Origin of the sequence: Streptomyces sp. SID5643 (genome assembly GCF_009872555.1) — a bacterium.
Lineage (GTDB): Bacteria > Actinomycetota > Actinomycetes > Streptomycetales > Streptomycetaceae > Streptomyces > Streptomyces iakyrus.
Genome location: NZ_WWIC01000192.1, coordinates 1 through 50,997 on the forward strand (window position 1 = coordinate 1; position 50,997 = coordinate 50,997).

Sequence of the window (50,997 nt, forward strand, 5' to 3'; positions counted from 1 at the left end):
GTCCGCGGCGGGCCAGGCGTGCCCTCGGCCCCGCGTCCCCGTGCCCGGCGTGTGCCCTGCCTCCCCGTGCCCCTGCGCCTCGCCGGCGTCAGCCGCACGTCAGCGCCGTGACAGCGGTCGGCGGCAGAGTCGACGTCGTGGGCCCGGAGCCGCAGGCGCGGCCCCGGCCCCGCCGGCACCGTCCGACGAAGGAGTACGCCCGCATGGCAGATACAGCAGCCCCGGTCCCGACCCGGGCACTGGTCCTGGCCAACCCGGCCTCCGGCAGCCACAGCCCGGAACTGGTGGAACAGGTGCGCCAGTTGTGCGACTCGTACCTGGAGCGCACCGAGGTGCACCCGACCACCGGACCGGGTGACGCCACCGTCGCGGTGCGCAGGGCCCTCGAACGGCCCACCGGCGCCCCCGACCTGGTCGTCGTCATCGGCGGCGACGGCACCGTCAGGGAGGCCGTCCAGGGCCTGGTGCCCGCCTCCGGGCGCGCCACGCTCGCGGTGGTGCCCGGCGGCACCGGCAACTCCGGCTACAAGATGCTGTGGGGCGACCGCCCCTGGACGGAGTCCCTCAAGGCGATCCTCACCGACTCCGGTATCGGCGGCAGCGCCCGCCCGCGCCGCCTGGACCTGGCCCGCCTCGCCGAGACCCGTCAGTACGTCTACCTGGGTGCCTGCTCCGGCGTGATCGCCGACGCGCTGATCACCGCCCGCGACCTGCCGCTGACCGGCCGCGAGCGCTACGCTCGCGCCTTCGCCGACACCGCCGCGGGCTACGCGCCGTACCCGGGCCGGGTCATCGTCGACGGGCGGGTCGTGCACGAGGGCCCGACCGTCCTCGCGAACGTCGGCGGCGGCCCCTACCGCGGCGGCCGGTTCAACGTCCTGCCCGACTCGCTGCTCGACGACGGCCTGCTGGACGTCTGCGTCATCGGCGACGGGATCGCCGCGGCCGACGTGCCGCGGCTGACCCTGACCGCCGCCCACATCGGCCACCCCGCCACGCGGTACGCGCGCGGCCGGACCATCACCGTGGAGCGCACCGACGGCCGCCGGCTGCCGCTGGAGCACGACGGCGAGTACCAGCACGGCATCGGCCCCACGGCCACCTTCGAGGTCCTCCCCGGCGCCCTCCCCGTGTGGGCCCCGGCCCCGGACCGCCCCGAGACCCCCTGAGACATCCAGAACCCCCGTCGTACCGCACGCCTTGCGACGGCACGTCGGGTCAGCCGCACCGATGCAAACGAGGAGAACACACATGAGCGACCTGACCACCACCGTCGACCGCTACCTGGCCATCTGGAACGAGGCGGACGCCGATAAGCGCGCGGCGGCCATCGCCGAGCTCTTCACCGCCGACGCCCCGTACATCGACCCGCTCGCCGCCGTCGAGGGCCACGAGGGCTTCGGCGCGGTGGTGGCGGGTGCCCGCGAGCAGTTCAAGGGCCTGACCTTCGAACTGCACGGCACGGTCGACGCCCACCACAACCAGGCCCGGTTCCAGTGGGGCCTGGTCACCGAGCCCGGCGCCGAGCCGATCGCGATCGGTTTCGACGTCCTGGTCGCCGACGAGGCGGGCCGCATCAAGGCCGTCTACGGCTTCCTGGACAAGGTGCCGGCAGCCTGAACCCCTCCCGCGGCGGCGGGAGCACCGGCCGACGGTGCTCCCGCCGCCGCTCCCACCCGCCCGGAGCGACCAGCCGCCGGCCACGGCACGCCCCGGCCGGCGTACGGCAAGAGAGGTGCCTCGCGCCATGACGGCAGTACTCGGTGAGAGCGTGGCCAGGGCGCTGTGCGACGACTGGGGGAGCACGGCGCCCAGGCGTCCTCGCCGCCCCACCGACACCCCGCTGCGTGAACTGTCCCAGTGGGCGGCGACGCTGCGCCCCGAGCACATCCCGTGCCGGGTGCTGAAGCTCGCCGCCAGTCAGGTGCTCTCGCAGGCCGCATCCATCAGGGCCGGGCTCCAGCACCCGCTGGGACGGCGGCTGGTGGCGGCCTTCGGGCACCCCATGCAGCGCGACCCGCGCACCGCAGCGGGCGTTTTCGCCGCCCTCGGGTCCTGGCTCAATCTCGACGACACCGCCTACGCCGGGCATCTGTCGAACTCCACCGTCGCGGTACCGCTCGCCTTCGCCTACACCCGCCGGCTCGACGGGCTGTCCCTGCTGACCGCCGTCGTCGCGGCCAACGAGTGCGCGGCCCGCATCACCGCCTCGGCCACCCTCGGCCCGCTGCGCGGCCAGAGCGCCGTGCACACGCACCTGGCGGGCGCGGTGGCCGGCCGGCTGCACTGCGACCGGGCCCCGGCCGCGCTCTTCGAGAACGCCTTCGGGCTGGCCTTCGCCATGCCCAACTGGCCCCTGATGCGCGCCTTCCTGGCCAGCGACGCCCGCCTGTTCAACACCTTCACCCCGGTGCGCACCGCCATGGACGCCTGCGACGCGGCGTACGCGGGGCTGCGCGGCGCTCCCGACATCGTCGAGCACGAGGACGGCTTCCTCGCCCGGTTCGCCACCGTGCCGCTGCCGCAGGCGGTGGCCAAGGGGCTGGGCCGGCGCTGGCACACCGACACGCTTTCCTTCAAGATGCACCCCGGCGGGCCGGGCATCGACGCGGCCGTGGACTGTGCCACCGAGATCCACCGGGAACTGGGCGGCCTGCGGCCCGAGGACGTGGCGGAGGTGGTCGTCGAGGCGTCCCTGTACACCCTCTTCGCCGGTGAGCGCGCCGCCCGGTACGTCAACGGTCCGGGCTCCCCGCTCGGCGCCCTGGTCCTCGACGTGCCCTACCCCGTCGCGACCACCCTGCTCACCGGCGAGTTCACCGTGGACGACTTCTCCTCCCCGCACCTGGACGACCCGGCCCGCTGGGCGCTGGCCCGGCGGGTGCGCCTGGAGCACGACACCGAGATGACGCGCGAACTGTTCCTGTCCGACGCGCCCTTCGGCGAGGCGGTACGGGAGGCGGGGGAGCGTGCCGTGCCGTGGCTGCGCGGCTTCGGCGGGGACGAGCTGGTCGACCTGCTGGGCCCGCTGAGCGCCGACGACCGGGACTTCTCCCGCGCCGCGAAGGCCACCGGCGCCCGGGTCACCGTCCGGCTGACCGACGGCCGTACGGTGTCGCGCACCCGGCTGATTCCGGTCGGTGCGGCCGGCCCGGAGACCCGGGTCCGGCACGCGGATCTGGTGCGGGAGAAGTTCCTGGCGGTCGGCGGTCCGCAGGAAGTGTCCGACAGCGCGGACCGGCTGCACCGCATGCGTCCGGGCGCGCTGCGACGCTGGATAGAGGCCGCCTTCCTGGACTGAACCGTCCCCGCCGCCGGACGGCGTGGCGGGTGCGGCGACCGGAGCGGTCCACCGGCTCCCGCCGCACCTCCCCGGCCAGTCGGTCCTACCGCGCCGGCACCGACAGCAGGGCGAAGGCGTCGAGGATCTCCTCGACCCGCTCCACGATGTCGGCCCGGTCGTTCTGCACCCAGGAGATGTGCTGGGCGCCGAACAGGGCGGAGACCAGGACCCTGGCCAGGGCCTCGGGCGCCGCGCTCTCCGGCAGTCGGCCCGCGGCCCGGCACTCCTGGAGGAGTTCGACGATCAGTGACGTGAAACCGACGTACGGGACCGGCATCTCCGCCTTGATGTAGGGGCGTTCGATCTGCAGGCGCGCTCCCGCCTTGACGTAGACGTCGTCGCGGAACCCGCGTGCGGTGCGCAGCAGCACGTCCACCACCGTCGAGGGCGAGGAGTGGTCGCCCTCGAGCGCGGGGGCGACGATCTCGTTGAGCCTGCGGTAGAACTCCTCCGTCACGGCGACCGCGAGGGCCTCCTTGTTGGAGAAGTGGAAGTACACCGCGCCCTTGGTCATCTCCGCGCAGTCGGCGATGTCCTTGATGGTGACGTTCGGGTAGCCGTGCCGGGCGAAGACCTCCGCGGCCGCGTCGAGGATGGTGCGCCGGGTGCGGATGGCGCGCTCCTGCTTGAGGTGCGAGGTGTCGTCGACCGAGGTGCCGACGGGGATGTGCGAGGTCTGTGTCGCGTCGCTGTGTTCGCTCATGACGTCCATTCGTGCCGTGCCGTCCGCTGCTTTCGGTGGCCGGTTCGTGGGGGGATGGGGCCGGGGCAGGTGCGGACACTTCGTGGGTTTCGCCCCTCTGACCAGCAGAAATGACCGATCATCCGCTGCGCTCCGCCCGAGCCTTGCAAGATACCTTCCCGAAGGTATATTAATTTCGTGCCGAAGGGCGCCGCACGTCTGTTAGTTCGCATGGTCCTGGTTCTTCCAGTACGGGGGAGGCGAATCCCAGATGTCAGTCGTGCTCAATCATCCCAGCATCCCGCAGGCGTCAGCAATGGCCCACGCCTGTGATTCGTTGAGCTTTGCACGTCCCGTGACGCGTGAGCTGGTGCACCGCAGCTCCGTCGCGGAGGTGTTCGTCACCGACGGCGCCTGTGTCGGTGACCGCGAGTTCGTCGTCGCCGCCCAGTGGCCGCGCGACCACGCGCTCTACCACCCGGACGAGAACGGTCTGAGCGATCCCCTGCTGTTCGCGGAGACCCTGCGTCAGGGGATGGTCTATGTCGCCCACCGGCACTGCGGTGTGCCGCTCGGCCGGCGCTTCATCGGTCGCGACCTCGACTTCGAGATCACCGACCCCGCCGCCCTGCGGGTCGAGGGCGTACCGCTGTCGGTGTTCCTGGTGGGCGAGTGGACCTGGGACGGCGACGACGCGCGGGGCAGGAGCGGGGCCCGGATGGACTTCCGGCTCGTCGTCGACGGCCGCGTGTGCGGCTGGGGCACCATCAGCATGCTGATGGTGGATGAACGGCGCTACCGCCTGCTGCGCCGGCTCGGCGGCGGCACCGCGGACGCGCCGGCCGCCTTACCGGCGCGGACGGACGTCTCCGGGGCGCCGCGCACGCCCCCGCACCGGGTGGGGCGGCTGCGCTGGCGGGACTGCGTCCTGGAAGAGGCCGCGAGGCCCGACGAATGGCGGCTGCGGGTGGACCGCGACCACGCGGTGCTCTTCGACCACCCCACCGACCACATCCCGATGATGGTGATGCTGGAGGGCTTCCGCCAGCTCGGCCACCTCAAGGTGCACGAGGCGTGCGACGGCCCGTTCGCCGATCTGTCCTTCGCGCTGGCCAGGACCACGGTGCAGTGCCTGGCCTTCGGCGAGTTCGACCGGCCCACCCGGCTGGTGGTCGATGAGTGCGCGTCGGGCGTCCGTCCGCAAGAAACGTTTCAGCTGTCCGTCTCGGCGGTCCAGGGTGACACCGTACTGGCCCGCGCACGGACCGCCTGGGCCTGCGTGGGCACCCGCCCGGCGGCGGCCGTCCCGGCCTCCTGGTAGCGGCGGCCCACCGGCCCGGATCCGGGGCCGCACGGTCGTCGGTGCTCAGACTGACGCGCGTGTCCCCATCGCGCGCGTCAGCACCCCCCACATCGCGGCGACGCTGGGACCGGGCCGGTCCAGGCCCGAGGAGGCGCCGGTCCACAGCGCGGCGCAGAACGCCGCGACGATGAGATCGGCCAGGGCATCGGCCGGCGGTGCCTCGACCCAGTGCCGTCCCCGCTGCACCTCGCCCACGAGTTCGAGCGCGATGCCATGGGTGTCGCTCAGGAGAGGAGCCACCGTGTCGGCCGCCCGAGCCGCCTCCACCTCCAGCCGCAGAGCCGCCTGCGCCCTGTGGTCGGTCTCGAAGAGCTTGCCGAGTCCGAGCACCAGGGCCTCCAGCCGGCTCGTGGCCGGCTCGGGCGAGGTCCTGGCCCTGTCCAGCAGCGTCCGCACGCTCCGGGACAGATGTTCCGTCAGCGCGGCGGCCAGCTTCTCCTTGCTGGAGAAGTGCCCGTACAGGGCGCCCTTGGTCAACCCGATCCGGTCGGCGATGCGCTGCAGGTTCGCGTTCACGTAGCCGTAGCGTGCGAACTCGTACGCGGCGGCGTCGAGGACGCGATCGTGCGTCCGAAGGGCACGCGCCTGCTTGACCACGCTGATCACCTCCTTCACCCCGGCCCGGTGGTGAAGGACCGGCCGAGAAAGATTCGTTCCCGAACGAATTCTAGTCTTGAGGCAAAGGAGAGCGATAGGTGAACCGGCGTCAAATCTGCACAGGCCAGGGGGCACAGGGTGGCGCGCCGCGGGCGCGCGGACAGCTGGCGGGCGCCGTGGCCTCCGCCGCGGCGCACGCGTCGGCGGCGGACGCCACCGGCCGGCTGTCCGCGGAGACCGTCGCGCTGCTGACACGCGCCGGCTTCGCCCGTCACTTCGTGCCCGGGGTCTGGCACGGTACCGAGGGAACCTTCAGCGACCTCCTCGCCGAGGTGGCGGCGGTCGGCGAGGGGTGTGCGTCCGCCGCGTGGTGCGCCGCCCTGTGGGCGACCCACGGCAGATACGCCGCCCACCTGCCCCTCGAAGGGCAGCTCGACCTGTGGGGCCGGTCGCCCGATGTGCGGATCGCCGCCGGACTGCGGCCCTCCGGCTCGGCCGCCCGCTGCTCCGGAGGCTGGCTGCTCAGCGGCACCTGGGAGTGCGTCAGCGGGGTCGCGGACGCGGACTGGCTGCTGCTGGCGGCCCCGGAACCGGACGAACCGCGGTTACCCGGCGGCCGGTGCCGGCTCTTCGCCGTCCCAGCCGCCGAGATCCACGTACGGGAGACGTGGCGCAGCACCGGAATGCGCGGCACCGGCAGCCACACCGCGGTCCTCGACGGCCCGGTGGTGGTCCCCGACCACCGCACCTGTTCGCTGTCGGACGTGCTGGCGGGCTCTCCCGGGCCCGGACGGTCCCGCTGCCACACCGCCCCGGCGCACCTGGGGACGGGACTGCTGCTGTGCGCGCCCGCCCTCGGGTCGGCCCGCCACGCCCTGCGGGAGTGGACCGCGTGGGCCGCGCGCAGGGGAGCCGGCCGGCCCTCGGAGCGCGCCACGTTCCAGCTGCCGCTGGCGCAGTCGGCCGACGACATCGAGGCCGCCGAACTGCTGCTCGCGGACGCGGCGCTGCGGGCCGACTCGGGCACCCGTGCCGAGCGGGATGTGGCCCGCAACCGCCGGGTCGCGGCGGCCGCCGCACAACACCTGGTCACCGCCGTCGAGCGGCTGTTCCGCGCGGCCGGAACCCACGCATGCGGCGGCCCCGGGCCGCTGGAGCGCACCTGGCGCGACGTCCACGTGCTGGCCGCGCACCAGGCCGTGCGCCGGGAGACCGCGGCGGCCCTGTACGCCGACTCGGTGTTCGCCGACTTCGAAGACCGTCCCGAGCAGGCCGCCGGGCTGCCGGCGGCCGCGCCCCGGTTCATGGCGCACTCCGCGCCGACGGAGGTGGTCGCCGGTGTCCACTGACACCCGCAGCGGGCGCAACCGGTCCCCGCGACCCGCGACGCCGCCTCCCCGCCCCACACCCTCCCGGCCCGCTGCGCGGGCACGCCCCGAGGGCCCCCGCCGGCTGGTGTTCTTCGACGTGGACGAGACGCTGATCGGCCGCAAGAGCGGCCCGGACTTCCTCCGCGACCACTTCGCGCGGAAGTACGGCGCGGACGGATCGCGCCGGGCCGGCGAACTGCTCGGCGCACTGGCCGGTCTGCACCGCGCGGAGGCCAACCGCCGTTTCCACCGGGCCTTCCGGGGCTGCCCGGCCGCGGAGGCCGAGGCCGCGGCCCGCCGGTGGTACGGAGAGCACAGCCGGGCCGACGGCTTCTATCTACCCACCACACTGGCCGCGCTGCGCCGGCACCGGGCCGAGGGCGCGTCCGTCGCCCTGGTCTCCGGCACCTTCCCGCCGCTGCTGGCCGTCATCGCCGAGGCGGTCGGGGCGCGATTCGCCCTCGGCGCGAGACTCGAACGCTGCGGGCCGCGGCTCACCGGCGAACTGATCGGCGCCCCGGCCATCGGCGAGGGCAAGCGCACCCTGGTGCGCCAGCTCCTCGCCCGCCACCCCGACATCGACCCGGCCGACTGCTGGGCCTACGGCGACCATCCCTCCGACCTGCCCATGCTGCACAGCGTGGGGCACGCGGTGATGGTCGCCCCGGACGGGACCCACACCACCCTGCCACCGCACCCCGCCGGAACCGACGGAGGCGGGTGAGCACGTCCGCCGGCGCCCCGAACAGCGGCTCGCTGTCCGGACCGCCGAGCCCGGCGGCGAGTCCGTCGACGACACGGGGATCCCAGTTGTCCAGGACTGCGGACAGGTGGTTGAGGAGGATCAGTGGTACGCCGTCGCCCGGGCCACTGACATCGCGCGCGAGGCCCGTCGCGTCTACGCCGAGGGGGTGGCCGACTTCGCCGATTTCCTGGCCGGTGACGACCAGGACGGCATCGTCCGGCTCTGCGCCTTGTTCGGTGCGCTGCTCCTGTCCCGGGCCACCGAGGATCTCCCCGCTCTCCGGGGAGATCCTCGCCGCCGCGCACGCGGCCTTGACCGAAACAGGCTGGTCAAAGGCTCGGTGCGGATGCACATCGACCGGGCTCGAGGCCGTCTGGTGGCTGGACTGTCGCCCTGGCGCGTCGCTGCGCGCAGTGGAGATCCCTCCGAGCCGTGTGTGCATCTCCTGCACCGACGCAATCGACGACACCCCGCAGGCCGACACCTCGGAACGGTGGGACGTGCCGAACCCCACCGCGAGGCGACCCGATTCGGGACGATGACGGTCCACAGGGTGCACTCGGCGGGGAGTGCACGTGGATCCGGGCTGTGCAAGAGGAGCCGACCCCTGTGAGGGCTCTCTCCGTAAGCAGCCAAATGGGGCCGGCGTTGCGTTCGGGCCGTCCGTCTCGGCGGTCGGCCCGGGAGGACGTTGATCGGGAAGAGCGGCTGAAGTGGCCGGGACGGGGGCGAATGACGGCGTCAGAGGGGCGCGGCCATGACGCCCGTATGACGCTCCGGCCCGGGGGCAGGCCGTTCCGGTGCCCGGAAAAGGACCTCTCACCTGCGACTTTCTCCAACTGCGGAATTCGGGAATGTTTCCGATGACGTCGCACGTGGAGTGCTGGCGATTTTGGAACCTGTGGCGAAGGGCGTCTGACCGGCAGGTTCTGAGCCGTGGCTGTCGGTTTGAACTTATTTGGGTCGTCGCAACAGATGGACGGAGACAACGCTGCCTGAGCTGCGGTTTCCGGTGCTCCGGTGGTGGTCTGCGCGCAGGAGCGCAGCGATTTCTGACGCACGGATGACGCACGTCCTGATGGTGTGTCAGGTGCGATTCGAGTGCTGCTGGCTCATGGCCGGCCGACCGGTTTCGGCAGCCGGGCTGCGTGGTGACCTGCAATCATCCGGTCCATCAGGACGTCCCGGGCCACGAGTCGCACGATCCTGGCGATATCGGATGCAGGCAGAATAAGCGTGCTCATGAAGTTGCTGTCCCTCGGCAGGGTAAGCAATATCCGAGAAATTCCCGGCGCCCCCAGGTCAGGGGCGGAGGTTCCTCTCGATTTCCGCCTGCTCTACGAGATCCGCGTAGGCGTCGGGGTCGTCGAGCTCCGCGGCGTCGAGAAGCAATACCGACCACGGGATCGGGCACGGCGGGGCGTGATCGGGGTCCGGGCACAACAGCTGGGTGATGCGTTCCTTGACCTCTTCGGCCTGCTCCCGCGTCGCATGGATACCCAGCCGTACTTCGTAGACCTGTGAGTCTTCAGGCACCGTTCACCCATCCTGTTGTTCAAGAAGTGAGAAAGGGGACGATATTGAATTCGCCCCCTTTGCTCTACGTTACCAAACGCGCTTGGCGTCGCAGTGGCGCTTGTAGTGGTTGGCCGGAACGGGGACGTTCTTCTTCGCGTCGTTGATGGCCGCCTGCTGGGAGTTACCCGTGCCGTCCGCCCTGTCGTACCCCACGACGTTGTTGTCACTGATGCGAACGATCTGGCACTGGACCGTGGCGTGCCAGGTCCGCAGGATCCCGGCCTCACTGGCCACGCTGGGCTGCGACGCGGTGGTGGCGGAAGCGACGGGCGCGACGATGCCCCCGAGGGCGAGAGTCATGGCGCCGGCGACGAGCGTGCGGTGGAGCGTCTTCACGGGTGTTCCTCCTCGGTAAGTGGAACCTGAACGCGCCGATCCGTCGAAGCCCTCGGGGCCTCGGCCAGGCCGACGACACCCACGACCCTCGCATCCGACGACGGCGAAGTCGCCCCCTGGCAAGGCAGTTGGCAGCCGCCTGTCAGGTGTCAGCCGACTGCCGACGTGCATTGACCGTGAACCGACCGGCCGACCCTCGCTACGTACTCGGCGTAACCGGAAGCGGCCAGGCAGGAGACACCATGGCGCACGACACAGCTGCCCGACCCCTCGCGGGGCAGCGCGACAATCCCTCGCTGGTGACCGTGACGGGCACCGAACTGGCGCGCAACAAGCGGGGGTTCCTTCCCTGGTACCACGTCCTCGCTCCCGTCATCATCACCGTTCCCCTCTTCATCGGCGCTCTTGGCTCGTCCGAGGCCAAGGCGGGACAGACCTTCGAGGTGTTCCGCAATGTGACGCTGGAGTTCTGGGGCGTGCTGGTACCGATGACGGCGGGTCTGGCCGCCGCCCTGTCGGTCCGTGCCGACCAGGACGCCTGGCGGTTGCTGCTGTCGTACGGTGTGCCGCGCGGGCGCTACTTCATCGGCAAAGTGGCCGCGCTGGGGGTACTGGGCTTCGTCTCCTCCACCGTGCTGCTGGTGATGCTCTCCCTCGGTGCCCTGATCAGCGGGCGTTTCCCCGAAGCCATGGGGACGGTGGCCGCGGCCGTCTATCTGCCCTGGCTGGTGGGTCTGTCCATGACGGCGCTGGCCGTGCTGGTCGCGGTGATGTGGGGCATGGGCCCCAGCATCGGAGTGGGCGTCGCCGGCCTGCTGTGCGGGGCACTCGTCTCGGACAAGGTCTTCTGGTACGCGGTCCCGTTCGCCTGGCCGATGCGGGTGGTACTGCCGCTCGCCGGCATCGGGCCCAACGGCGTGCCACTGCCGAAGGGCAGCCCGGTGACCGACATGTCCGCCATCCCGCTCGCCGTCGGCCTCGCCGTCGTACTGACCGGGGCTCTGCTGGTGGTGGGCAGTATCCACATGAGCCGCAAGGAGATCTGACCATGACCACGGCGACCCCCCGAACGCCGGGCGCGAAGGCGACGCCGGCCCTCACGATCCGGCAGCTGCGCAAGCACTACGGCTCCCACCGCGCACTCGACGGTGTGGACCTCACCGTGCAGGCCGGCGAGGTGTACGGCCTGCTCGGGCCGAACGGGGCCGGCAAGACGACGCTCATGAAGGCGCTGCTGGGCCTGCAACGGCCGACCTCGGGCAACATCGAGATCTTCGGCCGTCCCGTCCAGCGGGAGTCGCTGGCCGACGTCGGGGCCCTGATCGAAGTGCCCGGGCTGTGGCCGACACTCACGGCCGACGAGACGATGAAGGTACACGCCAGGCTGCGCGGCGTGCCTGAGGAATGGATCGAGCCGGCACTTCGCCTGGTCAAGATGACCGATGCGCGCAGCCGGATGATCAAGGCGTACTCCCTCGGGATGCGCTGGCGCCTCGGCATCGCCGTCGCTCTGCTGGCCAAGCCGCGGCTGATCGTCCTGGACGAGCCGACGAACGGTCTCGACCCCGTCGGCATTCGCGAGATGCGCGGGATCATCCGCTCGCTCGCCGGCGAGGGCGTCGCCGTGCTGATCGCCAGTCACCAGCTGGCGGAGGTCGCCCAGGTCTGCGACCGGGTGCACGTGCTGGTGGCCGGCCGCACGAGCTACGAAGGGCCGCTGGCAGGCCTCGCCGTCGACGGGGACGTGGAGGCCGGGTTCTTCCGTCTGCTGGAAACCGCTGATGCGGGCATCCGCTGAGCGGCGACGGACGGCCGTTGGCCCCGGAGCGCTCGGTGCCGGGGCCAACGGAACTCAGGTCCGGGTCTGGTGAACCCGTTCGGCAGATCTCAGCTGGCGCACGCCGTCAACGGCCGGGTCAGGCCGAGCGCAGCGGCCTCCGACACCAGCTCGGTGCGGCAGCCCACGCCCAGACGGTTGTACAGCTTGCGAATACGGCGGTACATGGACCGCTCGGAGCAGTAGTAGCGCCGCGCGATCTCGGTCACGGTCATGGAGGTGCAGAGCAGCCCCACCAGCTCCTTGTCGTAGTCGGGGAGGGCAGAGGGTGCGAACTCCCGGCGTTGCCGGCTCTCGCTGTCGTCGGCACCGGGCTGCTCGCGTAGTGCGGAACCGGTGAACCCACGACCGTCCGGGGCGCCGCCCGGGTCGTCAGGGGGCCAGACAGCGGTGGCGTCGGCGGCCGCGGTCAGGCGGTGGGCCCGGATCTGGGCGCACAGCATGTCGATCTGGCTCTCGCCGGGTATGGCGAGGTTGAGCACGAAGTTCGCACCCGAACGAATCGCGTAGTACGTCCGCTGCCCGAGGACGTCGTTGGTCACGCCGATGAGCATGGACAAGGGATGCCTCACCCGCACAGCGCGCAGTCCCTCGGCCTGGAAGTCGCTGGTGACCGGGATCAGAACCGGCAGATCGAGCGTCCCGCCAGGGGCGGTCAGGTCCTCGTCGTCGACGAACTCGATGCTGTCCATGCCGGAACGGAGCATGCTGAGCGGGTTGAGGGGTGAGTCGAAGTGTGCCCTGAGTCCGGAATGGATCAGGAGGCGGAGTACGGTGGCGTTCACATCATGGTCAGGGTGCTGCTGATACATGGAAAGTCCCCCGTGCTGATCGTTCCCGTGGTTGTCGCTGGGGTGGATCGTGGTCATTGCTGGTCAGTGCAACGACCTTGATCGCGCTCGCGGTCGGTGCGAGCCCGACCTCTGATGATCACCCCCCGGCTCTGCAGAGTTTCAGAGATTTGCTGAGCAACGTGCCGAGGCTCACCTTGTCTCCGCCGTCGCCCGATGCGCGCACCGGCTCGATGCTCTGATAACCGGCTTTCCGGGCACGGTCGTTGAGCGCGTAGGTCGTGCCGTCGGGAACCGTGAAAACGGCCTGGTCCCCGGATCGGCACTCGGCGGTGCCGTGATCGACGGTCAGTGGCCAGGCGTAGCCGAGGTTCTTCTCGCTCATCCGCTGCTTGGTGGAAGTGGGGCTCGGCAGAGGTACAGGGTCCGTGGTGTTCGGGTTCGCGCGGCCGGCTCCCCCGCAGGCGGTCAGGGTGAGCAGTACCACGCCCACGCCCGCCCACGCCGACATGAGGGCGCGCCTGCGGGGCGGCCCTGGTGACGCGGAGCGGGGGGCGAACCCGGCAGGGGGGATGGCGTCGGATGTCGTGGTGGCCTTCGTACACCGGTGCTTCACGATCACTTGTCGGCAACCTCACTGGTCCAGGGGCTGGTGTGGCGGACCGTCCCGTCGGCGCTGAGCAGGGCGGCATATCCGTCTTCGAGCGACGGCTCTACCGGAACGGCTCCGGCGGGCGGAGCGGTCGTGACGATGCGGTACTCGGATCCTTCGGCGGTGGTCACCGCGCTCACCACCTCCGCGCCGGGTGGCGGTCCGGCGGCAGGGCCGACTGCCCGGTAGGCATAGGTGCAGCCGGCTGCCTGGCTGACGAGGGCCGCGGTGGCGTCGTGGAAGACCAGGCGGCCGGAGGCGAGCACCGCCACTTCGGGGCAGGTCTGTGCGACGTCGTCGAGGATGTGGGTGGACAGCAGGACGGTACGTCCGTGGCCGAGACCCGCGAGCAGCGTGCGAAAACGCATTCTCTCGTGCGGGTCGAGGCCGGTGGTGGGCTCGTCGACGATGAGGACGGACGGATTGCCCATCAGGGCCTGCGCGATGCCGACCCGGCGCTTCATGCCACCGGAGAATCCGGCCAGCCTCTCCCGGGCCCGTTCTTCCAGGCCGACTTCGGCGATGCGGTCGTCGACCTGCCGACGGCGTTCGCGTTTGTCGTGGATGCCCTTGAGCACGCCGATGTAGTCGAGGAACTCACGTGTGGTCAGGTCCGGATACAGCGCGAGTTCCTGTGGCAGATAGCCCAAGGTCTGTTTGACGGCGGTCATCCCGGCGCTGGTCGACAGGTCGTGCCCGGCGACGACCACACGTCCCGCAGTGGGGCGGAGCACACCGGTGATGATGCGCAGCAGCGTGGTCTTGCCCGCGCCGTTGGCACCCAGCAGGCCGATGGTGCCGCTCTCGATGTGCAGGTCGACGGCGTCCAGCGCGCGACGGCCACCGGGGTGGATCTTCGTCAGTTGCTCCGTGGTGATGTTCATGATGCTCCATGCCGTCTGATGCGGGCTACGAGATGGCCGAGCGCGTAGCAGGCGGCGGCCGTGGCGAGTACGAGGGCGACGTTCAGCAAGGCGGTCGCGTCCCCGACCGCGGGGCGTAGCGGTCCGGTGCCCTCCCGGGCCGCCCACACCTCCGGCGTGTGCGCCCAGGCGACCAGCGGGTAGCCACCGAGAGGGGACAGGACGGTGCCGGTGGCCGTGGGCAGGGGCGAGAACTCCGGGGGAAAGTGACAGGCCCACAGCCACACCACGACCGTGACGGCGCGAGCGGCGGCCACCGGCAGCAGCACGCCGAGCAGCCCGGCGAAGGCGGTGACCAGCATCGCCGCCGGGAGCACGACCATGACCAGGGAGACGGCCGCCGAGTTCAGCGGCGCCACGGAGCCCTCGGCCGCCGAGATCACCACCGCGTACAGCAGGAAGAGCGCGGCGACCGGAGCGAGAGCGGTGAGCAGCGGGCCGGCCATCGTCCCGGCGGTCCGCTGGAACGGCCCGGCCGGGGTGGCTGCGAGCAGCTCGGGCATGCCGCGCTCCTCGAAGCCGCGGCGCAGCCGGTCGGCCAGCGCGAGGCCGACACCCAAGGTGCAGAAGGTGTTGACCAGCACGGCTGCCGCGCCGACCCTCACCGCCGGGTCGTGGTGGCCGGTGACGACCGGCGATGTCGCGGCCAGCAGCATGCTCAGCAGTGCCAGGGGCAGAACCGCACCCCACACCGCCTTGCGGCGGGCCGCCATGAGGGCCTCGTATCGAAGTGTCCACAGCAGCACGGTCATCGTGTCTCCTCGGTGCCGACTTGCCGTCCGGTGGCATGGCCGGCCCGGACGCCCTTCCTCGGCCCGCGGCCGAGGACGACTCCGTCGCGGACCGCGGGCCCGCCGGGGGCGAGGTCCCGCAGGGCCAGAGCGGTCAGCAAGGCGCCCCCGAGCAGCGCGGGCAGCGCCTGACTTGCCCCCTCCGGCACCGCCCGGTCGACCAGCAACAGCTTGGCCATGACGGTGGCGACGACCAGGCCGGTGGCGGGGGCGGCCGACCCGGACCGTACCGTCATCCACACCGCGCCGCCGCTCAGGAGCGCGGTGAGCCCGGCCAGTTGCAAGAGCGTGGACCAGAGATCGACATGGTGACCGGTGGCTGCCACCAGGGCCACCAGAGCGACCGCGGTGACCGCGGTGACGGCGGCGGGCCAGACGAGACGGCGGGCGACGGTGCGCGGGTAAGGAGTGGGCAGCGACAGATGCAGCTCCAGCAGCGAATCGTGCGCCACCACCGCCGCGCAGGCCAGCGCCGTGGCGGCGGGCAGCGCGCAGGCCAGGAGCACGCGGCCGAGCATCGCACCACCGGCCGGGTCGGCCGCCACCGCCGCGTACGCGAGCAGCGCCGCCAGCACCGGCAGCACGAAAACCTGTCTGCCGCACCGGCGTCTTTCGTACGTCCACCACGTCGCGGCGGTCATGCTCCCAGCTCCTCCCGCTGTCTCCCGCGTCTCCCAGCGACGCCGGGTGTACCGCCGCCCTTGCTCGGCTACGGGGGCGCCGGGTGGGAGCGGCGGTACACCTCGTATGTAGCGGCGGAAGGGGAAGCGGTTCACGCCTTCACCGGGTAAATCGCCCACGCGTGCGACGCGGTGCGTGCGTGAGGGTGTGCGTCCCCACCCCCGCTCCGCTACTGGGGCACCGTGGTCAGCCTGAACGACCGCATGGCACCGGCGGCCCAGGCCAGCAGCGCCACGGTGAGAACAAGGGTCCACGGTGTTGTCGACAGCAGCGCGTTCACCAGCGTGTCGGCCGGTGTGCTGAACATGCCCTCGGGCCCGCTCACCACGCCCAGGAGCCACACTGCGCCGCCCGCCGCCGCGCCCTGCGCGGGGGAGAATCTGACGGCCAGGGCGAGCGCGAGGGACGCGGCCAGCAGTGACTCGCCGAGCCAACTCGACACCACCGCCCACCAGCCAGGCCCGTCCAACAGCGCCGAACACGCCATCGCCATGGCCACGTCGGCACAGAGCACCACCGTCAGACGGGCGAGGAACACCGCCGCCGGCGGCACCGGCAGGGTGAAGAGCACCTCGCGCTTGGGGTCCCGTCTGGGCGAGGCGGCCATCAGGGCTCCGAACATCACCAGCAGCACCACGACCGCGCCGAACAGCCGTACCGCGAACCGCTCCTGCACGTACGTCGACGCAAGGACCGTCGCCCCGAGGAATCCGGCAGCGTTCAGCGGCGCCCAGATGCCCGGCATCAGCACGATCTGCCTCACGGCCAGTTGCCAAGCCGTGCGCCAGGGATGGGGCAGACCGAAGGCGTGCCGACGGCGTTCCGGGGTAGGTGTGTCCGCAGCCGTGGAGAGCCGCCCGGCCGCGTCCAGGGGGCCGGAAGCGGCCAGCGCGGGCCCGAGGAGCGCGTCGAAGGAGGGCACAGAGGCGGCGGATCGGGCCGCCTCGGCGCGCAGGGCCGAGCCGATCTCCTGCCAGGCGGCCGCACGCGTCAGGCAGTCGGGGCACCCTTCGAGATGCCGTCGGTGTTCCGGCGCGTCGTCCCCGGGGCGCGCCAGACGCGCCAGGACGTCGTCTGCCAAGTGCTCTGTCATCGTCGACCCGTTCCTTCCAGCCGCGTGGCGGTGAGCATGCTGCCCAGACGTCTTCGAGCGTGCGACATCCGGCTCTTCACGGTGCCCACCGGAATGGCGAGCAGGGTGGCCACTTCCGAGTAGGCCAGTTCGTCGACCAGTACCAGAGCGAGAACCTCGCGCAGGTGCCCGGGAAGGGCCCGCACCGCGGCCAGGACCTCCGTGCGCTCGGCCTGCCTCACTATCTGGTCCTCCACGCTCGGTGCGGGGTCGGGGACGTCCCGGGCCTCGGCCAGATCCACCGGTTGTGGCCGTGACTTGCGGAGCTGGTTGTGAGCCTGCCGTCTGGCCACTCCCATCAGCCACCCCCGCACGGAGGACTCGCCGCGGAAGCCGTCCGCGGAGCGCCATACCGCCAGCCAGGTCTCCTGCAGGATCTCCTCGGCCACTCCCTGGTCCGAGGTGAGTCTTCGGATGAGCCGGAGCATGGCGGCAGCATGCCTCTCGTAGAGAGTACGCAGGGCAGCCTGGTCGCCGCGGGCGACGGCGGTAAGGAGAACTTCGTCCGAGCACACACCAGGTACGTATCCCAAAAACCCTGAGCGGTTCACGGGGCACGGACACCGGTGATCATTTTTGGCCGGAATCCGCCATGCACTAGCAGTGACGTGAGAGGCCTGTCATGGAGCTGCCAACACTGCCAAGCCCGATCCAGCCCGTTGATCGGTCGGAAGGGCCGTGATTGCGTAATGAACGGGTCGCGACCCACGAACATCCGTTCGGTATCTCCGAGGGAGTCAGCATGGGAATCAACGCATCAAGCACGTCGCAGAAGGACTCGAACCTCTTCGACCTCGACCTCGAGATCGGCGTGGAGAAGTCCGTTGCCGGCCCCGCCATCACGAGCGTTTCGTGGTGCACCCCGGGTTGCACCAGCGAGGGTGGCGGCTCCGGCTGCAGCCACTGCTGCTGACGTACCGCGCGCGAGAAAGCGCACCTTGCCGTGGGGCCGGGCGGACGTCCGCCCGGCCCCACCGGCCGTTCCCGAGAACACAGTGACAAGGACGAAGAAGGGGACACCCGTGGGGGAACAGTCACCGGAGACACCGTTCGAGGCCAAGGACGTCTTCCTGCACCGAGCGCCGCTGGCAACGGGCGGGCCCGGGCTGCCTCTCCCCACCGCGGGTCCCCAGGACCTCGCGGCCTGCGCCGAACTCCTCGCCTCCGTCCCGTCGGACGATGTTCTGAGCGAGGCGCTCGACCTCGCGTCCCCCAGCCTCAGCGCCATGATCCGCCGGGTCGCCGAGCGCGGCGCCGGCGGCATCAAGGCGGGACAGTTGCGCCGGGCCGCGCTCGCCGTGCTGCGCTACGACATCAGAATGCGCACCCGGCCCACCCCCTTCGGCTTGTTCGCGGGCGTGTCGACCGGCCGTTTCGACTCCACTGCCAAGGCGGAACGGGGCACCGCGCACCGCACCCGCACCCACGCCGACATGCAGTGGCTCACCAGGATCGGCCATCGCCTGGAGAGCGATCCGGCCGTGCTGTCCGCGCTCAGCGTCCAGGCTCACCAGGCCCTGGTGCTGCGAGGCGGCCGACTCGTCCTCGCCTCGTCCTCAACGCAAGGCGTACGCCTCACCGAGAGCGGCGAGGCCCGCTCGACGGTGTCGGTGCGCAGGACGCCGGTCGTCGAACGCGCTGTGGCCGAATCCGTGGCTCCGCTTCCGTACGAGGAACTCGTCCGGCGTACCGCCGAGGCCTTCCCCGGGGCCCCTGTCGAACGGGTCAGGGGGCTGCTCGCCGAACTGGTGAAGCAGGAGATCCTCATCACCGGGCTGCGTCCGCCGCTGGACGGTGGTGACCCGCTGCACCACGTCCTCGGACTTCTCGCGAAGGTGACCAGCCCCTCCGAGGAGACCCGTCGGATACACGAGGCGCTGCTCGCCGTCGACCACGCGCGGCAGGCGTACGACGCCCGGCCGGTGGGCGAGGGCCGCGAATGCCTGGGCCACATGCTGAAAACCGCGCGGTCGGTGGAGCCCGACGACACGCCCTTGCACATCGACACCCGGATCGACGCCTCCCTGCATCTGCCGTACGCGGTGCGCGACGTGGTCGAGGACGCCACCGGCGTGATGTGGCGCCTGTCCCGGCCCAAACTGGGCCTGTTCGCCCTGCGTGACTATCACCGCCGCTTTCTCGACGTGTACGGAGCCGACCGGCTGGTGCCGGTTCTGGACCTGCTCGACGAATCGACGGGACTGGGCGCCCCGGCGGGCTACGGCTGGCCCAACAGCGAGGCGGCGCCCACCCCGCCGGAGGAATTCCGCACAGCTCGACGGGACCGTGCCATGGCCCGGCTGGCGGCCGAGGCCCAGCGCGCAGGGCTGCGCGAGATCGTGCTCGGCGACGCCGACCTCGACGACCTGTGCCACGACACCGCCGACACCGCGGACCTGCCCAACTCCTGCGAGGTGACGGTGCAGGTGGTCGCTCCCTCGCTGGAGGCCATGGACGACGGTGACTTCCGCGTGTTCCTCTCCCCGTCGCCGGGCTCGCACCGGGCCGGATCGACCTTCGCCCGGTTCGCCGACCAGGACCCCGGATGGCGTTCGGAGTTCGCAGCCCTGCACCGGGAGAACCCGGTACACATCGAGGGCGCCGTCCCCGTCGATCTCGCGTTCCGAACGCGCTCGGGCCGGGCCGCCAACCTGGCCCACACCATCCCCGCCACCGGTCGGCGCATCAGTGTCGGTGTGGCGGACGTCCCCGGTGTGGAAGAGCTGCGCCTGAGCGACATAGGCATCGGCGCGACGCTCGACCGGCTGACGGCCGTTCACGTCCCCACCGGCCGGGAAATCGTGCCGGTGCTCGGGAACATGGTCAGCGCTCCCGCACAGGCACCCAACGCGGTACGGCTGTTGTGGGAGATCGGTCTCGAGGGCCAGCGGCTGTGGGAGCCGTGGAACTGGGGACCGCTCGCCGACGCCCCCTTCGTGCCGCGCGTGCGCCACGGGCGGTTCGTCCTGGCCCCCGCCGTCTGGCGACTGGACGTGATCCGTGCGCGTGCCGAGGAACTGCGCGCCGGCAACACCGCCACCCGGGCCGACTGGGAGCGCGCGGTCGCCGACTGGCGCTCCACGTGGGACGTACCCCGCCGGATTCTCGCCCTCACCACCGATCAGCGGCTGCTGCTCGACCTCGACGAACCCTGGCATCGCGAGCTGCTGCTCGACCAGGTACTGCGGCACGCCGACCTGATCGCCCAGGAGATCCCCGGCGAGTACGAGAACTGGCTGGACAGCCCGCTGGCCGGCCATGCCTTCGAGCTGGTCGTTCCCATGACCCGGCGCCGGGAGCCGGCCACTCCTCGCCGCCCGTACGCAGGGCACCGCCAGTCCGAGCGGGTCGTGCACGGCCTGGGCGGCGAGTGGCTCTACCTCAAACTCCACGGCGCCGCCCGCACCCAGGACGACCTGCTGCGCGACCACATCCCACACCTGGTCGACCTGGCAGGCCAGAAGGGCGCTGACGGCTGGTTCTTCATCCGTTACACGGATGAGGGCGGTCACCATCTGCGGCTGCGCCTGCACGGCGCACGTCCCGAGGAGCTGTGGGGCTCCGCCGCACCGGCGACCGGCGCACTGCTTCAGCAATGGCAGCAGGAAGGCCTGCTGCGCAGCCACTCGCTCGCCCAGTACGACCCGGAGACCGAGCGCTACGGCGGCCCCGCGGCCAGGCGACTGGCCGAGCTGGTCTTCCGGTACGACAGCGAAGCCGCGATCGAGCTGCTGCGGCTGGCCAAGGACCCCTCGAACGACTACGGAGTCGACGATCTGGCCGTCGTGTCCTGTGCCGCCCTGGCGCACGCGTTCGGGCCTCCCTCGCCGGGCAATCCGCTGGTCACCGAGGACTGCGGTGACGACGGCGCCACGGCCTGGCTCTCCATGACCGGAGCCCGCCGCGATCTGCCACCCGCCTTCCGTGCCCGGTCGGCCCACTGGCGCCGCATCGTGGACCCCTACGGCGGCTGGGCCTCCTTCTCGGAGGAACCGGCCGGCGCCCGAGCCCTTGCGGCACTCCGCCAACGGGACCAGGCGGTGAGCCAACTGGCCGAGTTCGTCAAGAAGTCCGGCGACACCCCCGAAGGCCGGGTGGTCGGCAGCCTGCTGCACATGGTCTGCAATCGCCTCTTCGGCGGCGAGGGCGCCCGTGAGCTGGCCGTGCTGGGCATCGCCCGGGGCGCGGTACAGGACAACCTCAACCGCCGGAGGCACCAGTCGTGAACGCCACCACCGTCTCGGACACGCGAGGAGCCGTCGCCCTTGTGGCCGAACGGCTGGCCCACCCCGAGCACGTCGCCGCCGTCGCCTCCCGCGACGACAACCGTGACCCCATCTACGACTCCGTGATGTGGGGGCCGCTGACCCTCGCCAACGGTCTGCCCGGTACGGCCCTCCTGTACGGCGAACTGGCCCGCACCGACGACTCCTGGCGGCCGGTCGCGCACCGCCATCTCGCTGCTGCCGGACGGGTGATGAACTCGGCCCCCAGCCGCGGTCTGTTCTCCGGGCCGGCCGCGCTGCTCGCCGCCGCGCAGACGTGCGCCGGTCCCGACGGGCACTACGCCTCTTTGCGCCGGAGGCTGGCCTCCTGGGTGGCCGAGGACCAGACCGAACGGCTGAGCGTCTTCCGCGCCCGTGCCGAGGATGGCGGCGTCGGTGTCGACTGGGCGGCGTACGACCTGATCAACGGCATCGCGGGGACAACCCGTCTGCTCATGGACGCGGCGGCCGACCCGGCCGAGACCGGCCCCGATGTGGAGTCCGCCCTCACCGCCTCCCTGCGCCACCTCGTCGGCATCACCGCACCGGTACGGGTCGACGGCCACGAGGTACCGGGCTGGTGGGTGCCGGTCGAACTCCAGCTCAGCGAGCGGGACCGGGAGATGTATCCGCGCGGGGACTTCAACCTCGGCATGGCGCACGGCATCACCGGGCCGCTCGCGGTCCTCTGCACGGCGCATGAGGCCGGGTACGACGTCACGGGACTGCGCGACGCCGTCCATCGCATTGCCGACTGGCTGCTGAGCTGGACACTGCACGACGACGCGGGACCCTATTGGCCCGCCCGCGCCGGCCTGGAGCACGAGGTGGCTCCACGGCGCCCGCAGGACCTGTTCACCCGTACCGCCTGGTGTTACGGGACGCCCGGGGTTGCCGCCGCTCTGCTACGCGCGGGAAGGGCCATGGGCCGGCCGGACTGGTGCACCACCGCGGTGGAGGCCCTGCGTGCCGCACTGCGGCGAGACGAATCGCTGTGGGCCATCGAAGGCGCCACTGTCTGCCACGGTTACGCCGGCCTGTTGCGGGTTGTGACCCGGGTCGCTCACGTCGTCGACGACCCCGAACTGGAAGCCGGACGGGAGCGACTCACCGACCAGGTGCTCGCCTGCGCCGACGAGGAGGCCCCGTTCGGCTTCCGTCACCTCATGCGCTTCCCGGCCGCCGCTCGCTCACTTGTCCCGCACCGGGCCGTGAACACGGCGGGCATGCTCGAAGGCGCCGCGGGGGTCGCGCTCTCGCTCCTGCCGGTCGACGACGGCCCGTTGCCGTGGGACCGCACGCTGGGCCTGGCGTGACCGAGTCGCAGCAGAAGGGAACGCACATGTCCGAGACACAGGCCTTCGAGATGAGGGACCTCGTCGTGCGCTACGGCAAGGTGACCGCAGTCCACGGCGTGACCATCAGCTCCGCGCCGGGCCGTATCACCGCGTTGCTGGGCCCCAACGGCGCCGGCAAATCGAGCCTGCTCGGGGTGCTGTCGACCGCCGCGAAGCCTGACGGTGGCACGGTCCGGATCTTCGGTCACGACGTACGACAGGCGCCCATGGCCGCACGACGGCGTCTCGGACTCGTCTTCCAGGAACGCACCCTGGACAAGGAACTGTCCGTCGAGCGCAATCTGTGGTTCCACGCCAGGCTGTTCGGCATGAAGCGGGACGACGCCCGGGCCCGGATCGCCCTGATGCTCGACCTCTTCGGCCTCGCCGACCGCCGCCGCCAGCCGATCGAGGAACTGTCCGGTGGACTGGCCCGACGCGTGGAGATCGCACGTGCCCTGCTGCACCGCCCCGGGTTGATCATCCTCGACGAGCCCACCAACGGTCTGGACCCGAGTGCGCGCGCCGCCGTCTGGGAAGACCTGCTGCGGCTGCGCGACGAACTGGGCGTCACCGTCCTGTACGCGACCCACTACATGGACGAGGCCGAATACGCCGACGAGATCGTCATCCTTCAGCAGGGCCGGGTCGTCCGGCAGGGAAGCGTCGACCAGCTCAAGAGCAGCCTGGACTCGTCCCGCATCGTGGTGACCTGTGCCGACGACGAGGACGCCGTCCGCCAGTTGCGCGCGGCGGGTTTCGAACCGCTGGTCGAGCCGGATGGGGTCTCGGTGCACTGCGCCGACCCCGAGGCCCGGATCGCGGAGGTGGTACGTGCCCTGGACGTCAAAGGCCTGACGGTCTCGGTGCGTCATCCGTCCATGAACGACGTCTACCTGGCGGCAGCCGGGCAGGACAGGCCGCACCAGCAACGGGAGAGCGTGAGCGCGCTATGACGACCGCAACCACCGTTGTCGCCCCGTCCCTCGCCGCGGGCGACGGACGGCTGAGGGTGGCTTTGCGCGCCATCGGCGTCATCGCCCACCGCGATCTGCTGCGGCAGGTCAAACGCCCCGGGGTCCTGTTCAGCCAGGCCGTACAGATCCTGTTCTTCGTTCTGGTCTACGCGGTCGGCTTCGACGGGATGATCGATTCCGTCGGCTCAGTGTCGTTCAGCGCGTACGTCTTCCCCGGGATCATCGCCATCCAGGTCGTCTCGATCGGGGTCGCCTCCGGCCAGACCTACGCCTGGGACCGCGAGTACGGCGTACTGCGCGAACTCCTCGTCGCCCCCGTACCGCGCGTCTGCCTGCCGCTGGGCAAGGTCGCCGCCGGCGCGGGCATGGTCACCGTGCAGAGCGTGGTGATGCTCGCCTTCTCCCCGCTGGTGGGCGTCGAGCTGACCCCGGGCCGATTCGTCGCGGCGGTGGGTTGCTACGCGCTCGCCGCCGTCGTCTTCAGCGTCATCGGCCTCTGCCTGGCCACCCTCATCAAACGGGTGCAGACCCTTCAGGCCACCGTTCAACTGGCCATGTTCCCGATGCTGTTCCTGTCGGGCTCCGTGTTCAGCGCCCAGGACGCTCCCGACTGGCTGGGCTGGATCATGCACCTCAACCCCATGACGTACGCGGTCGACCTGGCCCGCCAGGTTCTGCTGGGTGGCGGAGGCCTGCTCCCCTGGTGGACGGACCTCGGCGCGATGGGTGCCATCCTGCTTCTGGTTCTCGTGGTACTGCGGCTGCGGAGTGGGCGATGAGCACCCGGGCCGCCGATGCTGCCTCCTGGGCCCCGCTTCCCCCGCACGTCCGGGCGGGTGGGGTGGCGTTGGACGACGACGCGGCGGCCGAGCAGGTGCTGACGGGTGCTCTGCAATGGCTCGAAGCGCAGGTGGAATGGTTCGCACCGGGACGCTGGGAGGAGTTCTTGCCCCGTCGTCCTTTCCGGCCCGGGCCGTTGCTGGAACTCCTCGGACTGCTCCGGATACTGGAGCGGGCGGGCGTTCTGTCCATGAACGCGCCGCTCACGAGGCACGCGCTCGATATCGCCCAGGAGACCGCAGACGAGCCGGACTTCGGGCACGGACTGCGCCGCGCCGACGAATTCTTCCCCTACCACCTCAACTTCATCGGTCTGCTCGAACTCCTTGGCCGCCCTCGTGCGGAGCTGCGTGCCGACTGCCAGGCACTGCTCACAGCGGACGCCGGCGGCCACACGCGCGCCTACAAACCCGTGCTCAACAGGATCGAACTGCGTTACTTCGTGGACCGCGGACACTTCACGGCTCCGTCGCGACTGCCCGACATCGGCACGCTCCACCGCCAGAGCATCGCCGCCCTGGACCCGGACGTCCTTCGGCTCACCGAGAGCGAGACGTACGCCTTCACTCATGTCCTGTTCTACACAACGGACTTCGGCCACCACCGCGACGTACTCCGGGACGGCGGGTCGGAGACCCGGCTGCACGAGGCCGTACGGGCCCTGCTCGGCCTCCACCTCGCCCGTGGCAGCCTCGACCTCCTCGCCGAACTGCTGCTGTGCGAGAGGGTCCTGGACGGCGGTGGCGGTCCCGGTCCGCTTACGAACCAGGCATGGAACGCGCTGGCCCGCGCACAGCGACCGGACGGCGCCCTGCCCAGCCCCGTGCACCGCCCCGAGGTCCTGGCCGGCCTCGGGGGCGACAAGGCCACGGCCTACCTCTTCGGCACCTGTTATCACACAACCCAGGCAGCTGCCCTCGCCGCCGTCGCACACCTGCGTGCCTCCGCGGCAGAAGTCCGTACACCGCGGCGCACCGCACCCGCTGAACACCTGCTGCCCTGCGCCGACCCCGAGGAAATCCGCCACTGGGCGCGCCAGGTGACCACAGCGGCCCCCACCGCCACAGCCGAGGCGCGTGCAGCATGGAGCGCCCACCTGGACCCGCTGCTCGCGCTCACCGTCCGCCAACGCGACCGGGCCGTCCTGGCGGACCTCCTGCATGCGGCCGAGCACCTCGGTCAGAGCAACCGCCCACTGGTCCGCTCCGCGGCGACACTTCTCGGCTTGTGGACCCAACGCCCTGCGCCGGATCGGGACCTCCCACGAGGCGGAGGCCCGCCTGCTCAGGGCTGAACAAGACTGTGAAATCCGCCGCTGTGTTCTCGTGTCCTGGTGGGCGGTCGGTTCAGTGCCGGGCGAACTGGACCTGGGTGGGCTGGACGACGTTCGGCCGCACCGTGAGTCCCGAGACGGTGAGCTGTTCGCCGTAGATGTCGGTGATTCTGATCGCTCCGCCGCACCCGCTGCCGTCGGCGGAGACGAAGTAGTTGTAGGCGGTGCGGGGCAGTTGCCGCCAGCCGCCTGCGCCGCGGACCTCCAGCCCTCTGACCGGATTTCTGTGGTCGATCGCCTGGATGGCACACCAGTGCCGGCTGGACCCGGTCTTGTACCTGATGGAGATCGTGCCGACCGTGCTCGGGCTGACCAGGCTCCAGGTGATGGGGAGCCGGCCGAGCTTGAGGTCGGCGAGTTTCGCGAAGGCCTGTTCGCTGAGGTCGATCTGTCCGGGTGCGCAGGGCAGGGGGCATTCGTTGGTGATCCGCACCGTGACGGACCTGCCGTTGGCGGCGCGGACGAGAACATACGCGCCGCATGCCTTGGACGTCTCGTAGTCGGTGGTGTTCATGGCCGCGACCATGAGGTCGGGGCTCGGACCGAAGAGACAGGCGCCGTCCCCGACTCCGGCCTTGTAGGCGGTGGCGACGCCCTGGTAGGTCGTGCCGGGTTTGATCCGTCCTGCTGACGGAGGCGTGGTGGATGTCTCCCGCGGGGGCCGCGGGGTGTCCTTGGGTGAGGGCTTGGCTGTCGTGGTGGCCGGGGAGGCCTTCGGGCTGGGGGAGCCGCTCGGGCTCGCCGTGGGGCTCGGAACACCCGACTCGGTGGCGGTGGCCGCCTTCTTCTGTGCGGTGGCGCGGGGGGAGGCCGCGGCAGGTCCTGCATCCGCGGTGTGGTCGGGTGACGATCCCATGAGCAGGTAGGCGAGAACGCTCACGGCGGTCAACGCCACCGTGGCGCCCATGAAGAGCGTGCGTCTGCGTCTGCGCTGCCGCGCGGCCTGCCTTGGTGTGTTCATCGCCTGTCCGTTCCGGAAGATCGAGCTGGTGTCCACTGCTCGGTGACCGCGGGAAGCGAAAAGGTTGCCGACGATTTCTCGCTGAACGCATGAACCATGACCTGGGCGACACCTGGGCGATCCCGGGGGTCCCGAGCAACCCATCGGTCGACGCATGTCGCATGCGGTCGATGACGCCCCTTACATCGGATGCTTTGCATGCTATCCGGTTGAGGGACGTGCGGATGAAGCCGCCTTCACTTGGTAATTTGCCCGTAACTCTGGACACGCTGCGGCTCCAGGCCTATTAATACATCCGATGTCAGTCGGGGGTGTCGGCAGCACGGCGACTGTGCTCCGCTCCTCGGGCCCGGCAGTCGAGTCCGTCCAACCTCTTCAGCCCCCGCCCCCGCAGCGGCCGAGCCGTTGCCCCACGAAGTCCTCCGGGCATCTGCCACGTTCGCCTTCCCCCGGTGCCCTGTCGACACCTCAAGGAGCCGCTTCATGTCCACCCCGCCGCTCAGCAGACGTTCGCTTCTCAAGGCCGCCACCCTCGCCGGAGGAGCTGTCGCCTTCGGGCTGCCGCAGGCCCTGTGGCCCTCCACCGCCTCGGCGTACTCGCTCCCCTCGAAGCTGGACTGGTGGTACCAGGCCAGGTTCGGAATGTTCATCCACTTCGGGTCCTACTCCTACCTCGGCGACGGCGAGTGGGCCTTCAGCGACAAGGGGTGGAGCAAGACCGACTGGCAGAACCAGGTGACCACGCCCTTCAACCCGGCCAACTTCAACGCCGCCCAGATCGCCGAGCTGGCCGAGAACGCCGGCATGAAGTACCTCGTGATCACCGCCAAGCACCACGAGGGCTACGCGATGTGGGACTCCAACGTTGCCGGCTTCAAGGACGTCACCGGCACCAAGCAGTACAACCTGCGCGACTACAACAACTTCCAGCCCGATCTGCTGGCAGCTCTGCGGACCGAGTGCCTGAACCGGGGCATCAAGTTCGGGCTCTACTACTCGATCATGGACTGGAACCACCCCTCCCAGACGTGCACCCCCAGCAACTGGTCCACGTCCATGGCCTCCGCGACGGCCCGCACCGGCTACATCAACGACATGAAGGGCCATCTGCAGGAACTGCTGGACCGCTACGACCCGTCCCTCCTGTGGTTCGACGGCGACTGGTGCGACTGGTGGTCCCCGTCCGACGGCCAGGATCTGTACAACTGGCTGATCGCCCGCAAGCCCGGCCTCGTCATCAACGAACGCATCAGGCGGGACCTCGGTCTCGGCGACTACGCGGTGGCGGAGTTCGGCATCCCCGAGACGCCGATGGAACGGGCTTGGGAAGCCTGCGCCACCATGAACTGGGCATGGGGCTACAACGACGAGAGGGTGCACTACCGCTCGGTCACGACCCACATCCAGGAGTTGGTCACGATCGTCTCCCGTGACGGAAACTACCTGCTCAACATCGGCCCCAAGGGCGACGGCAGCGTGACCCCGGAGTCCGTGAACGTCCTCAACGGCATGGCGTCCTGGATGAGCGTCCACGCCGACAGCATCCACGGCACCAGTGGCAGCCCCTTCGCCACCGAACCGTCCTGGGGCAGAATCACCAAGAAGAACGGCAAGCTCTTCGCCCACGTCTTCAACTGGCCCACGGGCGGCACGCTCCAGATCCCGGCCGTTCACAACACCATCAACCGTGTCTACCTGCTGAACAACCCCTCGGCGTCGCTCTCCTACACCGTCAGCGGCGGCACCATCAACGTCAGTGTGCCGACCACCGCGCCCAACGCCAGCGACTCGGTGGTCTGCGTCGAGGTCACCGGCATGCCGGCCGTCCTCGCGAACGGCGTCTACCGCCTGATCAGCGCCCACAGCGGCAAGGCGCTCGACAACTCCAACACCACCGCCGAGGGCAACCAGGTCGTCCAGTGGACCCAGAACACCGGCACCACACAGCGGTGGACGGTGACGAACATGGAGCACGGCTACTACAAGCTGGTCAGCGTCCACAGCGGAAAGGCACTCGACGACAACAACAGCACCGCCCCGGGAACGACGGTCGTACAGCGCACCGACAGTGGCGGTCACCGGCAGCAGTGGGCCGTCACCGCACTGGGCAACGGTGAGTTCCGGCTCGTCAACCGGCACAGCGGGCTGGCACTGGACAACGCCAACACCACCAACGAGGGGAATCCGGTCGTCCAGTGGACTCCGGGCACCGGGGCGACGCAGAGGTGGGCCGTGAACCGCGTCAGCTGACCACCTCTTCGCCCGTCCGCCCCCCGGGTATCCGCTCGGGGGCGGACGCATGCCGTCCTGACGGCGGCTCTGGAACAGGCAGGTGTCCCCGGCCGGCAGACTGAACCACGCCGCCACGGCACTCGGCGAAGTCCCGGTCCGCGTCCCCATGTCACGGCGGGACACCTGGCCGTCGCGCCTTGCGCCGAGGCACTCCCGTTCTGCCGCCCGGGTCCGGGCATGACTGACCCGCCGCCGCCCGACCGGCAGGGGAAGGGGCGTCGGGCGGCGGCGGGAGAACGGGGGGCGGGAGCGGTCAGTCGCCGGGAGACTCCTCGTGCGTCTCGCTCAGGCTGGCCGCGAGCCACTGCTCGACGGCGGTGATGTGCACCGTCGCGGCCGAGGCGGCCAGCAGGGCGTCGCGTGCCCGCAGCGCATCGAGGATCTGGTCGTGTTCCCGACGCGCGTTGTCCACGGTGCGCCGGCCCTGGCTGCCCCGGACGATGCGTACTCGCTGGGTGCGGGTGGACAGCACGCGCAGCAGCATGGACAGCACCGGATTGCCGACGGCTTCGACGATTCTCGCGTGGAAGGCGATGTCGTGCGCGATGAACTCCTCGACCGTGGCGGCCGACTTCGACCGCTCCAGGATGTCGCCGAGTTCCCGCAGGTCCTCGGGTGTCAGCAAGGCGGCGGCCAGCCCGGTCGCCTGCGGTTCCAGGAGCCTGCGCACCTGGAGCAGTTGCAGGGCGGTCCGCCCCTGGGAGACGTCCGAGGCGAAGGAGAGCGACTCAAGGAGGAGATGGGGCTCCAGACTGGAGACGTAGGTGCCGTCCCCCTGCCGCACCATGAGGATGCGCATCGCGGTCAGCGCGCGGACCGCCTCGCGCAGCGAGTTGCGGGACAGGCCCAGCTGCGCGGCGAGGATCTCCTCCTTGGGCAGGCGGGAGCCGGGCACCAGTTCGCCGGCGACGATCATCGCCTTGATCTTGTCCATCGCCTCGTCGGTGAGTGCCACGGGCGTGCCTTCCTGTACAGGGATGTACGAGGGCGGCTCCGCCTCTCGGCGCCCGGGCCGGGGTGGAGCCGCGCGGGCGACCGCTACTCCTGCTTCTCGCCGGAGGCGAAGCGGGAGATGATCAGGGCGACGATGATGATGGCGCCGTTCAGGAACTGGTTCCACAGCGCCGGTACGCCCGCCAGGGTCATGACGTTGACGACGAGCTGGAGTGTCAGGACGCCCGTGAGGGCGCCGAAGACGGAGCCCCGGCCGCCGTTGAGGCTGACCCCGCCGATGACGGTGGCGGCGAAGACCTGGAAGATCCAGCCGCTGCCCTGGGTGGCGGAGATCGAGCCGTAGTGGCCGCTGTAGAGGATGCCGGCGAACGCGGCCAGCAGGCTGCCGAGGATGAGGACGGCCCACACGATCCGGTCGACGCGGACACCGGCGGTGCGTGCCGCCTCCGCGTTGCCGCCGATGGCGTACAGCGCCCGTCCGTGCCGCAGCCAGGCCAGCGCGCTGCCCCCCGCGGCGAACAGCACCGCGCAGATCCAGATGGCGGCCGGTACGCCGAGCCAGGACGCCTTGCCCAGGTAGGTGAAGGAGGACGGCAGCTCCACGATGGACTGGCCCTCCGAGAGGGCGACCTGGAGACCGCGGAGCATGGTCAGTCCACCGAGGGTGACGATGAAACCGTTGAGGCGCAGCTTGAGGATGAGGAAGCCGTTCAGAACGCCGATGGCCACGCCCACCAGGAGGCACAGCGGTAGGGCCGTCCACTCGGGGAAGAGCCCGAGCCCGGTGAACCGCCCACCGGTCGTCGGCAGGACGAGCCACACGGCGATGACCGGGGCCACGCCGATGGTCGACTCCAGGGACAGGTCCATGCGCCCGCAGATGAGGATGAGCGCGGTGGCGAGGACGAGCAGGCTCAGTTCGGTGGACTGCTGGGCCACGCCGATGAGGTTGTCGGCGGTCAGGAAGGCCGGCGAGACGATGAACCCGATCAGGCCGAGGACGAGGATGGCGGGGACCAGGGACAGCTCACGGAAGCGGCCGAGGTCGAGCCGGCGCCGGGCGGTGTCCACCGCGGCCGGCGCCGTCGTGCCCGGTGCGGGCTCCGTGACATCTGTGGTGGCGGACATGTCTACCTTCCGTGCTGGTGGGTGCCGGACGCCGCGGACGCGGCGGATGGGGTGGTGTCGGCGACGCCCTCGATGGCGGCGACGACGTGCTCGTCCTTCCAACCACGGTCGAACTCGGCGACCACCCGTCCGTGGAACATGACCACGAGCCGGTCGCACGCCCGGAGGTCGTCCAGTTCGTCGGAGACGATCAGGGCGGCCTTGCCCTCGTCGGCTGCCCGCCGGATCCTGCCGAGCAGGAATTCCTTGGACTTGACGTCGACGCCGTTGGTGGGGCGGATGGCCACCAGCACGTGCGGATCGGTGGCCAGGGCGCGGGCGACGACGACCTTCTGCTGGTTGCCGCCGGAGAGCGCGGAGACCGGGGTGGCGGCCGCCGGGGTCTTGATGTCGAGGTCCTGGATCATGCGCTGGGCGAAGGTCCTGGTGCGGGCGGGCAGGACGGTGCCGTACGGGCCGAGCTGGTCGGTGACGGTGAGCGTCGCGTTCTCCGCCACGCTGCGGTGGCTGACCAGCCCTTGCAGATGGCGGTCCTCGGGGACGAAACCCACTCCGGCGGCCAGGGCGGACGGCACACTGCCGGTGCGCACGACTCTGCCGCCGACCGTGATCCGGCCGGCGCCGGCGCGGTGCAGTCCGGCTACTGTCTCGCCCACCTGGACGTTGCCGCTGGCCGTCGCGCCGGCGAGTCCGATCACCTCGCCGGCGCGCACCGAGAGGGAGAGGTCCTCGCAGGCGCCGGGCACGGTCAGGTCCTCGATGCGCAGCAGCTCCGCCCCGACGGCCGGTGCGGTCATGGGCGCGCTCGCGGGGCCGGCGGCCGCGGAGGCGGCCTCGCCGGTCATGGCCTCCACGAGGGAGCGATGACCGAGTTCGGCGACGGGTGCGGTGAGGATGTGGGCGGCGTCGCGGTAGACCGTGACGGTGGTGCAGAGGTCGTACACCTCTTGCAGGTGGTGCGAGATGAAGAGGAAGGCGACGCCCTGCTCCTGGAGGTCGCGCAGCTTGTCGAAGAGGCGGCCGATGCCGCGGGCGTCGAGCTTCGCGGTGGGCTCGTCCAGGATGATGAAACGGGCGCCGAAGGACAGCGCGCGGGCGATCTCCACGAACTGCCTCTGTTCGACGGTCAGGTCCCTGGCCCGCGCTGCGGCGTCGACGGCCACGCCGTACTCGCCGAGAAGTTCCTCCGCACGCTGCCGGAGCTGCTTCCAGCGGATGGGGCGCAGCGGGCCGTCGCTCTGCCGGTTCAGGAAGAGGTTCTCGGCGACGGTCAGGTCACCGATGACGGTGGACCGCTGATAGACGCAGGCGACCTTCGAGCGCCAGACGTCGATGTCGCCGAAGGCGGGCGCAGGCCCGCCGGAAAAGCGCAGTGAACCCGTGTCGGGCTGCTGGAGACCGGTGAGGATCGACACGAGCGTCGACTTGCCGGCGCCGTTGCGCCCCACCAGGGCGTGCGCTTCGCCCTCGGCGATGCTGATGCGGGCGTCGCGCAGCGCGACGGTGGCGCCGAACCGCTTGCTGACGCCGGTCGCCTCGGCAACCGGGGCCCTGGTTCCAGGGCCGCTCGCCGCGGTGATGGCGGTGTCCGCCATGGTGGATACCGTCCTTCGGTACGGATGGTGGGGACAGGGGATCGGGGACCGCGGAGGAAGGAACCGACCCGGAACCCGGGTCGGGGGCCACGGCCGGGGGAGGGGAGACGAGGTCCCCCGGCCGTGGTCGGCGGCTGCCGGTCGTCAGCCGACGGTGTTGCCCCACAGGGTCTTGTCGTCCACGTTGTCCTTGGTCACCAGGGGCGCGGGGAGCTGGTCCTCCAGGCCGCCCGGGATCTCGATGATCGTGGAATCGTGATCGGTCGGGCCGGGCTTGAACGTCTTGCCCTCGGCCGCCGCCTCGGCGTAGTACAGCGCGTACTTGGCGTACAGGTCGGCGGGCTGGGAGACGGTCGCGTCGATCTGGCCCTTGCGGATCGCCTCGAACTCCTGCGGAATGCCGTCGTTGGAGACGATCGAGATGTGACCCTTCTCGCCGGCCGGCTTCAGCAGACCCTTCTGCTCCAGCAGGGCCAGGGTGGGCTGCAGGAAGACGCCGCCGGCCTGCATGTAGATGCCGCCCAGGTCGGGGTGCTGGGCGAGCAGGCTCTGCAGCTTGGCGGAGGCGACGTCGCCCTTCCAGTCGGTGGGCAGCTCGAAGACCTTGATCTTCGGGAACTTGGTCTTCATGCACTGTGCGAACGCCTCGGAGCGGTCCCGGCCGTTGATCGAGTCCAGCGCGCCCTGCAACTCGGCGACCTTGCCCTTGCCGCCCAGCTGCTCGCCGAGGAACTCGCACGCCTTGGTGCCGTACGCCCGGTTGTCGGCGCGCACCACCATGTAGACGTCGCCCTTGTCGGGTCTGGTGTCGACGCTGACCACCGGGATCTTCTTCGACGCGAGGGTGTCGAGGGTGGAGGCGATGGCCCCCGTGTCCTGGGGGGCCATCACGACGGCCTTGGCGCCCGTGTTCTGGAACACCTGCACATTGGCGACCAGCTTGGTGACGTCGTTCTGCGAGTTGCTGAGCGGCAGGGCGTTGATGTCCTCGGACTTGATGTCCTTCTTCAGGTACTCGGCGTAGGAGTTCCAGAAGTCGGAGTCGGAGCGGGGCAGGTCGATCCCGATGGCGGGCTTGTCACCGGCCGAGGCGGCGGACCCGGAGGAGCTGTCGCGGTTGCACGCGGTGAGGAGGGTGAGGGCGGCGAGTACGCAGGCCGCTGTGGCGGTGGAGCGGGTGCGAGCGAGCTTCATGGCCGTGTTGTCTCCTTTGACGGGGCGGAGGACCGCGAGGCAGCGATGAGAGGGAGGCGTACTCGCCTGCCGAAGGGGGGCGAGACCGCGGGCCGGGCACAGGCGACCCGGCACAGGCAGTGCGGGACCGCGCCCGAAGAGGAGGGGAGTCGAGGGGCAGACACGTCCGAGACGGAGGCCCGGCGGCGGTCCTGGCCGACCTGAACGACACAGGGCCAACGCCGGGGATATTCCTCCGATGTATCTCGGACGTCGAGGACGTTACGACGGCGTTGCCGACGTTGACAAGAGGTCGTTGCCGCAGATTGGCGCCGCAGGACGGAAAGGGGACCCGGCAGCCAGGCCTGAAGACGTCGTCGGTTCGGTGCGTTCCCTTGTGAACTGGGGTTTCGTCCAGTTGCTCGATCAGGTGGGAGAGCAGGACCGAGACTCACGATTCGGCAACGGACCATCGCGTCGCCGAGTCGGCGCCTCGCGGGAAGTGGTGTGCCCGGCCGCCGCCACACCGCTCCGGCCGTCCCTGAGTGCCTGCGGCCCAGGTTTCCAGCAGCGGGGTCCGCCGATGCGACCACCCCCTGATTCATCGGAGGAAAACCACGCACGCCACCCCGACGGCCGAGGGTAGTGCCACATGAAGCCACTTCGCGCGGGAGGAAGGCCGATGGCAGGGAAAATACATCCGAGGAATTGGTTGCCCTTCGCGATTCCGTGCGCTTACAGTCTCGCTGCTGCCATACATCGGATGATTCAGGGGCTCGTGTTGAAACTCTCCGCACGGCCTGCTCGGGCGGCAGTCGGCGGCAGCGGCCCGTACGACCGACTGTCACCCCCTCCGTGAACTCGCCTATGGCAAGGGAAGTACCAGTGAAACTGCTGCGAGTCGGCCTCCCCGGCGAAGAGCGGCCTGCTGTCCGTACGGACGATGGCAGGCTGCTGGATCTGTCGTCCGTGGCCTCCGACGTCGATGGCGCGTTCCTCGCCTCGGACGGTCTCGACCGGGCCCGTGCGGCGGTCGAGGCGGGACGGCTGCCTGAACTCGCCCCCCACGGGCTGCGGATCGGCGCCCCGCTCGCCCGCCCCGGCAAGGTGATCTGCGTCGGACTCAACTACCGCGACCACGCCGCCGAGACCGGCGCCGCGATCCCGCCCCGCCCCGTGGTCTTCATGAAGGATCCGAGCACGGTCGTGGGCCCGTACGACGAGGTGCTGATCCCGCGCGGCTCGGTCAAGACCGACTGGGAGGTCGAGCTGGGGGTCGTCATCGGCCGGCGGGCCCGTTACCTGGAGGGCCCCGAGGAGGCGGCCGAGGTGATCGCCGGATACGTGGTCAGCCATGACGTCTCCGAGCGCGAGTTCCAGCTGGAGTACTCCTCGCAGTGGGACCTCGGCAAGTCCTGCGAGACCTTCAACCCGATGGGGCCGTGGCTGGTCACCGCCGACGAGGTCGGCGACCCGCAGGAACTCGGGCTGCGACTGACCGTCAACGGCGTCGAGCGCCAGCACGGGCACACCCGCGACATGATCTTCCCGGTCCACGAGATCGTCGCCTACCTCAGCCGGTACATGGTCCTTCAGCCCGGCGATGTGATCAACACCGGTACGCCCGCCGGCGTCGCCCTCGGCCTGCCCGGCACCCCCTATCTCCGCCCGGGTGACACCGTCGAGTTGGAGATCGACGGGCTCGGGAGCCAGCGCCAGACCTTCGGCCAAGCGTGAAAGGCACCCCCTTGACTGCAACCCACGCCCGGATCACCGCGGTCGACACCTACGACGTCCGGTTCCCCACCTCACGGGAGCTGGACGGGTCGGACGCCATGAACCCGGACCCCGACTACTCCGCCGCCTACGTCGTGCTGCGCACGGACGCCTGCGACGGTCTGGAAGGCCACGGCTTCACCTTCACCATCGGCCGCGGCAACGACGTCCAGGTCGCTGCCATCGGCGCTCTGCGGCCCCACCTCGTCGGTCGCTCGGTCGAGGAGCTGTGCGCGGACCCCGGCTCCGTCAACCGCGACCTGATCGGCGACAGCCAGCTGCGCTGGCTCGGCCCCGAGAAGGGCGTGATGCACATGGCGATCGGCGCCGTCGTCAACGCCGTCTGGGACCTGGCGGCCAAGCGCGCCGGGCAGCCGTTGTGGCGGCTGCTGGCCCACGCGGAGCCGGAGTGGCTGGTCTCCCAGGTCGACTTCCGCTACATCGCCGACGTCCTCACCCCCGGGGAAGCCCTCCGGCTGCTGCGCGAGGGCCGCGCCGGGCTCGCGGAGCGCGAGGCCGTGCTGCTGGAGCGTGGCTACCCCGGCTACACCACCTCACCCGGCTGGCTCGGCTACCCCGACGAGAAGCTCACCCGGCTGGCCAAGCAGGCCGTCGCCGACGGCTTCACCCAGATCAAGCTGAAGGTCGGCGCCGACCTCGCCGACGACGTCCGCCGGATGCGCACCGCCCGCGCCGCCGTCGGCGACGGCATCCGCATCGCCATCGACGCCAACCAGCGCTGGAACGTCGGCGAGGCGATCGAATGGACCCGTGCCCTCGCCGACTTCGACCCCTACTGGATCGAGGAGCCGACCAGCCCCGACGACATCCTCGGCCACGCCGCCGTGCGCCGTGGCGTCGCCCCGGTGAAGGTCGCCACCGGCGAACACGTCCAGAACCGCATCGTCTTCAAACAGCTCCTCCAGGCCGAGGCCATCGACGTCCTCCAGATCGACGCCTCCCGCGTCGGCGGCGTCAACGAGAACCTGGCGATCCTGCTGCTCGCCGCCAAGTTCGGCATCCCGGTCTGCCCGCACGCCGGCGGCGTGGGCCTGTGCGAACTCGTCCAGCACCTGTCCATGTTCGACTACCTCACGCTCTCCGGCACCACCGAGAACCGGGTCATCGAGTACGTCGACCACCTCCACGAGCACTTCACCGCCCCCGTGGTGATGCGCGAGGGCCACTACGCCGCCCCCCTGACCCCGGGTTTCTCCGCGACCATGCGCGAGGAGTCCATCGCCGCGTACGACTTCCCCGACGGAGCCTTCTGGACCGCAGACCGCACGCAGCGGGAAGGTGCCTCATGACCGGTCTGTCAGGTCTCAGGGCCCTCGTCACCGGGGGCGCGTCCGGCATCGGGCTGGCCACCGCCCGAGCCCTGGCGGAGCGGGGCGCGGCGGTGGCCGTGCTCGACCTCGAACCGACCGGGGTGCCCGAGCCGCTGCGTGCCTTCAGGGCCGACGTCGGCGACGACACCTCGGTCCGCGGTGCCGTGGAGCAAGCGGCCGAGCGGCTCGGCGGGCTGGACATCGTCGTCAACAACGCCGGCGTCGGAGCTCTCGGCACCGTCGAGGACAACTCCGACGAACAGTGGCACCGCGTCCTGGACGTCAACGTCCTCGGCATGGTCCGCACGACCCGCGCGGCCCTGCCCCACCTGCGTGCCTCCTCCCACGCGAGCATCGTCAACACCTGCTCCGTCGCCGCCACCGCCGGCCTGCCCCAGCGCGCCCTGTACTCCGCCAGCAAGGGCGCCGTCCTCTCACTCACCCTGGCCATGGCCGCCGACCACGTCCGCGAGGGCATCCGCGTCAACTGCGTCAACCCGGGCACCGCCGACACCCCCTGGGTCGGCCGCCTCCTCGACGCCGCCGACGACCCCGAAGCGGAGCGCGCCGCCCTCAACGCCCGCCAGCCCATGGGCCGCCTGGTCACCGCCGACGAGATCGCCGCCGCCATCGTCTACCTGGCGTCTCCGGCCGCCGCCTCCGTCACCGGCACCGCCCTCGCCGTCGACGGCGGAATGCAGGGCCTCAGGCTCCGCCCGGCGGCCGGTTCATGAGGACGGCCACACTGGGAGGCACCGATGTCCGGGTCACCGAGCTGTCGTTCGGGGCCGCGGGCATCGGCAACCTCTTCCGCCCGGTCTCCGCCGAATCGGCCTTCGCCGCCGTGGACGCCGCCTGGGACGCCGGGATCCGCACCTTCGACACGGCCCCCCACTACGGTCTCGGCCTCTCCGAGCGCCGCCTGGGCACCGCACTGTGCGACCGCCCCCGGGACGCGTACACCGTGTCCACCAAGGTCGGGCGGCTCCTGGAACCGAACCCGCAGGGCGGCCGGGGGGACGACCTCGCGCACGGCTTCGCAGTCAGCGACACCCAACGCCGGGTCTGGGACTTCAGCGCCGAAGGAGTGCTGCGCTCCCTGGAGGCGAGCCTGAACCGCCTCGCCCTTGACCGCGTCGACATCGTGCTGCTGCACGACCCCGACGACCACGCCCGCCAAGCCCTCACCGAGGCGTATCCGGCGCTGGAGCGGCTGCGCGCCGAAGGCGTCGTGGGTGCCATCGGCATCGGAACGAACCAGTGCGCACTGCCTGCCCGCTTCCTGCGCGAGACCGACATCGACGTGGTGCTGCTGGCCGGCCGCTACACCCTCCTCGAACAGGAGGGCCTCGACGAACTGCTTCCCGAGGCCGCCGCCCGGGGCCGGAGCGTGATCATCGGCGGGGTGTTCAACTCCGGGCTGCTGACCGACCCCAGGCCCGGGGCGACGTACGACTACGCGCCCGCCCCGCGGTCCGTCCTGGACCGCGCCCTGCGGCTGAAGAAGATCGCCGGACACCACGGTGTGCCGCTGCGCGCCGCGGCCCTGCACTTCCCGTTCGGCCACCGGGCGGTGGCGAGCGTCCTGACCGGGGCACGCTCCGCCGAGGAGGTCCGCGACACCGTGGACCAGCTGCGGCGCACGGTCCCCGCCACGGTGTGGGACGAGTTGCGAGCCGAGGGAGTACTGGCCCCGGACACCCCGACCCCCACCGCCCTCCCGTCGAAGGAGCCGTCGTGAGTCAGGAGCTGTGACCAGAGCCACCTGACCACGCCGCCGAAGACGCGGACCCCTCACTGCCGCTGGTGCCCGCTTCACCGAGGCCCCTCGCGGGCTACGACGGCGGGCTCCGCGGCCGGCCCTTGCTCACCGGATCCGCCCCTCGCACCGCAACGCGGGGATCACCTTGCCGAACGGCGCAGGCTCAGCCCGGTGAACGGGGCCGCCCAACCCAAGACGACAGGGCACGGGTGTCCCTGCCTGTCAGCTCGTGTGGAGAGCGGAGCGGAGTGCCTCGTCGATCGTGGGGTGGCCGAAGGTGAAGCCCGCCTTGTTCAGGGCCGCAGGCACGGCGCGGCAACTGCCTGTGATGCCCGTCGTGAACTCGCCGAGCGCCGCTCTGAGGGCGAAGGCAGGGACGGAGGCGATCGTCGGGCGATGAAGGGCGCGGCCCATCGCTCGCGTGATCTCGCGGTTCGTCAGTGGTTCGGGGGCTGTGAAGTTGACGGGGCCTGTGAGCGTGTCGTCGTCGATCGCGAAGCGCAGTGCCCTGATGTGGTCGGTCAACGAGACGAACGGCCAGTACTGGTCGCCGGAGCCGAGCCGGCCGCCCAGGCCGAAGCGGAAGAGCGGGAAGAGCCTGCCGAAGGCGCCGCCTGCGGCGGAGACCACCAGGCCGGTGCGGGGGTGCACCACCCGGATGCCCGCCTCTCGGGCAGCGTCTGCGGCGTCCTCCCAGTCGACGCAGACGGCAGCCAGGAAGTCGTCCCCGGGTGGCGCGCTCTCCTCGATGGTCCGGTCACCGGTGTCGCCGTAGTAACCAGTCGCGGACGCGGAGACAAGGACGCGGGGCGGTGTGGACGATGCGGCGCACGCCCGCGCGATGGTCCGGGTTCCCCGTACGCGGCTGCGGCGGATCTCCTCCTTGTACGCGGCGCTCCAGCGCTTGTCTCCGACCCCGGCGCCGGCCAGGTGCACGACGGCGTCCACAGTGTCCAGCGCACCGGGCTGGATGTGGCCTCCGACCGGATCCCAGTGCGCCGCCTCGGTTCCGTCTCCCGCAGGGCTCGCCGACCGGTCGCGGACGAGGCGGACGACCTGGTGGCCGTCGGTGAGGAGCGAGTGGGTGAGGGCGGATCCGATGAGTCCGGTGGACCCGGTGATCGCGACGCGCATGGCGTCCTCCCGAACGGGCATGGGCAGGTGGCCTCGTGGCCGCCTGGGATGGTTGTCGGACTTAGAGGTTCTCGGAGTCAGCGGCGATGCCACGGCAGGGCCGCCGGGTAGGCGTCCTCCTCGCCGGCCTGCTTGAGGGAGGCGACCACGGTGGCGGTGATGGCGGCGAGTTGCTCCACCTGTTCGGGACTGAGGGCGTCGAACACCACGCGGCGTACGGCAGCAACATGGCCGGGGGCGGCCTTGGTCATCAACTCCATTCCGGCATCGGTGAGTTCGGCCAGCTGTCCGCGTCCGTCGGCCGGGTCCTCCCGGCGCCGCACGTAGCCCGACTCCTCCAGGCGGATCACCGCGCGCGTGAGGCGGCTGCGGGTGAACTTCAACTGCTCGGCGAGCAAGGACATCCCCAGGGCGTGGCCGGGTGCCACGGACAGGCGGGCCAGGAGGCTGTAGTCCGCGTGTGTCATGGCCGCGTCGCGCCGCAACTGCTGATCGAGGTAGTCGTTCAGCAGCGTCGAGCAGTCGAGGTAGTTGATCCAGGCTCGCAGCTCTTCGGGAGTGAGCCACCGGGGGGATGTCATGGTGGCCACCTTAACCCGAAGTGTTTGCCTGATCAAACACTTCGGAGTAGCCTGCCGCATGTTTGAGGAATCAAACGTCCGCCCTTCCGGTGCTGCACCTGTCGTTCTTGAGCTCTCCACAGGAGGTCCCCATGTCGGGTTCCGTTCCCGAAGCCGTGTCGTCCGCGCCACCCGCGCCGCGCTCCCGCGGCCTGATGGTGGTCGCGGGGCTTCTCGCGGCGGCTGTCGTGGCCGTCCTCGGAAACGTGGTGGTCGCGTTGCTCGCCCGCGCGGCGGGGGCGTCGGGCGAATTCGCTCCGCTGCACCTCTCCGCGTACGGGCCGCTGACGGTGTTCGGCGTCGTCCTCGGCGCCATGGGCTGGGCGGTCGTCCGTCGTGTCGCCAAGAACCCGGCGGGGCTGCTGCGGTGGCTGGTGCCCGCGCTCGTGGTCGTGTCCTTCGGGCCCGACCTGTCCCTGCTCGGTGGCGGTACGCCCGGCAGTGCGCCGTCGGCCGTCGCCGCGCTGATGGTGATGCATGTGGTGGTCGCGGTCGTGGCCGTCGCCGCCTGCCGGCGCGTCCTGCCGCTGCCTGTCCGCTGACGCAGCCCGGCGTGCGCGACGTGCCGGCTGCCGCCGGTCGGCGGTGTCCCGGAGCCAGGGACGACCGGGCTCCGGGGCACCGCTGTTCGCGCGCAGGGACGGTCGTGCACGTCTTCCGTCTGTGTGACGGTTGCCCGTCCCATCCACAGCGTGGATGACCCGGATACGGGATTCGGATCGCGCGGGGGATGGCACCGGCGCGTCGGCGCCCCCATAGTCGTCGCTACCGCACGCCGCTGTCCGGATGCCGCCGGCGTGCGAGCGTCCCCAGCATGCCGTGCGCGGTCGGCGCCCGTGAGGCATGCCCACTCCCTCTACCGTCCCCTGGAGTCGCCATGCCCGGTTCCGTGCCCCCGCCGCCTCGCACGGCGGTCGATGCCACCCCTGCGTCAGCCGTCGCCGTCTCGGGTCCGGCCCATCTGCTGCGGGTGACCCTTCTGATGGCGGGCAGCTGTCTGCCGATCCTGGGGGCGGTGCTGATCGCCCCGGTACTGCCGAAGATGCAGGACCACTTCGCGTCGGTCCCGGGGGCCAAGGCGCTGGTGCCCCTCGCGCTGACCGTCCCGGCGCTGGCGCTGGCGCTGCTGGCGCCGTTCGCCGGGGTGATCGTGGATCGGGTGGGCCGCAAGCGCCTGCTGGTCATGGCGACCGTCCTGTACGCGCTGTTCGGCACGGCACCGCTGTGGCTGGAGTCGCTGGGCGGCATCATCGCCAGCCGCGCCCTGGTCGGAGTCGCCGAGGCCGCGATCATGACCTGCTGCACGACTCTCATCGGCGACTACTACAGCGGTCACCGGCGGGTGAAGTACCTCGCCCTGCAGACCATGTGCGCCTCCGCGTCGGCCACCGTCTTCTTCGTGCTCGGCGGCGCCGCCGGATCGGCGGGCTGGCGCGTGCCCTTCTGGGTCTACGCCGTGAGCCTGGTGCTCGCCCCGCTGATGGCGATCGCCCTGCCCAGCCCGTCGGCCCGTGCGGACGGCGAGGAGACCGGGGCCGGGACGGAGGCCCGCCGCTCGTTCCCCTGGCGGCAGTTGGGCGGCATCTGTGCCCTCACCTTCTTCGGGGCGATGGTCTTCTACACCGTCCCGGTGGAGATGTCGTACCTGCTCGACGACCTCGGGGTGGAGAACACCGGCGTGATCGGACTGGCCACTGCGATCGCCAGTGCCGCGACCGTGGGCGGAGCGGTCACCTTCGCCCGGCTGAAGCGGTCTCCTGACCCGATGCTGCCCGCCGTCTTCGCGGTCTGCGCGGTCGGCTTCGGGGTGATGTTCCTCGCGGGCAATGCCCCGCTGCTGGTCATCGGAGCGGTCGTCAACTGTGTGGGCACCGGCATGCTGCTGCCCGCCCTTCTCACCAGTGCCATGTCCCGCCTGGCGTTCGAGGACCGCGGCCGTGGGACGGGGTTGTGGACGGCGGCCTTCTTCGGCGGTGAGTTCATCTGCCCGCTGGTGCTGCTCGCCGGGGAGTCCGCGGTCGGCACTCTCGCCGGTGCGGTGGGCGTGCTGGGGCTGGCCGCCGCTCTCGTCGCGGCGGGGCTGTGGGCGGCCCGCCGCCGGGTGGACGCCGTCGATCCCCGGCCGTTGCCGGAGCAGTTGGCCTGAGGGTGGGCGGGAAGGCCGCCGAGAGCGCGTCGATCACGAGCTGCCGCGGGGCCCGGTCGGAGCCGACCCGGCGGCAGTCACGCGCTCCGGTCGCCGGGCACGGCCTTCCCCGGGTCCTTGCCCTTGCCGTAGCCGTTGCCCGTCAGTGTCGCGCCCACTTCCGCGGCCTTCTGCCGCAGCCAGATGTGGCCCGCGTCCTGAGCGTGCACCGGGTGCCACCACATCGCCTCCCGCACCGGTACCGCCTCGAAGGGGCAGGGCAGGACGCGCACCGCGGCCGATCGGACCGCCTTGCGCGCCAGGCGCTCCTGGATCATCGCGATCCGGCGGGTGCCCTCGACCATGAGGGGCAGCAGCTGAAAGGTCTGCACGGACACTTCCACCTGGGGGCTGATCCCTATCATGCTGAGCTGGCGGGCGGCCGGGGCGTCGTAGGGACGCTGGTAGACGGCCCACGGCAGACGCCCCAGCTGGTCCAGGGAGAGTTCGTCACCGATCTCGGGGTGATCGTCGGCGACCAGGAACAGCCAGCGGTCCTGGTGGAGGTCGACGGCGGGCAAGCCGTCGATGACGCCGTGCGGCATCAGCAGTCCGTCGACGGTGCTCAGCACCGCTGCGGTGTTCTCCACCACGGACGGTGCCGGGTGCTGGAAGGTGAGCCGGATGCCGGGCGCCTCCTCGTGCAGGGTGCGGGCGAGTGCGGCACCGAACACGGCCGCCCCGTAGTCGGAGGCGAGCAGGGTGAACTCACGTGACTCCGACGCCGGGTCGAAGTCGGCCTGGCTGGAGAAGACCCGCTCCAGCAGGTCGCACGCGGTGGCGCTGCGGTCGCGCAGGGCGGCGCCGAGCGGAGTCAGCTCATAGGCGTTGCCGGTGCGGGCGAGCAATTCGTCGTCGAAATGGCGGCGCAGCCGGGACAGCGCGGCGCTCATGGCCGGCTGGCTGAGGCCGATGCGCTCGCCGGCCCGGGTGACATTGCGCTCCTCCAGCAGCGCGCGAAGGGCGAGGACCAGATTGAGGTCGAGTCGGGACAGGTTCACCGGCAGGCCACCTAGCAACGAGAGTCATCCATGACGTGGATTCGACACATCCACAGAATTAATTTCCGTGATTGGCCGATCGAGGTCACAGTAGACCCCAACCCCGCAGGAGGAAATCCGATGGCAATGCTCGCGCAATCAGCCGGCCCGTTCGCGCTCGGCACGTTCTCCGCTCAGGACGGGGAGTCCTTTCCCGGCCTCCTGGCCCATGACCGGGTACTCGATCTGCGCAGCGCCCTGGACTGGGCACCGTCGGATCTGCGCGCAGTCCTGGAGCGGTGGGAGGAGACCCTCCCCGTCCTGCGCACCCTGGCGGACGACGACGCCCTCGGCCGGCTGCCCCTGGAGGGCCTGCGCGTGCACGCCCCCGTCGAGCCGCGGCAGATCTTTCAGTCCGGCGCCAACTACCGGCAGCACGTGATCGACCTGGAGGTCGCCCACCGTTCCCCCGACGACCCTCGCACCGTCGAGGAGGCACGAGCGGAGATCGCCGCGGTCATGGACCGCCGGGCCGCCGAGGACCTGCCCTACGTGTTCATCGGCCTGCCCAGCGCGATCACGGGCCCCTACGACGATGTCGTCCTGCCCGCCTGGGCCGAACAGCCGGACTGGGAGTTGGAGTTGGCGGCCGTCATCGCCAAGCCGGCCTACCGGGTGACGGTCGAGGAGGCCCTGGAGTACGTCGCCGGGTACACCATCGCCAACGACCTCACCGACCGCGCCACCGTTTTCCGCAGGGACATGAAGGCCATCGGCACCGACTGGCTGCGCTGCAAGAACGCCCCCGGCTTCACCCCGCTCGGCCCCTGGCTCGTACCTGCGGAGTCGATCGCGGACACCGGTGACCTGCGGGTCACGCTCAAGCTGAACGGCGAGACCATGCAGGACGAGTCCACCAAGGACATGCTCTTCGGAGTCGCCCGGTTGGTGTCGTACGCCTCGCAGACGGCTCGACTCCTGCCCGGTGACCTGGTGTTGACCGGCAGTCCGGCCGGCAACGGCATCCACTGGGGACGCCTGCTGCAGGGCGGCGACGTCATGGAGGGTTCCATCACCGGTCTGGGCGTGCAGCGCACCCGCTGTGTCGCGGAGGGAACGGCATGAGCCTGGACCGCCGCGACCCGGAGGGCGCGATAGCCGAGGCCGCCAAGGCGTACTCCAACTGGGGCCGTTGGGGTGAGGACGATGTGCTCGGCACACTGAACTTCCTCGACGAGGCCAAGCGGCGCGAGGGCGCGGCGCTCGTGCGCCGCGGCGTGAGCTTCTCGCTGGCCCAGCGGTTCGACATGAACGGCCCGCAGAAGGGCTGGCGCCGGCGGACCAACCCGGTGCACACCATGCTCGACACGGGGACCGACGCGGCGCTGGGCAACCAGGGTTTCCCGCACGGCCTCGGCGGCGCGGACGACGTGATCGCGATGCCGTTGCAGTGCTCCACCCAGTGGGACGGCCTCGGGCACATCTTCGACCACGGCAAGGCGTGGAACGGACGGGCCGCCGAGCAGGTGGTCACCTCCGACGGAGACCTTGTCACCGGCATCGAGCACATGGCGCCGTACGTCGCGGGACGCGGCGTGCTGCTCGACGTGGGCCTGGTCGTCGGCACGGGCGGGGGAGAGCTGCCCGACGGGTTCGCCATCACCGAGGAGCACCTTGAGCAGACGGTTGAAGCCCATGGGGTGACCGTCGGCACCGGTGACATCGTCCTCGTCCGCACCGGACGTCTCGCCCGCGCCCGCCGCGACGGCTGGGGCGACTACGCGGGCGGCCCCGCGCCCGGCCTGTCGTTCACCACCGCCGGCTGGCTGCACGGCACCGAGATCGCCGCCATCGCCACCGACACCTGGGGTTTCGAGGTCCGCCCCAACGAGTTCGAGGGCGCCTTCCAGCCGCTGCACCAGGTCGTCATCCCCAACATGGGCCTGCTGATCGGCGAGATGTGGGACCTCGACGCACTCGCCGCCGACTGCGCCGACGACGGCGTGTACGAGTTCTGGCTCACCGCCGCTCCCCTCCCCATCACCGGAGCCGTCGGCTCCCCGGTCAACCCGGTCGCCGTCAAGTAGCCCGCACTGCCGCCGGATGCGCCGTTCCCGGACAGCAGCGGACCATCCGGCCCCCACCGCTCACCCGCTTCGCCGGGTGATCCGTCCCCACCTCTGGCCCGCACTCGCAGCGGGCGAGCCGCAGCCCCCGCCGCCCGAAGTCGCGCGGCCCCACCCCGGGAGGAATCCCCGACATGGCTGACACCCGCACTCTCTCCCAGCCTCCGGCCGGGGGCACACCCACCGTCCTGGTCATCGGCGGGGGCGCCTCAGGCAACGCCGTCACCATCCTGCTGCGCCGCGCCGGCATCGCCGTCGACCTGATCGAGGCCAAGCCGGACTGGAACGCCACCACCGGCTCCGGCATCACCCTCCAGGGCAACGCCCTGCGGGTCCTGCGCGAACTGGGCGTGTGGGAACAGGTGAAAGCCTCCGGATACGCCTTCGGCTCGCTGGGCGTGACCACCCCCGACGGCACCGTCCTGTTCGTCGCCGAAGACATCCAGACCGGCGGCGAGGACCTGCCCGCCACCCTCGGCATGCAGCGCCCCCAGTTGCAGCAGATCCTCATCGACACGGTCCGCGCCTCCGGCGCCGACGTTCGCCTCGGCACCACCGCCGAAGCGCTGGAGCAGGACGCCGACGGCGTGTCGGTGCGCTTCAGCGACGGCAGCGAGGGCCGCTACGACCTGGTGATCGGCGCCGACGGAGTCAACTCCGCCACCCGCGCCGTGATCGGCATCACGGACAAACCCGAGCCGACCGGCATGGCCATCTGGCGCATCGCCGCCCCGCGGCCCGAGCGCGTGACGCGCACCGACCTCGCCTACGGCGGCCCCGCCTACATCGCCGGCTACTGCCCCACCAGCGAGAACACCATCTACGCGTTCGTCGTCGAAGGGTGCCGCGACCGCGCCTCCATCGACCCGGCCACCTACGCCGACGAGATGCGCCGCCTGGCGCAGAGCTACGGCGGGGTCTGGCCGGAGATCACCGAGCACATCACCGACCCGAAGAAGGTCAACTACACCTGGTTCGACCGCCTGCTGGTCGAGGGCTCCTGGCACCGGGGCCGGGTCGTGCTCATCGGCGACGCCGCCCACTGCTGCCCGCCCACCATGGCCCAGGGCGCGGCCATGTCCCTGGAGGACGCCCTCGTCCTCGCCGAGCTGCTCAGCGGGGCCGTGGCCGACGGCCGGGACTGGGACGACAAGCTGCTCCAGGCCTACCACGACCGCCGCATTCCCCGGGTGCGCACCGTCGTCGAGGCGTCCCTGCAGATCGGCCAGTGGCAGCTGGACGGTGTGCGTGACGCCGACATGGCCGGGCTGGTCGGCCGCACCATGAACCTCCTCAAGGAGCGCCCGTGACCACCACCGCATCCTCCGCGCCGACCATCGACGTCCACGCACACGTCCTGCTCCCGGAGGTCGAGGAGGCCGTCGCCGGCCATCCCGGTCTCGCCGAGGCCCGCGCCCTCGACGCGCGCCGCAACGGCCCGGCGGCCCTGGCGGTGAACGGCCCGATGGTCGGCGCGCGCGTGCCGAAGCTGACGGACGCCACGGCGCGCCTGACGGCCATGGACGCGCAGGGCGTGGACATTCAGCTGGTCAGCCCCTCGCCGTCCCACTACCACTACTGGGCCGAGCCCCGACTGGCCGAGACGGTCTGCCGACTGGCCAACGAGGGCACCGCCGCACACTGTGCGAAGGCTCCCGACCGCCTGCACGGCCTGGGCCTGGTCCCGCTCCAGCATCCCGGCCTCGCGGTCGGCCTGCTCGACCACGCCCTGGACCAGGGGCTGAGGGGAGTGGAGATCTCCTCGCACGCGCCCGGCCACGAGCTGTCGGACACGGCGTACGAACCCCTCTGGTCCCGTGCGGAGGAGACAGGCGCCCTGGTCTTCCTGCACCCGTTCGGCTGCACGCTCGACGAGCGCCTGGACCGGTGGTACCTGTCCAACACCGTCGGCCAGCCCACCGAGAACGCCGTCGCCCTCTCCCACCTGATCTTCTCCGGCGTCCTGGACCGCCACCCGGGCCTGAAGCTGATCGCGGCGCACGGCGGCGGCTACCTGCCCACCCACCTCGGCCGCTCCGACCACGCCTGGCGGGCCCGTCCCGACGCCCGGGGCTGTGAGCGCGAACCGAGCAGCTATCTGAAGCAGCTGTACTTCGACTCCCTCGTCCACGACCCCCAGGTGCTGAAGGAGCTGCTGCGAGCGGTCGGCCCGGAACGGGTCCTGCTCGGCTCCGACTTCCCCTTCGACATGGGCACCGACGACCCGCTCGGCGCGCTGCGCGCCGCGGACCTGCCCGACACCGACTTCCACTCCCTCCGCGGCGCAAACGCCGCCGCTCTGCTCAACCTCGCGTGAGGAGCTCCCCCCATGAACAACCGCCTGCTCACCCACCTCCGCCACGTCGACCTCGCCGTGCCGGACTACCACAAGCAACTCGACTTCTACGCCGGAGTCTGGGGCCTGACCAAGGTCGCCGAGGACTCGGGCATCTCCTTCCTGGCCGCCGAGGGCAGCCCGGAGCAGTACGTCGTCCGGCTGCGCAAGGCCGAGGAGAAGCGCCTCGACCTCGTGTCCTACGGTGCCGCGAGCCCGGCCGACGTGGACACGCTCGCCGAGCAACTCCTCGCCGGGGGTGTCGAGCTGGTCACCCAGCCGGGCAAGGTGGAAACCCCCGGCGGCGGTTACGGCTTCCGCTTCTTCGATGTCGACGGCCGCACCATCGAGGTCTCGGCCGACGTCGAGGTGCGGCAGCACCGCAAGATCGAGGAGAAGGAGTCGATCCCGGTCAAGCTGTCGCACGTCGTGCTCAACTCGCCGGATCTGGACAAGACCAAGGCGTGGTACGAGGAGCACCTCGGCTTCCGGCTGTCCGACACGCTCGGCCATCCGCACATCGGCGACGTCATGCACTTCATGCGGATCAGCAACCAGCACCACTCCATGGCCATCGCCAGGGGACCGCACACCTCGCTGCACCACATCTCCTTCGAGATGCGCGGAATCGACGAGTACATGCGCGGCTCCGGCCGTGTCATCCGTTCCGGCGCCCGCAAGATCTGGGGGCCGGGCCGGCACATGGCGGGCGACAACACCTTCACGTACTTCCTCGACCCGCACGGCAACACCGTCGAGTACACGACGGAGTTGGAGCTGCTGGACGAGGACACCTGGCACCCGCACGTCTACGACTTCTCCCAGCCCGAGGTCACCGACCAGTGGGGCACCGCCAACCCCATGAACGAACTGGTCACCAAGGAATCCTTCAACGACGTCGACCGCGGCGTGTTCGTCGCCCCGCCGGTCTGATCGGCGAAGCCCTCCGGTCCCCGGGGGCGCGGTGGCCCTGTCATGCCCTGACTCCCACGCCGCGCCCCCGGCCTTCGCGCCCCCCTCGAACGTCGACAGCCGACAGGAAACCGCCATGCGTTTCGCCGCGTACGAGTACCGCAACCGACGCCACGTGGCCGTCGTCGAAGAGGACGGCACGCTCTTCCCTCTTCCCGGCGTCAGCTCACTGACCGGCCTGCTGGCCCAGGGCGGCGGCCTGCCCGAACTGCTCGACGCGAGCTCCGCGGCCCTCGATGTCCCGGCCGGCCCCCACATCTGCGAGGTACGGCTCCTGCCCCCGCTCCAGCCGCCCACCGTGCGGGACTTCGTCACCTTCGAGGAACACGTCGAGGGCGTACGGCGGTCCGTGGACGGGGCTGCCGGAGTACCGGAGCGGTGGTACGCGGCCCCGACGTTCTACTTCGGCAACCCCTACGCGATGTACGGGCCGCACGACGACATCCCCATGCCACCGGGGTCGAGCGTGCTCGACTTCGAGCTGGAGGTCGCCGCCGTGATCGGAAAGGAGGGCCGCGACCTCACGCCCGAGCAGGCCCACGACCACATCGTCGGCTACACCGTCTTCAACGACTGGTCGGCACGGGACCTGCAGTCCGCCGAGATGAAGGTGGGCCTCGGCCCCTGCAAGGGCAAGGACACGGCCACCACGCTGGGGCCGTACCTGGTCACCGCCGACGAGCTGGAGAAGTACCGCGACGCGGACGGCTTCCTGCGCCTGGCGCTCACCGCCGAGATCAACGGCGAGGTCGTGGGCGAGGATCTGCTGTCCAACATGAGCTGGACCTTCGAGGAGATGGCCGCCTACGCCTCGCGCGGCACAGTCGTCCGCCCCGGTGACGTCCTCGGTTCCGGGACCTGCGGAAACGGCGGCTGCCTCGCCGAGCTGTGGGGTGTACGGGGTGAGCAGTCCCCGCCTCCCCTGAAGCCCGGCGACACGGTCACCCTCACCGTCGAGGGCATCGGCTCCGTCTCCAACACCGTGGTGGCCGGCCCGGCCCCCCTGACCGTTCCGGTCGCCCGACGCCGCACGAGGCAACGGCCTTGACGGATCTCCGTACCTGGGGGCACCTCCCGGCCGAAGGCACGCCGGCGTCGGTGGAGAGCCCGCGAACGATGGTCTACGGCCGCGGTGGGCGCAGGACGGGGACGCTGTCGCGGAACGCGGCGGCGTGCTTGTCGATCTCCTGGGGGTCCGGCTCCAGTGCGGCGGTGCTCAGCAGTTCCCGGTAGTGCTCCTCCAGCTCCGTGAGGGTGTGGACGGAGGAAGCGGTGCCGGCGGGGGAGAAGTCGACCCGGACGCCGCCGTCCTCGACGACGAAACGGCCCGCGGCCCCACAGGTGCCGCATTCGACGCGGCCGTCGCGCAGCACGATCAGGTCGAGGTGGCACATCGGGCAGGTGCCGGGCTCCCCCAGGAACCGGACCTCGTCGTGGGGCAGGCCGAGCTGCCGGGCAACCGCGCCGCCCAGCCGCTCGGCGCGCAGCACAGCCGCCGGGTCGGTGGCTATGCCGCCCAGGCCGCCGGGGGTGGGGACTTCCATCTGGTCGGCGACGGCCATGTGCAGGGGGAAGGCCAGGGCGTGCAGAGTGGGCAGCGTCAGCGTGCGCCAGTGGGGTGACGGGCAGCCGCCCACGGCGATGAAGCCGGCCACGCGCGGCTTGAGGACCCGCGGATCGGGGGCCGTGTCGAGGCCCAGAAGACCGCGCGTCTCCTCGTGCTCGGCCGGGCCGTGTTCGCGGGAGGCGAGGGCCTCACGGACGAAGACCACGTCCGTGCGTGGACCGAAGGCGCGGTCGATGAGGAGCTTCAACGCGCCCGGTGCGCTGCGGGTGTAAGTGGGGGAGCTGACAATCACGCCGTCCGCGTCGAGCAGCCGGTCGCAGAACCAGGCCGCGTCGTCCCCGGCGTCCGCGGTGGCGGCGGTGACCAGGGACAGGTCGGTCAGCCGTACCATCTCGACGGCTGTACCTTCGCGCGCGGCCGCGGTGAGCGCGGCCTTCAGCAGTACCTCGGCACTGCCGTCCTCCTGCCCGCAGGCAAGTCCGAGCAGACGCATCGACGACACCTCTCTGTGTGGTCGGGGGACGGGGGACGGG

At 70.9% G+C, this 50,997-nt stretch carries 47 protein-coding genes and 1 pseudogene; 28 read left to right on the forward strand and 20 right to left on the reverse strand.

Annotation, left to right across the window (positions count from 1 at the left end; genetic code table 11):
* The first annotated feature begins 203 nt into the window (after positions 1–203).
* The 3 genes from GTY56_RS21810 (at position 204) to GTY56_RS21820 (ending at position 3,301) form a co-directional block, all read left to right on the forward strand.
* Positions 204–1,169: a diacylglycerol/lipid kinase family protein gene (locus tag GTY56_RS21810; protein ID WP_161367043.1), complete on the forward strand. Its 966-nt coding sequence runs from the start codon at positions 204–206 to the stop codon at positions 1,167–1,169.
* An 82-nt stretch (positions 1,170–1,251) separates the two neighbouring features.
* Complete coding sequence (locus tag GTY56_RS21815; protein ID WP_030234889.1) at positions 1,252–1,620, forward strand: nuclear transport factor 2 family protein; 369 nt, start codon at positions 1,252–1,254, stop codon at positions 1,618–1,620.
* A gap of 127 nt (positions 1,621–1,747) precedes the next feature.
* Entirely contained in the window at positions 1,748–3,301 is a 1,554-nt protein-coding gene (locus GTY56_RS21820; RefSeq protein WP_202510562.1) for an MmgE/PrpD family protein, read from the forward strand.
* Between the two features lie 85 nt (positions 3,302–3,386).
* Here the strand turns inward: GTY56_RS21820 and GTY56_RS21825 are convergent, their stop codons facing one another.
* Positions 3,387–4,046 (reverse strand): ScbR family autoregulator-binding transcription factor, encoded by a 660-nt coding sequence (locus GTY56_RS21825; protein ID WP_237524964.1) that lies wholly within the window; start codon positions 4,044–4,046, stop codon positions 3,387–3,389.
* Between the two features lie 334 nt (positions 4,047–4,380).
* Between GTY56_RS21825 and GTY56_RS21830 the strand changes: the two genes are divergently transcribed.
* Complete coding sequence (locus tag GTY56_RS21830) at positions 4,381–5,346, forward strand: ScbA/BarX family gamma-butyrolactone biosynthesis protein (RefSeq protein ID WP_161367045.1); 966 nt, start codon at positions 4,381–4,383, stop codon at positions 5,344–5,346.
* Positions 5,347–5,391: 45 nt separating this feature from the next.
* On the opposite strand, the gene GTY56_RS21835 is transcribed toward GTY56_RS21830, so the two are convergent.
* On the reverse strand, positions 5,392–5,985 hold the full coding sequence (locus GTY56_RS21835; RefSeq protein ID WP_346345534.1) for a TetR family transcriptional regulator: 594 nt from the start codon (positions 5,983–5,985) through the stop codon (positions 5,392–5,394).
* 98 nt (positions 5,986–6,083) lie between these two features.
* Between GTY56_RS21835 and GTY56_RS21840 the strand changes: the two genes are divergently transcribed.
* From GTY56_RS21840 to GTY56_RS40710, 3 genes and pseudogenes are all read left to right on the forward strand, one after another.
* Entirely contained in the window at positions 6,084–7,334 is a 1,251-nt protein-coding gene (locus GTY56_RS21840; protein ID WP_346345535.1) for an acyl-CoA dehydrogenase family protein, read from the forward strand.
* Entirely contained in the window at positions 7,324–8,079 is a 756-nt protein-coding gene (locus GTY56_RS21845; RefSeq protein WP_346345536.1) for an HAD family hydrolase, read from the forward strand. Before GTY56_RS21840 ends, GTY56_RS21845 begins: the two co-directional genes overlap by 11 nt.
* A gap of 136 nt (positions 8,080–8,215) precedes the next feature.
* A pseudogene (locus GTY56_RS40710) lies at positions 8,216–8,426 on the forward strand (TetR/AcrR family transcriptional regulator); the annotation flags it as partial.
* Positions 8,427–9,402: 976 nt separating this feature from the next.
* On the opposite strand, the gene GTY56_RS21855 reads toward GTY56_RS40710, so the two are convergent.
* Both GTY56_RS21855 and GTY56_RS21860 read right to left on the reverse strand, forming a co-directional pair.
* Positions 9,403–9,636 carry a hypothetical protein gene (locus GTY56_RS21855; RefSeq protein WP_161367047.1) on the reverse strand — a complete coding sequence of 78 codons (234 nt, stop codon included), beginning with the start codon at positions 9,634–9,636 and terminating at the stop codon, positions 9,403–9,405.
* 69 nt (positions 9,637–9,705) lie between these two features.
* Positions 9,706–10,014: a hypothetical protein gene (locus tag GTY56_RS21860; protein WP_161367048.1), complete on the reverse strand. Its 309-nt coding sequence runs from the start codon at positions 10,012–10,014 to the stop codon at positions 9,706–9,708.
* Positions 10,015–10,256: 242 nt separating this feature from the next.
* Here GTY56_RS21860 and GTY56_RS21865 point away from each other — a divergent pair, with 242 nt between their 5' ends.
* Positions 10,257–11,060 carry a lantibiotic immunity ABC transporter MutE/EpiE family permease subunit gene (locus GTY56_RS21865; RefSeq protein ID WP_161367049.1) on the forward strand — a complete coding sequence of 268 codons (804 nt, stop codon included), beginning with the start codon at positions 10,257–10,259 and terminating at the stop codon, positions 11,058–11,060.
* Between the two features lie 2 nt (positions 11,061–11,062).
* Positions 11,063–11,812 (forward strand): ABC transporter ATP-binding protein, encoded by a 750-nt coding sequence (locus GTY56_RS21870; protein WP_161367050.1) that lies wholly within the window; start codon positions 11,063–11,065, stop codon positions 11,810–11,812.
* 89 nt (positions 11,813–11,901) lie between these two features.
* Here the strand turns inward: GTY56_RS21870 and GTY56_RS21875 are convergent, their stop codons facing one another.
* The 7 genes from GTY56_RS21875 to GTY56_RS21905 all read right to left on the reverse strand — a co-directional run bounded on the left by GTY56_RS21875 (position 11,902) and on the right by GTY56_RS21905 (position 17,372).
* Positions 11,902–12,543, reverse strand: coding sequence for a helix-turn-helix domain-containing protein (locus GTY56_RS21875; protein ID WP_161367051.1), 642 nt, complete (start codon positions 12,541–12,543; stop codon positions 11,902–11,904).
* A 238-nt stretch (positions 12,544–12,781) separates the two neighbouring features.
* The gene (locus tag GTY56_RS21880; protein ID WP_237524965.1) at positions 12,782–13,027 is read right to left on the reverse strand and encodes a DUF2511 domain-containing protein; all 246 of its coding nucleotides are present in this window, start codon (positions 13,025–13,027) and stop codon (positions 12,782–12,784) included.
* A gap of 233 nt (positions 13,028–13,260) precedes the next feature.
* Positions 13,261–14,178, reverse strand: coding sequence for an ATP-binding cassette domain-containing protein (locus GTY56_RS21885; protein ID WP_161367053.1), 918 nt, complete (start codon positions 14,176–14,178; stop codon positions 13,261–13,263).
* Entirely contained in the window at positions 14,175–14,969 is a 795-nt protein-coding gene (locus GTY56_RS21890; protein ID WP_161367054.1) for a hypothetical protein, read from the reverse strand. Before GTY56_RS21890 ends, GTY56_RS21885 begins: the two co-directional genes overlap by 4 nt.
* Positions 14,966–15,649: a hypothetical protein gene (locus GTY56_RS21895; RefSeq protein WP_202510563.1), complete on the reverse strand. Its 684-nt coding sequence runs from the start codon at positions 15,647–15,649 to the stop codon at positions 14,966–14,968. The genes GTY56_RS21890 and GTY56_RS21895 overlap by 4 nt, the downstream gene beginning before the upstream one ends.
* Before the next feature lie 209 nt (positions 15,650–15,858).
* Positions 15,859–16,782, reverse strand: coding sequence for a hypothetical protein (locus tag GTY56_RS21900; protein WP_161367055.1), 924 nt, complete (start codon positions 16,780–16,782; stop codon positions 15,859–15,861).
* On the reverse strand, positions 16,779–17,372 hold the full coding sequence (locus GTY56_RS21905; RefSeq protein WP_346345537.1) for an RNA polymerase sigma factor: 594 nt from the start codon (positions 17,370–17,372) through the stop codon (positions 16,779–16,781). Before GTY56_RS21905 ends, GTY56_RS21900 begins: the two co-directional genes overlap by 4 nt.
* Before the next feature lie 191 nt (positions 17,373–17,563).
* On the opposite strand from GTY56_RS21905, the gene GTY56_RS21910 reads away from it, so the two are divergent.
* The 6 genes from GTY56_RS21910 to GTY56_RS21935 all read left to right on the forward strand — a co-directional run bounded on the left by GTY56_RS21910 (position 17,564) and on the right by GTY56_RS21935 (position 25,534).
* Positions 17,564–17,734, forward strand: coding sequence for a gallidermin family lantibiotic (locus tag GTY56_RS21910; RefSeq protein WP_161367057.1), 171 nt, complete (start codon positions 17,564–17,566; stop codon positions 17,732–17,734).
* A 109-nt stretch (positions 17,735–17,843) separates the two neighbouring features.
* A complete protein-coding gene (locus GTY56_RS21915; protein WP_161367058.1) occupies positions 17,844–21,047 on the forward strand; it encodes a thiopeptide-type bacteriocin biosynthesis protein in 3,204 nt (1,067 codons plus the stop codon).
* On the forward strand, positions 21,044–22,402 hold the full coding sequence (locus tag GTY56_RS21920; protein WP_161367059.1) for a lanthionine synthetase LanC family protein: 1,359 nt from the start codon (positions 21,044–21,046) through the stop codon (positions 22,400–22,402). The genes GTY56_RS21915 and GTY56_RS21920 overlap by 4 nt, the downstream gene beginning before the upstream one ends.
* Positions 22,403–22,428: 26 nt before the next feature.
* Entirely contained in the window at positions 22,429–23,379 is a 951-nt protein-coding gene (locus GTY56_RS21925; RefSeq protein WP_161367060.1) for an ABC transporter ATP-binding protein, read from the forward strand.
* Positions 23,376–24,179, forward strand: a complete 804-nt coding sequence (locus GTY56_RS21930; RefSeq protein WP_161367061.1) for an ABC transporter permease — start codon at positions 23,376–23,378, stop codon at positions 24,177–24,179. Before GTY56_RS21925 ends, GTY56_RS21930 begins: the two co-directional genes overlap by 4 nt.
* A complete protein-coding gene (locus GTY56_RS21935) occupies positions 24,176–25,534 on the forward strand; it encodes a DUF6895 family protein (RefSeq protein ID WP_161367062.1) in 1,359 nt (452 codons plus the stop codon). Before GTY56_RS21930 ends, GTY56_RS21935 begins: the two co-directional genes overlap by 4 nt.
* 52 nt (positions 25,535–25,586) lie before the next feature.
* Here GTY56_RS21935 and GTY56_RS21940 read toward each other — a convergent pair whose 3' ends face one another.
* Positions 25,587–26,534, reverse strand: a complete 948-nt coding sequence (locus tag GTY56_RS21940; RefSeq protein ID WP_161367063.1) for an expansin EXLX1 family cellulose-binding protein — start codon at positions 26,532–26,534, stop codon at positions 25,587–25,589.
* Positions 26,535–27,017: 483 nt separating this feature from the next.
* On the opposite strand from GTY56_RS21940, the gene GTY56_RS21945 reads away from it, so the two are divergent.
* Positions 27,018–28,784 carry an alpha-L-fucosidase gene (locus GTY56_RS21945; protein WP_161365572.1) on the forward strand — a complete coding sequence of 589 codons (1,767 nt, stop codon included), beginning with the start codon at positions 27,018–27,020 and terminating at the stop codon, positions 28,782–28,784.
* 295 nt (positions 28,785–29,079) lie between these two features.
* Here the strand turns inward: GTY56_RS21945 and GTY56_RS21950 are convergent, their stop codons facing one another.
* The 4 genes from GTY56_RS21950 to GTY56_RS21965 form a co-directional block, all read right to left on the reverse strand.
* Positions 29,080–29,781 (reverse strand): FCD domain-containing protein, encoded by a 702-nt coding sequence (locus GTY56_RS21950; RefSeq protein ID WP_161365574.1) that lies wholly within the window; start codon positions 29,779–29,781, stop codon positions 29,080–29,082.
* 83 nt (positions 29,782–29,864) lie between these two features.
* Entirely contained in the window at positions 29,865–30,908 is a 1,044-nt protein-coding gene (locus tag GTY56_RS21955) for an ABC transporter permease (RefSeq protein ID WP_161365576.1), read from the reverse strand.
* A gap of 2 nt (positions 30,909–30,910) precedes the next feature.
* Complete coding sequence (locus GTY56_RS21960; protein ID WP_161365578.1) at positions 30,911–32,503, reverse strand: sugar ABC transporter ATP-binding protein; 1,593 nt, start codon at positions 32,501–32,503, stop codon at positions 30,911–30,913.
* A 144-nt stretch (positions 32,504–32,647) separates the two neighbouring features.
* Positions 32,648–33,697 carry a sugar ABC transporter substrate-binding protein gene (locus GTY56_RS21965; protein ID WP_161365580.1) on the reverse strand — a complete coding sequence of 350 codons (1,050 nt, stop codon included), beginning with the start codon at positions 33,695–33,697 and terminating at the stop codon, positions 32,648–32,650.
* 864 nt (positions 33,698–34,561) lie between these two features.
* Between GTY56_RS21965 and GTY56_RS21970 the strand changes: the two genes are divergently transcribed.
* Genes GTY56_RS21970 through GTY56_RS21985 form a run of 4 tightly spaced genes read left to right on the forward strand, consistent with a single transcriptional unit; the run spans position 34,562 to position 38,524 of the window.
* Complete coding sequence (locus tag GTY56_RS21970) at positions 34,562–35,413, forward strand: fumarylacetoacetate hydrolase family protein (RefSeq protein ID WP_161365582.1); 852 nt, start codon at positions 34,562–34,564, stop codon at positions 35,411–35,413.
* Positions 35,414–35,424: 11 nt separating this feature from the next.
* Positions 35,425–36,762 carry an L-fuconate dehydratase gene (locus tag GTY56_RS21975; RefSeq protein ID WP_161365584.1) on the forward strand — a complete coding sequence of 446 codons (1,338 nt, stop codon included), beginning with the start codon at positions 35,425–35,427 and terminating at the stop codon, positions 36,760–36,762.
* A complete protein-coding gene (locus GTY56_RS21980; RefSeq protein ID WP_161365586.1) occupies positions 36,759–37,517 on the forward strand; it encodes an SDR family NAD(P)-dependent oxidoreductase in 759 nt (252 codons plus the stop codon). Before GTY56_RS21975 ends, GTY56_RS21980 begins: the two co-directional genes overlap by 4 nt.
* The gene (locus GTY56_RS21985; RefSeq protein ID WP_161365588.1) at positions 37,514–38,524 is read left to right on the forward strand and encodes an aldo/keto reductase; all 1,011 of its coding nucleotides are present in this window, start codon (positions 37,514–37,516) and stop codon (positions 38,522–38,524) included. The genes GTY56_RS21980 and GTY56_RS21985 overlap by 4 nt, the downstream gene beginning before the upstream one ends.
* Before the next feature lie 243 nt (positions 38,525–38,767).
* Here the strand turns inward: GTY56_RS21985 and GTY56_RS21990 are convergent, their stop codons facing one another.
* On the reverse strand, positions 38,768–39,679 hold the full coding sequence (locus GTY56_RS21990) for a TIGR01777 family oxidoreductase (RefSeq protein WP_161365590.1): 912 nt from the start codon (positions 39,677–39,679) through the stop codon (positions 38,768–38,770).
* Between the two features lie 77 nt (positions 39,680–39,756).
* Positions 39,757–40,260, reverse strand: a complete 504-nt coding sequence (locus tag GTY56_RS21995; RefSeq protein WP_161365593.1) for a MarR family winged helix-turn-helix transcriptional regulator — start codon at positions 40,258–40,260, stop codon at positions 39,757–39,759.
* A gap of 131 nt (positions 40,261–40,391) precedes the next feature.
* On the opposite strand from GTY56_RS21995, the gene GTY56_RS22000 reads away from it, so the two are divergent.
* The gene (locus tag GTY56_RS22000) at positions 40,392–40,841 is read left to right on the forward strand and encodes a DUF6069 family protein (RefSeq protein ID WP_161365595.1); all 450 of its coding nucleotides are present in this window, start codon (positions 40,392–40,394) and stop codon (positions 40,839–40,841) included.
* A 335-nt stretch (positions 40,842–41,176) separates the two neighbouring features.
* Entirely contained in the window at positions 41,177–42,445 is a 1,269-nt protein-coding gene (locus GTY56_RS22005; protein WP_161365597.1) for an MFS transporter, read from the forward strand.
* 77 nt (positions 42,446–42,522) lie between these two features.
* On the opposite strand, the gene GTY56_RS22010 is transcribed toward GTY56_RS22005, so the two are convergent.
* Positions 42,523–43,485, reverse strand: coding sequence for a LysR family transcriptional regulator (locus GTY56_RS22010; protein WP_161365599.1), 963 nt, complete (start codon positions 43,483–43,485; stop codon positions 42,523–42,525).
* 120 nt (positions 43,486–43,605) lie between these two features.
* Here GTY56_RS22010 and GTY56_RS22015 point away from each other — a divergent pair, with 120 nt between their 5' ends.
* The 6 genes from GTY56_RS22015 (at position 43,606) to GTY56_RS22040 (ending at position 49,945) form a co-directional block, all read left to right on the forward strand.
* Positions 43,606–44,589, forward strand: a complete 984-nt coding sequence (locus GTY56_RS22015; RefSeq protein ID WP_202510117.1) for a fumarylacetoacetate hydrolase family protein — start codon at positions 43,606–43,608, stop codon at positions 44,587–44,589.
* The gene (locus GTY56_RS22020; protein ID WP_161365600.1) at positions 44,586–45,551 is read left to right on the forward strand and encodes a cyclase family protein; all 966 of its coding nucleotides are present in this window, start codon (positions 44,586–44,588) and stop codon (positions 45,549–45,551) included. The genes GTY56_RS22015 and GTY56_RS22020 overlap by 4 nt, the downstream gene beginning before the upstream one ends.
* 173 nt (positions 45,552–45,724) lie before the next feature.
* Positions 45,725–46,900, forward strand: coding sequence for an FAD-dependent oxidoreductase (locus GTY56_RS22025; RefSeq protein WP_161365602.1), 1,176 nt, complete (start codon positions 45,725–45,727; stop codon positions 46,898–46,900).
* Complete coding sequence (locus GTY56_RS22030; RefSeq protein ID WP_161365604.1) at positions 46,897–47,907, forward strand: amidohydrolase family protein; 1,011 nt, start codon at positions 46,897–46,899, stop codon at positions 47,905–47,907. Before GTY56_RS22025 ends, GTY56_RS22030 begins: the two co-directional genes overlap by 4 nt.
* A 12-nt stretch (positions 47,908–47,919) precedes the next feature.
* Positions 47,920–48,858 (forward strand): VOC family protein, encoded by a 939-nt coding sequence (locus GTY56_RS22035; RefSeq protein WP_161365606.1) that lies wholly within the window; start codon positions 47,920–47,922, stop codon positions 48,856–48,858.
* Between the two features lie 115 nt (positions 48,859–48,973).
* On the forward strand, positions 48,974–49,945 hold the full coding sequence (locus GTY56_RS22040; protein ID WP_161365607.1) for a fumarylacetoacetate hydrolase family protein: 972 nt from the start codon (positions 48,974–48,976) through the stop codon (positions 49,943–49,945).
* A 73-nt stretch (positions 49,946–50,018) separates the two neighbouring features.
* Here GTY56_RS22040 and GTY56_RS22045 read toward each other — a convergent pair whose 3' ends face one another.
* Complete coding sequence (locus tag GTY56_RS22045) at positions 50,019–50,957, reverse strand: NAD(P)H-dependent oxidoreductase (protein ID WP_161365609.1); 939 nt, start codon at positions 50,955–50,957, stop codon at positions 50,019–50,021.
* Between the last annotated feature and the right edge of the window lie 40 nt (positions 50,958–50,997).

Coding starts and splice junctions, on each gene's coding strand:
- GTY56_RS21810 (WP_161367043.1), top strand. CDS start 204: ATGGCAGATACAGCAGCCCCGGTCCCGACCCGGGCACTGGTCCTGGCC.
- GTY56_RS21815 (WP_030234889.1), top strand. CDS start 1,252: ATGAGCGACCTGACCACCACCGTCGACCGCTACCTGGCCATCTGGAAC.
- GTY56_RS21820 (WP_202510562.1), top strand. CDS start 1,748: ATGACGGCAGTACTCGGTGAGAGCGTGGCCAGGGCGCTGTGCGACGAC.
- GTY56_RS21825 (WP_237524964.1), bottom strand. CDS start 4,046: ATGAGCGAACACAGCGACGCGACACAGACCTCGCACATCCCCGTCGGC.
- GTY56_RS21865 (WP_161367049.1), top strand. CDS start 10,257: ATGGCGCACGACACAGCTGCCCGACCCCTCGCGGGGCAGCGCGACAAT.
- GTY56_RS21870 (WP_161367050.1), top strand. CDS start 11,063: ATGACCACGGCGACCCCCCGAACGCCGGGCGCGAAGGCGACGCCGGCC.
- GTY56_RS21875 (WP_161367051.1), bottom strand. CDS start 12,543: ATGGACAGCATCGAGTTCGTCGACGACGAGGACCTGACCGCCCCTGGC.
- GTY56_RS21880 (WP_237524965.1), bottom strand. CDS start 13,027: ATGAGCGAGAAGAACCTCGGCTACGCCTGGCCACTGACCGTCGATCAC.
- GTY56_RS21885 (WP_161367053.1), bottom strand. CDS start 14,178: ATGAACATCACCACGGAGCAACTGACGAAGATCCACCCCGGTGGCCGT.
- GTY56_RS21890 (WP_161367054.1), bottom strand. CDS start 14,969: ATGACCGTGCTGCTGTGGACACTTCGATACGAGGCCCTCATGGCGGCC.
- GTY56_RS21895 (WP_202510563.1), bottom strand. CDS start 15,649: ATGACCGCCGCGACGTGGTGGACGTACGAAAGACGCCGGTGCGGCAGA.
- GTY56_RS21900 (WP_161367055.1), bottom strand. CDS start 16,782: ATGACAGAGCACTTGGCAGACGACGTCCTGGCGCGTCTGGCGCGCCCC.
- GTY56_RS21910 (WP_161367057.1), top strand. CDS start 17,564: ATGGGAATCAACGCATCAAGCACGTCGCAGAAGGACTCGAACCTCTTC.
- GTY56_RS21925 (WP_161367060.1), top strand. CDS start 22,429: ATGTCCGAGACACAGGCCTTCGAGATGAGGGACCTCGTCGTGCGCTAC.
- GTY56_RS21930 (WP_161367061.1), top strand. CDS start 23,376: ATGACGACCGCAACCACCGTTGTCGCCCCGTCCCTCGCCGCGGGCGAC.
- GTY56_RS21935 (WP_161367062.1), top strand. CDS start 24,176: ATGAGCACCCGGGCCGCCGATGCTGCCTCCTGGGCCCCGCTTCCCCCG.
- GTY56_RS21940 (WP_161367063.1), bottom strand. CDS start 26,534: ATGAACACACCAAGGCAGGCCGCGCGGCAGCGCAGACGCAGACGCACG.
- GTY56_RS21945 (WP_161365572.1), top strand. CDS start 27,018: ATGTCCACCCCGCCGCTCAGCAGACGTTCGCTTCTCAAGGCCGCCACC.
- GTY56_RS21955 (WP_161365576.1), bottom strand. CDS start 30,908: ATGTCCGCCACCACAGATGTCACGGAGCCCGCACCGGGCACGACGGCG.
- GTY56_RS21960 (WP_161365578.1), bottom strand. CDS start 32,503: ATGGCGGACACCGCCATCACCGCGGCGAGCGGCCCTGGAACCAGGGCC.
- GTY56_RS21965 (WP_161365580.1), bottom strand. CDS start 33,697: ATGAAGCTCGCTCGCACCCGCTCCACCGCCACAGCGGCCTGCGTACTC.
- GTY56_RS21980 (WP_161365586.1), top strand. CDS start 36,759: ATGACCGGTCTGTCAGGTCTCAGGGCCCTCGTCACCGGGGGCGCGTCC.
- GTY56_RS21985 (WP_161365588.1), top strand. CDS start 37,514: ATGAGGACGGCCACACTGGGAGGCACCGATGTCCGGGTCACCGAGCTG.
- GTY56_RS21990 (WP_161365590.1), bottom strand. CDS start 39,679: ATGCGCGTCGCGATCACCGGGTCCACCGGACTCATCGGATCCGCCCTC.
- GTY56_RS21995 (WP_161365593.1), bottom strand. CDS start 40,260: ATGACATCCCCCCGGTGGCTCACTCCCGAAGAGCTGCGAGCCTGGATC.
- GTY56_RS22000 (WP_161365595.1), top strand. CDS start 40,392: ATGTCGGGTTCCGTTCCCGAAGCCGTGTCGTCCGCGCCACCCGCGCCG.
- GTY56_RS22005 (WP_161365597.1), top strand. CDS start 41,177: ATGCCCGGTTCCGTGCCCCCGCCGCCTCGCACGGCGGTCGATGCCACC.
- GTY56_RS22015 (WP_202510117.1), top strand. CDS start 43,606: ATGGCAATGCTCGCGCAATCAGCCGGCCCGTTCGCGCTCGGCACGTTC.
- GTY56_RS22020 (WP_161365600.1), top strand. CDS start 44,586: ATGAGCCTGGACCGCCGCGACCCGGAGGGCGCGATAGCCGAGGCCGCC.
- GTY56_RS22025 (WP_161365602.1), top strand. CDS start 45,725: ATGGCTGACACCCGCACTCTCTCCCAGCCTCCGGCCGGGGGCACACCC.
- GTY56_RS22035 (WP_161365606.1), top strand. CDS start 47,920: ATGAACAACCGCCTGCTCACCCACCTCCGCCACGTCGACCTCGCCGTG.
- GTY56_RS22040 (WP_161365607.1), top strand. CDS start 48,974: ATGCGTTTCGCCGCGTACGAGTACCGCAACCGACGCCACGTGGCCGTC.
- GTY56_RS22045 (WP_161365609.1), bottom strand. CDS start 50,957: ATGCGTCTGCTCGGACTTGCCTGCGGGCAGGAGGACGGCAGTGCCGAG.